General features: G+C 71.5%; 46 protein-coding genes and 1 pseudogene (2 of these 47 only partly in view). 17 read left to right on the forward strand and 30 right to left on the reverse strand.

Annotated features, from left to right (window positions below; all coding sequences use genetic code 11):
* The 3 genes in view from hypF to BIV23_RS25120 are tightly spaced (at most 3 nt apart) and all read right to left on the reverse strand, a layout consistent with a single transcriptional unit that may run on beyond the window.
* Positions 1-1,205: the 5' portion of a carbamoyltransferase HypF gene (gene hypF, locus BIV23_RS25110; RefSeq protein ID WP_071383207.1), read on the reverse strand. 1,168 nt of this gene lie to the left of the window's left edge; only the first 1,205 of its 2,373 coding nucleotides appear in the window; its start codon is at positions 1,203-1,205; its stop codon lies off the left edge, out of view.
* On the reverse strand, positions 1,202-1,951 hold the full coding sequence (gene hypB, locus BIV23_RS25115; protein ID WP_071383208.1) for a hydrogenase nickel incorporation protein HypB: 750 nt from the start codon (positions 1,949-1,951) through the stop codon (positions 1,202-1,204). The genes hypF and hypB overlap by 4 nt, the downstream gene beginning before the upstream one ends.
* Positions 1,952-1,954: 3 nt before the next feature.
* Positions 1,955-2,353 carry a hydrogenase maturation nickel metallochaperone HypA/HybF gene (locus tag BIV23_RS25120; protein ID WP_071383209.1) on the reverse strand — a complete coding sequence of 133 codons (399 nt, stop codon included), beginning with the start codon at positions 2,351-2,353 and terminating at the stop codon, positions 1,955-1,957.
* 86 nt (positions 2,354-2,439) lie between these two features.
* Here BIV23_RS25120 and BIV23_RS25125 point away from each other — a divergent pair, with 86 nt between their 5' ends.
* The gene (locus BIV23_RS25125; protein ID WP_071383210.1) at positions 2,440-2,895 is read left to right on the forward strand and encodes a helix-turn-helix transcriptional regulator; all 456 of its coding nucleotides are present in this window, start codon (positions 2,440-2,442) and stop codon (positions 2,893-2,895) included.
* Here the strand turns inward: BIV23_RS25125 and BIV23_RS54015 are convergent.
* From BIV23_RS54015 to BIV23_RS25170, 10 genes and pseudogenes are all read right to left on the reverse strand, one after another.
* A complete protein-coding gene (locus BIV23_RS54015) occupies positions 2,871-2,987 on the reverse strand; it encodes a DUF6893 family small protein (protein WP_425443524.1) in 117 nt (38 codons plus the stop codon). The genes BIV23_RS25125 and BIV23_RS54015 overlap by 25 nt on opposite strands.
* A gap of 3 nt (positions 2,988-2,990) precedes the next feature.
* Positions 2,991-3,551: a hydrogenase maturation protease gene (locus BIV23_RS25130; RefSeq protein WP_071383211.1), complete on the reverse strand. Its 561-nt coding sequence runs from the start codon at positions 3,549-3,551 to the stop codon at positions 2,991-2,993.
* On the reverse strand, positions 3,548-4,960 hold the full coding sequence (locus BIV23_RS25135; protein ID WP_071383212.1) for a hypothetical protein: 1,413 nt from the start codon (positions 4,958-4,960) through the stop codon (positions 3,548-3,550). The genes BIV23_RS25130 and BIV23_RS25135 overlap by 4 nt, the downstream gene beginning before the upstream one ends.
* Entirely contained in the window at positions 4,957-5,604 is a 648-nt protein-coding gene (locus BIV23_RS25140; RefSeq protein WP_071383213.1) for a DUF6084 family protein, read from the reverse strand. The genes BIV23_RS25135 and BIV23_RS25140 overlap by 4 nt, the downstream gene beginning before the upstream one ends.
* Positions 5,601-6,230: a DUF5947 family protein gene (locus BIV23_RS25145; protein ID WP_071383214.1), complete on the reverse strand. Its 630-nt coding sequence runs from the start codon at positions 6,228-6,230 to the stop codon at positions 5,601-5,603. Before BIV23_RS25145 ends, BIV23_RS25140 begins: the two co-directional genes overlap by 4 nt.
* Positions 6,227-7,138, reverse strand: a complete 912-nt coding sequence (locus BIV23_RS25150) for a NifU family protein (protein ID WP_071383215.1) — start codon at positions 7,136-7,138, stop codon at positions 6,227-6,229. The genes BIV23_RS25145 and BIV23_RS25150 overlap by 4 nt, the downstream gene beginning before the upstream one ends.
* 34 nt (positions 7,139-7,172) lie before the next feature.
* Positions 7,173-8,954, reverse strand: a complete 1,782-nt coding sequence (locus tag BIV23_RS25155; RefSeq protein WP_071383216.1) for a nickel-dependent hydrogenase large subunit — start codon at positions 8,952-8,954, stop codon at positions 7,173-7,175.
* A 19-nt stretch (positions 8,955-8,973) separates the two neighbouring features.
* Entirely contained in the window at positions 8,974-10,056 is a 1,083-nt protein-coding gene (locus tag BIV23_RS25160; RefSeq protein WP_071383217.1) for an NADH-quinone oxidoreductase subunit B family protein, read from the reverse strand.
* A 126-nt stretch (positions 10,057-10,182) separates the two neighbouring features.
* Positions 10,183-10,440, reverse strand: a pseudogene (locus BIV23_RS25165) (alpha/beta fold hydrolase); the annotation flags it as partial.
* Positions 10,441-10,474: 34 nt separating this feature from the next.
* On the reverse strand, positions 10,475-11,974 hold the full coding sequence (locus tag BIV23_RS25170) for an MFS transporter (RefSeq protein WP_177240023.1): 1,500 nt from the start codon (positions 11,972-11,974) through the stop codon (positions 10,475-10,477).
* A gap of 219 nt (positions 11,975-12,193) precedes the next feature.
* On the opposite strand from BIV23_RS25170, the gene BIV23_RS25175 reads away from it, so the two are divergent.
* The 4 genes from BIV23_RS25175 (at position 12,194) to BIV23_RS25190 (ending at position 18,772) form a co-directional block, all read left to right on the forward strand.
* Positions 12,194-13,639 (forward strand): MFS transporter, encoded by a 1,446-nt coding sequence (locus BIV23_RS25175; protein WP_071383220.1) that lies wholly within the window; start codon positions 12,194-12,196, stop codon positions 13,637-13,639.
* A gap of 661 nt (positions 13,640-14,300) precedes the next feature.
* The gene (locus BIV23_RS25180) at positions 14,301-14,861 is read left to right on the forward strand and encodes a nitroreductase family protein (RefSeq protein ID WP_071383221.1); all 561 of its coding nucleotides are present in this window, start codon (positions 14,301-14,303) and stop codon (positions 14,859-14,861) included.
* Positions 14,862-15,048: 187 nt separating this feature from the next.
* Complete coding sequence (locus tag BIV23_RS25185; protein ID WP_342746379.1) at positions 15,049-16,110, forward strand: PI-PLC domain-containing protein; 1,062 nt, start codon at positions 15,049-15,051, stop codon at positions 16,108-16,110.
* Positions 16,103-18,772 carry a lectin gene (locus BIV23_RS25190; protein ID WP_079173345.1) on the forward strand — a complete coding sequence of 890 codons (2,670 nt, stop codon included), beginning with the start codon at positions 16,103-16,105 and terminating at the stop codon, positions 18,770-18,772. The genes BIV23_RS25185 and BIV23_RS25190 overlap by 8 nt, the downstream gene beginning before the upstream one ends.
* A 9-nt stretch (positions 18,773-18,781) precedes the next feature.
* Here the strand turns inward: BIV23_RS25190 and BIV23_RS25195 are convergent, their stop codons facing one another.
* Positions 18,782-20,212, reverse strand: coding sequence for a M14 family zinc carboxypeptidase (locus BIV23_RS25195; RefSeq protein ID WP_071383223.1), 1,431 nt, complete (start codon positions 20,210-20,212; stop codon positions 18,782-18,784).
* Positions 20,213-20,919: 707 nt separating this feature from the next.
* On the opposite strand from BIV23_RS25195, the gene BIV23_RS52125 reads away from it, so the two are divergent.
* The 3 genes from BIV23_RS52125 (at position 20,920) to BIV23_RS25215 (ending at position 23,826) form a co-directional block, all read left to right on the forward strand.
* Entirely contained in the window at positions 20,920-21,072 is a 153-nt protein-coding gene (locus BIV23_RS52125; protein WP_245790629.1) for a hypothetical protein, read from the forward strand.
* 200 nt (positions 21,073-21,272) lie between these two features.
* The gene (locus BIV23_RS49705; RefSeq protein WP_143079108.1) at positions 21,273-22,127 is read left to right on the forward strand and encodes a hypothetical protein; all 855 of its coding nucleotides are present in this window, start codon (positions 21,273-21,275) and stop codon (positions 22,125-22,127) included.
* Between the two features lie 121 nt (positions 22,128-22,248).
* Positions 22,249-23,826 carry a serine/threonine-protein kinase gene (locus BIV23_RS25215; RefSeq protein ID WP_245790630.1) on the forward strand — a complete coding sequence of 526 codons (1,578 nt, stop codon included), beginning with the start codon at positions 22,249-22,251 and terminating at the stop codon, positions 23,824-23,826.
* A gap of 48 nt (positions 23,827-23,874) precedes the next feature.
* Here BIV23_RS25215 and BIV23_RS25220 read toward each other — a convergent pair whose 3' ends face one another.
* Positions 23,875-24,441, reverse strand: coding sequence for a DUF6817 domain-containing protein (locus tag BIV23_RS25220; protein WP_071383228.1), 567 nt, complete (start codon positions 24,439-24,441; stop codon positions 23,875-23,877).
* A gap of 99 nt (positions 24,442-24,540) precedes the next feature.
* A complete protein-coding gene (locus tag BIV23_RS25225) occupies positions 24,541-26,091 on the reverse strand; it encodes a GntT/GntP/DsdX family permease (RefSeq protein WP_177240024.1) in 1,551 nt (516 codons plus the stop codon).
* Positions 26,092-26,292: 201 nt separating this feature from the next.
* Here BIV23_RS25225 and BIV23_RS25230 point away from each other — a divergent pair, with 201 nt between their 5' ends.
* Together BIV23_RS25230 and BIV23_RS25235 are read left to right on the forward strand one after the other, a co-directional pair.
* Entirely contained in the window at positions 26,293-27,939 is a 1,647-nt protein-coding gene (locus BIV23_RS25230) for a sensor histidine kinase (protein ID WP_071383230.1), read from the forward strand.
* Positions 27,936-28,619 (forward strand): response regulator, encoded by a 684-nt coding sequence (locus BIV23_RS25235; RefSeq protein WP_071383231.1) that lies wholly within the window; start codon positions 27,936-27,938, stop codon positions 28,617-28,619. Before BIV23_RS25230 ends, BIV23_RS25235 begins: the two co-directional genes overlap by 4 nt.
* A 52-nt stretch (positions 28,620-28,671) precedes the next feature.
* On the opposite strand, the gene BIV23_RS25240 is transcribed toward BIV23_RS25235, so the two are convergent.
* From BIV23_RS25240 to BIV23_RS25255, 4 genes are all read right to left on the reverse strand, one after another.
* A complete protein-coding gene (locus BIV23_RS25240; protein WP_071383232.1) occupies positions 28,672-29,586 on the reverse strand; it encodes a YceI family protein in 915 nt (304 codons plus the stop codon).
* Between the two features lie 94 nt (positions 29,587-29,680).
* Positions 29,681-30,760 carry a maleylacetate reductase gene (locus tag BIV23_RS25245; RefSeq protein ID WP_071383233.1) on the reverse strand — a complete coding sequence of 360 codons (1,080 nt, stop codon included), beginning with the start codon at positions 30,758-30,760 and terminating at the stop codon, positions 29,681-29,683.
* Positions 30,757-31,638 carry an intradiol ring-cleavage dioxygenase gene (locus BIV23_RS25250; protein ID WP_071383234.1) on the reverse strand — a complete coding sequence of 294 codons (882 nt, stop codon included), beginning with the start codon at positions 31,636-31,638 and terminating at the stop codon, positions 30,757-30,759. Before BIV23_RS25250 ends, BIV23_RS25245 begins: the two co-directional genes overlap by 4 nt.
* 86 nt (positions 31,639-31,724) lie before the next feature.
* Positions 31,725-33,464: an FAD-dependent oxidoreductase gene (locus tag BIV23_RS25255; protein ID WP_177240025.1), complete on the reverse strand. Its 1,740-nt coding sequence runs from the start codon at positions 33,462-33,464 to the stop codon at positions 31,725-31,727.
* Positions 33,465-33,635: 171 nt separating this feature from the next.
* Here BIV23_RS25255 and BIV23_RS25260 point away from each other — a divergent pair, with 171 nt between their 5' ends.
* Both BIV23_RS25260 and BIV23_RS25265 read left to right on the forward strand, forming a co-directional pair.
* Complete coding sequence (locus BIV23_RS25260) at positions 33,636-35,348, forward strand: sigma-54-dependent Fis family transcriptional regulator (protein WP_071383236.1); 1,713 nt, start codon at positions 33,636-33,638, stop codon at positions 35,346-35,348.
* A gap of 93 nt (positions 35,349-35,441) precedes the next feature.
* On the forward strand, positions 35,442-36,173 hold the full coding sequence (locus BIV23_RS25265) for a DUF7873 family protein (protein ID WP_071383237.1): 732 nt from the start codon (positions 35,442-35,444) through the stop codon (positions 36,171-36,173).
* Positions 36,174-37,176: 1,003 nt separating this feature from the next.
* Here the strand turns inward: BIV23_RS25265 and BIV23_RS25270 are convergent.
* Complete coding sequence (locus BIV23_RS25270) at positions 37,177-37,893, reverse strand: NADPH-dependent F420 reductase (RefSeq protein WP_071383238.1); 717 nt, start codon at positions 37,891-37,893, stop codon at positions 37,177-37,179.
* Between the two features lie 64 nt (positions 37,894-37,957).
* On the opposite strand from BIV23_RS25270, the gene BIV23_RS49710 reads away from it, so the two are divergent.
* Positions 37,958-38,248 carry a hypothetical protein gene (locus BIV23_RS49710; RefSeq protein WP_143079109.1) on the forward strand — a complete coding sequence of 97 codons (291 nt, stop codon included), beginning with the start codon at positions 37,958-37,960 and terminating at the stop codon, positions 38,246-38,248.
* Between the two features lie 40 nt (positions 38,249-38,288).
* Here BIV23_RS49710 and BIV23_RS25275 read toward each other — a convergent pair whose 3' ends face one another.
* The 5 genes from BIV23_RS25275 to BIV23_RS25295 all read right to left on the reverse strand — a co-directional run bounded on the left by BIV23_RS25275 (position 38,289) and on the right by BIV23_RS25295 (position 44,784).
* On the reverse strand, positions 38,289-38,861 hold the full coding sequence (locus tag BIV23_RS25275; protein ID WP_107471248.1) for a HutD/Ves family protein: 573 nt from the start codon (positions 38,859-38,861) through the stop codon (positions 38,289-38,291).
* A 245-nt stretch (positions 38,862-39,106) separates the two neighbouring features.
* Entirely contained in the window at positions 39,107-40,924 is a 1,818-nt protein-coding gene (locus tag BIV23_RS25280; protein WP_071383239.1) for a hydroxysqualene dehydroxylase, read from the reverse strand.
* A 338-nt stretch (positions 40,925-41,262) separates the two neighbouring features.
* Complete coding sequence (locus BIV23_RS25285) at positions 41,263-41,811, reverse strand: hypothetical protein (protein ID WP_071383240.1); 549 nt, start codon at positions 41,809-41,811, stop codon at positions 41,263-41,265.
* Between the two features lie 380 nt (positions 41,812-42,191).
* The gene (locus BIV23_RS25290) at positions 42,192-43,202 is read right to left on the reverse strand and encodes an STM4015 family protein (RefSeq protein ID WP_177240026.1); all 1,011 of its coding nucleotides are present in this window, start codon (positions 43,200-43,202) and stop codon (positions 42,192-42,194) included.
* A 256-nt stretch (positions 43,203-43,458) separates the two neighbouring features.
* Entirely contained in the window at positions 43,459-44,784 is a 1,326-nt protein-coding gene (locus BIV23_RS25295; RefSeq protein WP_071383241.1) for a lipase family protein, read from the reverse strand.
* A 353-nt stretch (positions 44,785-45,137) separates the two neighbouring features.
* Here BIV23_RS25295 and BIV23_RS25300 point away from each other — a divergent pair, with 353 nt between their 5' ends.
* Positions 45,138-46,133, forward strand: a complete 996-nt coding sequence (locus BIV23_RS25300) for an ATP-binding cassette domain-containing protein (RefSeq protein WP_071383242.1) — start codon at positions 45,138-45,140, stop codon at positions 46,131-46,133.
* On the forward strand, positions 46,130-46,924 hold the full coding sequence (locus BIV23_RS25305; protein ID WP_071383243.1) for an ABC transporter permease: 795 nt from the start codon (positions 46,130-46,132) through the stop codon (positions 46,922-46,924). The genes BIV23_RS25300 and BIV23_RS25305 overlap by 4 nt, the downstream gene beginning before the upstream one ends.
* Here the strand turns inward: BIV23_RS25305 and BIV23_RS25310 are convergent.
* Entirely contained in the window at positions 46,902-50,045 is a 3,144-nt protein-coding gene (locus tag BIV23_RS25310; RefSeq protein WP_071383244.1) for an ATP-binding protein, read from the reverse strand. The two genes, BIV23_RS25305 and BIV23_RS25310, sit on opposite strands and share 23 nt — an antisense overlap.
* A gap of 330 nt (positions 50,046-50,375) precedes the next feature.
* The gene (locus BIV23_RS25315) at positions 50,376-50,822 is read right to left on the reverse strand and encodes a hypothetical protein (RefSeq protein WP_071383245.1); all 447 of its coding nucleotides are present in this window, start codon (positions 50,820-50,822) and stop codon (positions 50,376-50,378) included.
* A 924-nt stretch (positions 50,823-51,746) separates the two neighbouring features.
* Here BIV23_RS25315 and BIV23_RS25320 point away from each other — a divergent pair.
* Positions 51,747-51,941 (forward strand): hypothetical protein, encoded by a 195-nt coding sequence (locus BIV23_RS25320; RefSeq protein ID WP_143079110.1) that lies wholly within the window; start codon positions 51,747-51,749, stop codon positions 51,939-51,941.
* Between the two features lie 295 nt (positions 51,942-52,236).
* Here the strand turns inward: BIV23_RS25320 and BIV23_RS25325 are convergent, their stop codons facing one another.
* Together BIV23_RS25325 and BIV23_RS25330 are read right to left on the reverse strand one after the other, a co-directional pair.
* On the reverse strand, positions 52,237-54,522 hold the full coding sequence (locus tag BIV23_RS25325) for a transglycosylase domain-containing protein (protein ID WP_245790631.1): 2,286 nt from the start codon (positions 54,520-54,522) through the stop codon (positions 52,237-52,239).
* 496 nt (positions 54,523-55,018) lie between these two features.
* Positions 55,019-56,245: a permease gene (locus tag BIV23_RS25330; protein ID WP_071383247.1), complete on the reverse strand. Its 1,227-nt coding sequence runs from the start codon at positions 56,243-56,245 to the stop codon at positions 55,019-55,021.
* A gap of 668 nt (positions 56,246-56,913) precedes the next feature.
* On the opposite strand from BIV23_RS25330, the gene BIV23_RS25335 reads away from it, so the two are divergent.
* Positions 56,914-57,671 carry the 5' portion of a substrate-binding domain-containing protein gene (locus BIV23_RS25335; RefSeq protein WP_071383248.1) on the forward strand. 382 nt of this gene lie beyond the right edge of the window, so only the first 758 of its 1,140 coding nucleotides appear in the window; it begins with the start codon at positions 56,914-56,916; its stop codon lies beyond the right edge, outside the window.

Below are 57,671 nucleotides of genomic sequence, written 5' to 3' on the forward strand. Positions count from 1 at the left end.
CGCACGGGGAGCTCCGCGCCGTCACAGACACGGACCACGGAGTCGTCGCAGGGCACATGGATGGGCCGGTCGTGCAGCAGCCAGGCGTCCGCCAGGCCGTCCAGCCGGCGCAGCGCGTCCGCGTCGTCGGTGGCGATCGGCTCGCCGGCCCGGTTGCCGCTGGTCAGCACCAGTACACGGGGGCCGGGCGGATCGCCGGGCAGGCCCAGCAGCAGCCGGTGCAGCGGCGAGTACGGCAGCATCACACCGAGGTCGGGGCTGCCGGGGGCGACGTCCGCCGTCACGTCGCCCGGTGCCGGTGCGCGGCGGCGCAGCAGGACGATCGGTTTGCGCGGGCCGAGCAGCAGGGCGCGTTCGGCGTCGCCGACGTGGGCGATGCCCTCGATGGTCGCCATGCCGTCGGCCAGGACGGCGAACGGCTTCGAGCCGCGGTTCTTGCGCTTGCGCAGGGTGCGTACGGCCAGCCGGTCCGACGCGTCGCAGGCCAGGTGGTAGCCGCCGATGCCCTTGACGGCGACGACGGCCCCGTCCGCCAGCATCCGGCGGGCCTCGGCGAGCGCCTCGGCGTCCCGGGCGACCCCGGGTGCGTCCAGCGCGCCGGGCAGGGTGTGGGCGGTGCCCGGCGCGTGCAGCAGGGCCAGCCGCGGGCCGCAGCGCGGGCAGGCGATCGGCTGGGCGTGGAAGCGCCGGTCGGCGGGGTCGCCGTACTCGCGGGCGCAGTCCGGGCAGAGCGGGAAGCCGGCCATGGTCGTGGTGATCCGGTCGTACGGCAGCCCGGTGATGATCGTGAAACGGGGGCCGCAGTGGGTGCAGGTGATGAACGGGTGCCGGTGGCGGCGGTCGCCCGGGTCGGCGAGTTCGGACAGGCAGGCGTCGCAGGTCGCGGTGTCCGGGGAGACCAGGGTGCGCCCGGGGCCGCTGCCGGAGGGGCGGATGGTGAAACCGGTGTCGTGGCCGAGGGGTACGGCGTGGTGCTGGACGGACTCGACCACGGCGAGCGGCGGCGCCCGGGTGCCGATCTCCTCGCAGAACGCCTCGACGGCGGCCACCGGCCCCTCGACCTCGGTGTCCACGCCGCGTGCGTCGTTGGCGACCCAGCCGGTGAGCCCGTGCTCGGCCGCGAGCGCGTGGACGAACGGACGGAAGCCGACGCCCTGGACGACGCCCCGCACGGTGACGTGCCGACGTGCGCGTGCCGTGGTCATGGCGCCGCTCCCGGTGCGGTCGCCGTGCCCGGAGCGTGCCGGTGCAGCAGGCCCTCGTGCTGCCGCGCCAGCACCGGCGTGTGCGGCGCCCGGCCGTCGGCGCAGGCCATGACATGGGCGAGCAGGCCGTCGACGCCGGCGCCGGTGCGGGCCGAGGTCTCGAAGACGGGGACGTGCGGGTTGACCTGCCGGAGCCCGGCGAGGAAGCCGGCCCGGTCGAAGCCGACTGCGTCGCCCAGGTCGCTCTTGGTGACGACGACGGCCTGCGCCAGCCCGAACGCGGCCGGATACTTCAGCGGCTTGTCCTCGCCCTCGGTGACCGACACCAGCACGATCCGCAGGGTCTCCCCGAGGTCGTAGGAGGCGGGGCAGACGAGGTTGCCGACGTTCTCGACGAACAGCAGCCGGGTGCCCTCGGGCAGCCAGGGCTCCAGCCGGGCCTGGAGCATCCCCGCCTCCAGATGGCACAGCCCGTCGGTGAGGATCTGCCGGACAGGGGCACGGGAGCGGGCCAGCCGCCGGGCGTCGTTCTCGGTGGCGAGGTCGGCGGTGACGGCCGCGACGGGCGTGCCCCGCGCGCGGGCACGGGTGAGGAGGAGTTCCAGCAGCTCGGTCTTGCCGCTGCCGGGGCTGGACATCAGGTTGACGGCGATCGTGCCGTGCCGGTCGAGATAGCGGCGGAGCGCGGTGGCGTTCTCGTCGTTCCTCGCGAGGACGGCCCGGTGCAGGTCGACCGAGCGGCACATGGGCTACCTCCGGGTGGGGGAGCGCTCCTTGTCCGAGGCGGCAGGGGCGGCGGGAACCGGTCCGGGGCCGGGGGCCGTGACCAGCCGGACGATCTCCAGCTCGCGGCCGGAGAGCAGGACGAGCGGCCGGGCGCATGCCTCGCACCAGAGCACCGGGGGCATCCCGGTGGGCCCCTCGCGGCCGCAGCCGTCACAGCGGGCTCGTCCTTCAACAGTGTCGATCCGCAGCTCGGCGCCCGCCAGCGCGGTGCCCTCGGCGGCCACCGCGAAGGCGAACTCCAGCGCCTCGGGGACGACCGCGGCCAGCTCACCGATCCGCAGCGTCACCGACCGCACGACGTCCGCGCCCGCCAGGGGCCGCACCTCGTCGACGACGGCCGTGGCGATGGACAACTCGTGCATCCGGGTGACCTCCTGACCTCCTGTTTCCCCCGCGCCCCGGCTCTCGGACGGTGCGCGGGAGGCGGATTGGCTAGGCTGAGAGAGCGATGAACCCGTACGAGGTCGAACGCCGCACGCTGCTCACGCCCGTTCTGCTGCTGTTGCTGGCCGAGCGCGGGGGACACGGCTACGAACTGGTGCGCAGGCTGGTCGACATGGGCTGGCCGGACGCGGAGTCGGCACATGTCTACCGCGTGTTGCGGGGGCTGGAGACCTGCGGCGCCGTCACGTCCCACTGGGACGCCTCGGACCACGGACCGGCCCGGCGCGTGTACGCGGTGACCCATCAGGGCGCGATGGAACTGGCCCTGTGGTTCGTGCGCCTGGGGGAGCTGCACGGCATCCTCCATGTCTTCCTGGAGCGCTACGTCCAGCTGACGGATGCCGCCGCCGGCGCCGGCGACGACCGGCCGTCGGCACCCCTGTCCACCGACCGCGCATCCACGGAACCTCCCTCCGTGGATCCTTCGTCCACCGTTCACATGCGTCGCATACGCAAATAGCGCGAGACGTCCGTCAGGTTCCGCACCACCTCGTAGGCGAGCACCAGACCGACCGCGAGGCCCATCCAGGCCAGACCCGGGTGTTCGTTCATGGGTCAACTCCTCGTCGCTGTGAGTGCCGCCCGTCGCGCCAGATCCGCGACGAGATCGGCGGCGCGTTCCACCGCTGCCGCCACCGGCGGGGTGAGTCCGAGGCCGTCGCCGACGTCGCCCGGCTCGCAGCCGACGACGTGGAGGCGCTCCGGCAGGGTGCCGCCCATGGCGGCCTGCAGGTTCCGTGTCAGCCGCAGTACGGCGGCCGGATCCATCGCGTGACCGTCCAGCTCGCCGGGACCGCCGCCGGTCTCCGTGCCGTCGTCGTACTCCGCGTACTCCGTCGGCCGGCCCGCGTCGATCGTGTAGAGCGTGCCGGGAGGGCCGTCCCGGTGCACGGCGTCCACCAGGACGAGCGTGCCCCAGCCGTCCAGCAGCCGGTAGGCCAGATGCAGCCCGCGGATGCCCACGTCCATCAGCTCCGCCCCCGGCGGCAGCGTGCCGGGGCCTCGGCGGGCCAGATGCTGGACGGTCTCCACCCCGAACCCGTCGTCCCGCCGGAACACATTGCCGATGCCGGCCACGAGCACGGACGGGCGGCGCGGCGCGGGTGCGCCGGTCATGGCTCCTCCTCGGTGCCGGTGAGCGGCCTGACCTCGTCGGGCCGGAAGTACAGGAACCGGCCCTGGGCACGGCGCAGGTCGGTTCCGGGGTCGTCGGCCAGGACCACCGCGAGGTGCGTCTCGCCGTCCAGATCGGTCACCACGGCCTCGACCGTGGCGTGCCGCCCGCGCAGGAAGGCGTCCTGGGCGTCCGTCCGGCGGGCGCCCGGCGCGAGCACCACGGCGCTTCCGGCGCCGACGAGGACACCGTCGACGACCACCGCCGCGACCGCCTCGGCGGCCTCGGCGGCCTCGGGGTCCGCTTGCGGATCCCACCAGGGGTGCCCGGTGCCGCCGGGCAGCTCCAGCCCGGGCGTGGGCGGCGCCGTGCCGTCGCGCAGCTCGCGGATCGCGCCGTGCAGCCGGTCGCGTACGGCCGGGGGCATGCTCTCGACGAGGTCGATGACCTCGGCGGCGCGCGGATCGGTCCCCCGCGCCTCGCGTTTCTCCCGGTCGGTGAGGGCCGCCGTGCGCAGGGAGAGGATCTCGTCGATCTCCGTGCCGTCGTACAGCGGCCCCGGGCTCTCCTCGGCGAGCGCCGGATGGTCCGCCAGGATGATCGGCGCCGAGAGGACGACGTCGTCCGTGTCGTCCGCGCCCGCCAGGACGGGCCAGGTGTGGTCGTTGTGGCACGCGGCGACGTCGGCGCGGGCCCACTCCGGCGGGTCGGTCATCGACAGGAAGTGACCGCCCGGCGCGGAGAGCAGCAGATGGGTGCCGATCATGGCGTGCGCGAGCGCGGCGGAGCGCCCGGTCTCCGTGGGGGGCACGGCCGTTGTGTTGCGCACCGTGAGGGTGAGCCGCAGGACCCGGTACGGGCCGGGCAGTTCCTCCAGGGCCGGTGCGATGATGCCGGTGACGCGTGCGGTCCGGCGCACGAGCCGGCCCACGGTCCGGCCGGCCGCGTCCGGCACCGGTTCCCGGCTCGTGGCGGCGGGCAGGTCGAACGCCACGTCCAGGTCCTCGCCGTCCGGGGGCGGGACGCGGACGGGCAGATGGATGCGGATGCGCTCCTCCTCGCCCTCGTCCCAGGGCACCAGGACGCGGTCCGGCAGCTCCAGTTCGGACACCTCGACGGCGGTGCCGTCGGCGGCGAGGCGCTCGACGGTGCGCCGCCGGATCCGCAGGAAGCGCAGCTCGACATCCACCTTCGGCGCGCCGCGCGGCTCCAGCAGGCACTCGGTCCGCAGCTCGCGGGTCTCACCCGGCGCGGTCAGGGCGGGCGGGTACAGGACCCCGAACTGCCAGCGCAGCCGGTTCTTGGCCGCCGACGCGCGGTACGGGTAGAGCACATAGCCCTCGTAGAGCACCGCGTCGGCGACCGCGCGCGCGTGGGCCAGTGTGTCCTCGGTGTGCCGGCCACCGGTCATGTCGCTCGCCTCCCGTGCGCGTCGGCGGCATCGAGGAGCTCGGTGAAGACCTGCTCCCAGGACGGCAGGGCATGCCGGGACCGGTAGCGGCGCAACTCCTCCAGGCAGTCGTTGCGTACGCGGATCCAGCCGGTGCCGGGAAAGTAGGCGTCGATCATGTCCCGCCAGACCTGCACCGGCATCCGGCACGTGGACTCCTTGTGCCAGGGGATGGGCTCGGCGCAAAAGCCCTGGCGCCCGGTGAACACGGTGCCGGAATACAGCAGCAGGAGCGGTATCTCGCCCTTGGTGAGCGCCCGGAAGTACGACGCGGAGGCCACCTCCGTGTCGTAGGTGCAGGGCACGGGCAGGTCGACCTCGGTCACCCCGGTGAAGGCCGGCACGCTGATGGACGCGTGCGCGAACTGGAGGGGTTTGAGCGTGGTGCTCCAGCGTCCCGGTTCACCGAACAGGTCGGCGAGCATGTCGACCTCCTCCGGTTCGTAGGTGCGGCGGGCGGGCTCGACACGGATCTGGCAGCGCAGGGCGATGGCGTGCACCGGCTGGTGGTCGCTCTCCTCGATCCGCAGTCCGAACAGGAGCGTGGGACCCGTGCCGTACGGCTCCGGCCGTACACCGGTGCAGCTGAACTCGAGGTCGGTCATGGTGTGTCCCCGGGGCCCAGGGGGCGGGCGGCGGCCCGGACGCGCTCGAAGAACGCCGCGAGGTCGGCGCGTGCCTCGGAGCCGCCGTCGAACCCCTTCCAGTGCAGACGCATCCGGCCGACCAGCTCGTAGCAGACGTCCACCGGGACCAGCGCGCACAGGCCGGGCCCGGCACCGTCCGCCCGCTGGACGAGGAGCGCCTCGACGTCGGGTTCGAGCAGTGCGGTCAGCCGGGTGCGGCCGAGGACCTCGTCCCAGGTCCGCGGATCGAGTTCGCTCTCGGTGGCGCCGGCCGGGCTGGGGTAGAAGGCGCACAGCCGGTCCAGTGCGGAGTTCCGGAAGAAGAAGGCGAGTCCGACGGGGATCTGGAGCCGGGCACGGTCCTGTTCGTCCAACTGGAAGGCGGGGTCGACCAGATAGCGGGCCGGCACGGCCCGGAACCGGCCGCCTCCCGCCCCGGGCCGGTCCAGCAGCAGATGACAGGAGGGGCAGACGCACTTGAGGGAGCGCAGCCGGGTGTCGACCAGATGCCGGTGCTCCGCGGGCAGCGGCTCGCCGCACAGCTCGCACCGTTCGCCCGGCGGCGGGGGCCGGCGGGCGAACTGCCGCAGGACGTCGGTGGTCATGGCACCGCCTCCGGACGCTCGGGCAGCGCGACGCGCACCGCGCCGTCCTCCTGCAACAGGGGGAGCGGATCGAGGTGCCCGTCGGCTCCGGCGCCCGCGTGCCGTACGTCGTAGTCGGTGCCGCAGCCGGCGCAGCGCAGCAGGTCCCCGGCGAGCACGGCGTCACCGAGCCGGGCACCGCACACCGGACAGTGGTCGCGGTAGGCGTACAGTCCGCCCGGCAGCCGTACGAGCAGCAGACGGGCGTCGTCCACCTGCGCCGTGACCAGGGTCTCCTCCCGGCGGGGGAGCCGGTCGGCGACGACGGTGTGCCAGTGCGCGGGGCCCGGCGCCGCACCGTCGGCGGCGCTCGGGGCGGGCGCGTCGTCGGGCGGACGGGGCAGGATCTGCAGCAGGGGCGGCCCGGAGCCGGCGGTGGCACCCGCGCTCTCCACGTCGATGCGGGCGATCTCGGGCGCGAGCCGGGCCACGGCCTCCTCGATGGTCCAGCGCACGGTCTGCGCCGACGACGGACAGCCCTCGCAACTGCCCCGCAGCCGCAGCCGGAGGACCGGCCCCTCGTCGGCCGCGGCGTCGAGCCCGGCGATCTCGACGTCGCCCGCGTGCGAGCCGAGGTAGGGGCGCACTCTGTTCAGGGCCCGCTCGACCCGGGTCAGGGTGTCGTCCGGGTGCAGGTCGTGCAGGATCAGCAGATCGGCGACGAGTTCGTCGGCGACGAGGACGGCGACCGGGTCCGCACCCGGCGGGGCGTTGCGCAGCAGCCGCACCACACGGGTGAGCCCCTCGCCGTAGAACTCGACGAGTGTGCGTACCAGTTCGTCGGCCCTGGCGCGGGCCTCGGGGTCGGCCGTGCGTCCGAGTTCGTCGAGGAGGGCGACGATGCGCGCGCCCACGTCCGGTCCGGCCATCGACGGGCCCTCCTCTCGCGCAGGTCAGGCCGGATCAGGCGGACAGCCCGCTCAGGCCGGTGGGCAGGTGCGTGTGCTCGACGGTCCGCCCGCCGCCGACGTACATGTGCACGCCGCACGGCAGACAGGGGTCGAAACTGCGCACCGTGCGCATGATGTCGATGCCCTTGAAGGTCTCTGGCGGGTTCTCCTCGAAGATCGGTGTGTTCTGCACCGCGTCCTCGTACGGCCCCGGGGTGCCGTAGGTGTCGCGGACACTGGCGTTCCACGGCGTGGGCGGGTACGGGTGGTAGTTGGCGATCTTGCCGTCGCGGATGACCATGTGGTGGCTCAGTACCCCGCGGACGGCCTCGGTGAAGCCGCAGCCGATCGACTCGTCCGGCACGTCGAACTTCTCCCAGGTCTGGGTGTGCCCGGCCCGGACCTCGGCCATCGCCTGCTCGGCGAAGTGCAGTGCGGCGGCGGCCGCGTACGCCTGGAAGTAGGTGCGCGCGCGGTTGCGTTCGATGGCGTTGCTCCACTTCGGGATGTGCCACTCCAGGGTGGTCTCCGGCTTGGTCATGGTGCGTGGCAGATGGATCTGGACGCTGTCCCCGGTGGCCTTCACGTATCCGATGTCGACCAGCCCGGACAGGGCCGTGGACCACAGCCGGGCGATGGGGCCGCCGCCCGTGTCCAGGGCGAGGTGCTGCGTGCCGTCGAACCAGCGCGGGGACATCACCCAGCTGTACTTGTCCTCGAAGTCGCGCTTCTGCGGGGCGGGGATGGTGTGCTGGTTCCAGGGGTGGCGCTCGTCGACCTCGTGGCCGAGCGGGTCGTACTCCACGAACTTGTCCATCCCTGCCCAGTCCTCGTAGTACGAGGAGCCCAGCAGGATGCGGATGCCGAGGTTGATGTCGACGAGGTCGTTGGTGACCAGCTTGCCGTCGACGATGACGCCCGGCGTGACGAACATGTGCCGGCCCCAGTCGGACATCCGGGCGTAGCTGAAGTCGCAGTGCTCCGGATCGTTCAGCGCACCCCAGCAGCCCAGCAGCACCCGCCGCCGGCCGACGTCCTCGTAGCCGGGCAGCGCTTCGTAGAAGAAGTCGAAGAGGTCGTCGTGCAGCGGGACGACGCGCTTCATGAACTCCACGTAGCGGGTGAGCCGGGTGAGGTAGTCCGTGAAGAGCTGCACCGTGGCGACGGTGCCGACACCGCCCGGGTAGAGCGTGGAGGGATGCACATGGCGGCCCTCCATCAGGCAGAACATCTCCCGTGTGTAGCGGCTGACTTGGAGAGCCTCGCGGTAGAACTCGCCCTCCAGGGGGTTCAGCGAGCGCATGATGTCGGCGATGGTGCGGTAGCCGTGCTCGGCGGCGTGCGGGGCCTCGGTGCGCTCGGCCAGTTCCAGCACGCCCGGGTTGGTCTCCCGGACCATCTTCTCGCAGTAGTCGACCCCGACCAGGTTCTCCTGGAAGATGTTGTGGTCGAACATGTACTCCGCGGCCTCGCCGAGGTTGATGATCCACTCGCCCAGGTGCGGGGGTACGACGCCGTACGCCATGTTCTGCGTGTAGACCGAGCACGTGGCGTGGTTGTCACCGCAGATGCCGCAGATGCGGCTGGTGATGAAGTGCGCGTCCCGCGGGTCCTTGCCGCGCATGAAGACGCTGTAGCCGCGGAAGACCGAGGACGTGCTGTAGCACTCGGCGACCCGCTTGGCCTTGAAGTCGATCTTCGTGTGGATGCCCAGGCTGCCCACGATGCGGGTGATGGGGTCCCAGGACATCTCCACCAGGTTGCCACCGGCCGACTTGTCCTTCACCGTCGCCATGATGCCGCTCCGATTCCCGTCACCACGGCGCTCGGTAGCCCGTGGTGAGCTTCTCGCCCTTGGTCCGCCACTTCGGTTCCCGGTCCACGGTGTGCTCCGTGAAGTGCCGCAGCCGCCGTACGACCGAGCCGTAGACCGTGCTGGCCGTCGACGAGACCTGCGCGCCGGGCGGTTCGTCCATGAAGGGCATGAACTTGTCCGGGAAGCCGGGCATGGTGCAGGCGATGCAGATGCCCCCGACGTTCGGGCAGCCGCCCACACCGTTGATCCAGCCCCGCTTGGGCACGTTGCACTTCACCACCGGGCCCCAGCAGCCCAGTTTCACGAGGCACTGCGGCGAGCCGTACTCCTCGGCGAACTGGCCCTGTTCGTAGTAGCCGGCCCGGTCACAGCCCTCGTGCACGGTGGCGCCGAACAGCCAGGTCGGCCGCAGCTCCGCGTCCAGCGGGATCATGGGCGCGGCCCCGGTGGCCTGGTACAGCAGGTAGAGCAGCGTCTCGGAGGCGTTGTCCGGATGCACCGGGCAGCCCGGGACGCACACGATCGGGATGCCCGCCTGGGACTTCCAGTCCCAGCCGAGGTAGTCGGGCACCCCCATGGCACCGGTGGGGTTGCCCGCCATCGCGTGGATGCCGCCGTACGTCGCGCAGGTACCCATGGCCACCACGGCGAGTGCCTTCGGGGTGAGCCGGTCGAGCCACTCGCTGGTGGTGATCGGCTGGCCGGTCTCCGGATCGTCGCCGAAGCCGCACCAGTAACCCTCGGGTTTCACCCGCTCGTTCGGGATGGACCCCTCCACGACCAGCACGAACGGGTCGATCTCGCCCCGCTCGCCCTTGAAGAACCAGTCGACGAAATTGTCCGCCCCCTGTACCGGCCCGCACTCGAAGTCGATCAACGGCCAGTGCACCGCCACCTTCGGCAGCCCGGGCAGTGCGCCGAGGGCGAGTTCCTCGATGCTCGGCTGGCTCGCCGCGGTCAGGGAGACCGAGTCCCCGTCGCAGCTCAGACCGGCGTTGATCCAGAGTATGTGTATGGTCGGTTCGTCCCGCTGATCAACAGAGGCGGCCGGATCGGCCACGGTGTCGGTCGAGGCATTCATGAACCCTCCTCGAATCCGCGCAGGGCAACGGGGTGGTGCGAAGCAACCCCTTTCGGTGTAGCACCCCCGGCGGCTCGCGGGTAAGTGTGATCCGGCCCTACCGGCGGATCAGGAGGGTCAGGCGGATCAGGGGACGAGGACGCGTGCGAGGACGTCGCGGATGTGTCCGGTGACGGACTTCAGGTGACTCTCCAGGGCGAAGTGCCCGGAGTCGGGCAGTTGGATCTCGGCATCGGGCAGGTCCTGGCGGAACGCCTCCCCGCCCGCGGGCCCGAAGATCTCGTCGCCCGCTCCCCGGACCGCCGGCAGCGACACCCCGGAGTCACGGAAGTACTGGTGGACCCGCGGGTGGAGGTCCACGTCGGCGGGGCAGTCGCGGAACAGCCCGGGTCAGCGTGGCTCTCCGGGGGGACGGGGCTCAGGACCGGCCGGGTGTCCGGTCGCGTCGCCAGTCGTACGCGGCGAGGGCCAGGGAGGCCGCCATGCCGATGAGAGCGGCGCCGATCGCGGTGAAGAGGGCGGCGGGGTAGTGGCCGTTCCGGCCGAGCGTGACGTAGAAGAGCCCGGGCAGGGCGGCGGTGCCGACCGCGGCGCCCAGTCGCTGTCCGGTCTGCAGGGCGCCGCCGGCGGCACCGGCCATGTGCACGGGGACGTCCCGCAGGGTCATGGTGATGTTGGGGGAGACCACGAAACCGCTGCCGACGCCACCGAGGAGCAGCAGGGGAGCGGCAAACCAGGGCGCGGCGCCGAGGGGCGCGAAGCGGAGCAGGAGCGCGGTGCCGCCCAGGCCGACGAGCACCCCCGTGAGGCCGCAGACGGTGAGCGTGCGGCCGAACCGCTCCACGAGCCGGCCGGCGATCACGGCGGCGCTCGCCGACCCGACGGCGAACGGGGTGACGGCCAGGCCGGAGCGGAGCGGGGAGTAGCCCAGGCCGTGCTGGTAGAAGAGCGCGAAGACCAGCCAGACACCGCTGAATCCGATGAAGTACAGCGTGCCGACGCAGGCGCCGATGGCGTAGCCGCGCACGGTGGTGAACAGGCGAGGGTCGAGCAGTGGCTGGGCGCCGCGGGCGACGAGCCGGTGTTGCCACTGCGTGAAGGCGGCGAGGAGGACGACGCCGACGGGGAAGAGCCACCACAGCCGCCCGAGCCCGCCCGAGTCGGCCTGGACCAGGGGATACATGAGCGCCAGGACACCGAGGCCGAGGAGCACGACGCCGGGCAGGTCCACACGGCCGCGCCGACGGCCGCCCGCTCGGCCGGCGCGGCGGACGCGGGGCAGCAGACGGCGGCCGAGGACGACGGCGACGACACCGATGGGGACGTTGACGTAGAAGATCCAGCGCCAGCCCTGCGCACCGGAGGCCAGGGCGAGGATAGCGCCGCCGGTCAGCGGGCCGACGGCGGAGGAGATGCCGACGGTGGCGCCGAAGAAACCGAAGGCGCGGCCGCGCTCGGCGCCGCGGAACAGCTGCTGGATCAGTGCGGAGTTCTGCGGCGCCATGAACCCGGCCGCCAGCCCTTGCGCGAGCCGGGCCACGACCAGCAGCGTGATGTCGGGAGCCGCTCCGCAGGCCGCGCTGAAGACCACGAAACCGCTGAGGGCCAGCAGGAAGATACGGCGCCGGTCCAGCGCGTCGCCGAGCCGCCCGGCGGTGATGAGGGCGAGGGCGAAGCTGAGGGCGTAGCCGGAGACGACCCACTGCACCTGGGCGGCGGAGGCGTGCAGGTCACGCTGGATGGTGGGCAGCGCGACCGCCACGATCGTCACGTCCAGCAGGCTCATGAAACCGGCCACCAGGGTGACCCACAGGGCCCGCCACCGCTGCGGGTCCGGCTGGTATCCGGGCTCCTGCGGACCCGCCTGGTCGCGGCCGCCCGCCGCCGGCGTCGACGCAGTCACAAGGGCTCCTCTCATCCGGTGCGCACCCGGACGGACCACGTTCCCCACCAGGGCACAGGCACACACCACAGCCTGCAACCGGAACCCTCCCCGGGTACGGTCCGGCGGCCGTCGGGGGCCTCGCCGGAGTCGTCACGCCAGGTCGCCGACCGGGTGCGGTACGAAGAGGAAGGTTTGAGTATGCGCCCAGCGCGCAGTCGTTCCTGGGGAAGGCGGGCGATCGAGAACGGGAGCATGACCATGACGTCGACCGGCGACGACGTGACGACAGGCCGGGCGGCCGACATCACCGTGACCGACGAGGCGGCGGTCAGGCGGGCCACCAAGGCGGCCGCCCTCGGCAACGCCATGGAGTGGTACGACTTCGGCATCTACAGCTATCTGGCCTCGACCATCGGAAAGGTCTTCTTTCCCTCGGGGAACGACACCGCCCAACTGCTCGGCTCCTTCGCGACGTTCGCGGTGGCCTTCCTGGTGCGTCCCGTCGGCGGAATGGTCTTCGGCCCGCTCGGTGACAAGGTCGGCCGGCAGCGCATCCTCGCCATCACCATGATCATGATGGCGGTGGGTACCCTCGCCATCGGCCTGATCCCCTCCCACGCGACGATCGGCCTGTGGGCCCCGGCCCTGCTGATCTTCTTCCGGCTGGTGCAGGGCTTCTCCACCGGCGGGGAGTACGGCGGAGCCTCGACCTTCATCGCCGAGTACGCGCCGGACAGGCGGCGCGGCTTCTACGGCAGTTTCCTGGAGTTCGGCACACTCGCCGGGTACGTCGCGGCCTCCGGTCTGGTCGTCGTCCTCAGCGGAGCCCTCAGCACGGAGCAGATGCTGCACTGGGGCTGGCGCATCCCGTTCCTGGTCGCGGCCCCGCTCGGCCTCATCGGCGTGTACCTGCGGCTGAGGCTCGACGAGACACCGGCGTTCCGGAAGCTGGCGGCCGGCCGGACCACGGCGGGCGGGGCCGCCGACGCCGTCGACGCCGCGGAGACCTCGGCCACCGCCGACCTCGGCAAGATCTTCACCCGGTACTGGCGGCCGCTGGTGCTGTGCCTCACGCTCGTCGCGGCGTACAACATCACCGACTACATGCTGCTGTCGTACATGCCGACGTACCTGTCGGACGAGCTCGGCTACGCCACCGACCACGGGCTGGGGATCCTGCTCATCGTGATGGTGCTTCAGATGTGCGTCATCAACCAGGTGGGACGGCTCTCGGACCGCTTCGGGCGCCGACCGCTGCTGATGACGGGCATGCTCGGCTTCCTCTTCCTGTCCGTGCCGTCCTTCCTCCTCATCCGGCAGGGCGACGTCGGCCTCATCGCGCTGGGCCTGGTGCTGATGGGGCTGTCCCTGGTGACGATGCTCGGCACGATGTCGGCCGCACTCCCGGCGATCTTCCCCACCCACGTCCGCTACGGTGCGCTCTCCGTCGCCTACAACCTCTCCACCTCGGTCTTCGGCGGCACGACCCCTCTGGTGATCACCGCCCTGATCGGCGCGTTCGGCACCAACCTCATGCCCGCCTACTACGCGACCGCCGCGGCGGCCGTCGGTGTCGTCGCCGTACTCTGCATGCGCGAAACGGCCAACCAGCCCCTGCCCGGCTCCCCGCCCGCCGTCGCCACGGAGGAGGAGGCCACCGGACTTCTTCAGACCGAGGCCCCGGACCGAACCGCATGACCCGGCCTGCCCGGTGGGTCGACGGGGTCGAGTCCGTGGAGACCGTGCGGAGGCATTCCGGTCGTTGTCGGAGGGGGCATGGTGACAGGGCAGGACGACGGCTGGGCCGGTATGGGCTGCGCGAGCGGTACGGGGGTGTGAGCACCTCGACGGCGGGCTGCCAGAGGGAACGTCGGTTTCGTACGGCGTCGTCGTCCTGCCGGCGCCCGGGCTCGGGGGTGGTGTGGCGCAGGAGGAAGGCGGCGAGGGCCGGGACGCCGCCGAGGAGGAACATGCCGCGCGGGCACGGTGTCCATCGTGGGGGGGCGAGGACCAGTCCGAAGACGGTCCGGGTGAACCCGTCCATGGCCCAACCGCCGAACGACCCCCAGAAGGCGTAGCGTTGGGCCGTGGTGAGGCGTTCGGGCCGGTGGGGAGCGGAGACGGACGCGCTGGTGCGGTCGTTGGTCGTCACGGGACCTCGATTCGGCTGTGGGGGGAGTGACGACGGGGCGGCGGCGCGGCGATTCGTGTCCGGTGCGGATCAGCGTGCTCTCGTGCACACGCGGAGAGAAGTGCCCCGGCCGGGACAGTTCGTATGCGCGTCCCGCGGCGGTCGCACGCGCCCTGACCTCTCCCGACGTGGGGAATACGGCCACAGGCCGGCTGGTTGCACCCGGACATGCAGCGTGATCACGAACCGCCCGTCGGCATCCATCCTCTGCTGGCCGGACGGTTCAGCCCCTACCGGTTCGACCCGTCGGCCGGCGTGGACGACGACTGCCTGGGCCTGCTGCTGGAGGCCGCGCGATGGGCGCCGTCCGCCGGTAACTCCCAGCCCTGGGGCTTCTTCACCAGCCGGCCCGGTGAGCCGGAGCACGAGCGGGTGGTGCGTCACCTCGCACCCAGCTCGGCCCGGTGGGCGACGGACGCGGGCCTGCTCGTCGTCACGCTGACGCACCGTCATGTCGACGAGACGCAGCTGCTGTACTCCGAGTTCGCGGACTACGACCTCGGTCAGGCCGTCGCCCACATGACCGTCCAGGCCCAGGCGATGGGACTGGCGGCCCATCAGTTCCGCGCCTTCGACCTGGAAGGCCTCACCAAAGAGCTGAGCCCGAACCCGGGATGGGCGATCGTGTCCATGATCGCGTTGGGGAAGGCGGCCGAAGTGCCGTCGGAGCGCCGCGACCGGCGCAGCGTCGCCGATCTGCTCTCCGCTCCCTGGACCCTGCCGGAGTAGGCCCAGCCTGAGTAGCCCTGCTTCAGCAGCCGTGCCGGAGTGGTGCGGAGGAGCCCTGTCCCGCGTCACACCCGCAATGGTTCCGGGATGTTGGGAAAGCGGTTACCGAGGCGTAGCGGACGGACGCCCGTCACCCCTAGGCTCTGCGCGACCACCACCGAGCACTGCCGGAAGGATTGGCATGCGCATGATTGGCCGAAGAGTGCGGCTCCTGATGCTGGCCGTCTCGGCTCTACTGCTTGCCGCGACAACGATGCCGGCCGCCCACGCCGCCGACCGTGCCGGGGCGACGCTGGCCGAGGTGTCCGGCACCGGCATCCACAACACGTACGACGACAAGTCGGCGTACACCTACCTCGCCGACGCCCTGGACACCGGTACCTCCCTGGTGGAACTGGACGCCTGGGCCAACGTGTTCACCGGCAAGTGGAACGTGAGCCACAGCAACCCGCTCGGCAGCGACAACAACTGCGTCCAGGCGAGCACGGCCGCCGACCTCTACACCGGCAACCGCAACCAGAACCTGGACAGTTGCCTCGACGACATCCGGATCTGGCTGCAGGCCCACCCCACCGGCCACCCGATCATGGTCAAGATCGAGATGAAGAACGGGTTCGACAACGTCCTCGGCATGAACCCGACCTCGTTCGACGCCTACGTCAAGTCCCACCTCGGCAGCGCCCTCTACACCCCCGCCGACCTGCTGACCAAGGGCGACGGCAGCCGCTACCCGGACCTCGACAGCGCCGCCCGCGCGAACAACTGGGCCGGAAACACCGCCCTGAACGGCAAGGCGATCGTGGAGATCATCCCCGGCACCTTCGAGCAGGCCGTCGACCCCGCCTCCACCTGGGTGGACGTCGTCTACGCCCAGCACCTCAAGGACCTGGCCGCCGCCGGGGCCATCGACCAGGCCGCCGTCTTCCCCAGCGTGCTCGGCGCGCAGGCGGTGGACCCGCGCACGCGCTACGGCGACACCACCCTGCGCCCCTGGTTCGTGGTCTTCGACGCGGACGCGGCCGCGTGGGTCGGCGACGGCGACACCCAGTGGTACGACACCAATCACTACCTGACGGTCGTCACCGACGCCTACGACGTGTCGCCCGCCCTCAGCTCGTCCGACCCCTCCCTCGCCGACGCCGGCGCCCGGGTCGCCGAACTCGCTTCGGACGGCGCCTCGTACATCTCCACCGACTGGATCACCGCCCCGGCGAACGGCGTGCTCGGCGAGGTGCTCACCCGTGGCTGACGCCCCGAACTCCCGCACGCTGCTGAGGTTCCTGGCGGCCGGGGTGACGGCTCTCGCCTTCGCCCTGCCCGGCCAACTCGCCCCGTCGGCGCGCGCCGCGACGGCCGTCGCCGACCCGGTGCCGCTGGTCAATCCGTACATCGGCACCGGCTCCAACAGCGACTTCAGCGCCGGGAACACCTTTCCCGGCGCCGACGTCCCGCACGGCATGGTCCAGTGGTCCCCGGACACCACGTCGCGGCCCAAGGGCGGCGGCTACAACTACGCCGATTCCGCCGTCTCCGGCTTCAGCCTCACCCATGTCTCCGGCGTCGGCTGCGACGCGGCCGGGGATCTGCCCATCCTGCCCGTGGTCGGCTCGATCGGCTCCGACCCCGGCTCCACGACGGCGTCGTTCTCCCACGCGAACGAGACGGCGTCACCCGGCTCCTACTCCGTCTCCCTCGGCAACGGCACCGGCGTGGCACTCACCACGACCACGCACGCGGGGATCGGCCAGTTCAGCTTCCCCGCCTCCACCCAGGCCGACCTGCTCCTCAAACTGAACGGCACGCAGACCCCGTACGCCTCCTCGACGCTGAACGTGACCGGTGACGACACGGTGACCGGCTCGGTGACCAGCACCGGCTTCTGCGAGGCCACCAACCCCTTCACGCTCTACTTCGCCCTCAGCTTCGACCACCCCTTCACGGCCAGCGGCGGCTACAGCGGCGGCGAGTACCTCACGTTCGACACCACGAGCAGCCGCACGGTCGAGGCCAGGGTCGGCATCTCCTACACGTCGACGGCCGAGGCGGCCGCCAACCGGGACGCGGAGGTCACCGGCAAGAGCTTCGCCGACGTGAAGTCCGCCGCGGCGACGGCCTGGCGCGACGAACTGTCGAAGATCACGGTGAGCGGCGGCACCAGCGACCAGCAGCACGTCTTCTACACCGCCCTCTACCACGCCTCCCTCTTCCCCAGCGTGGTCAGCGATGCCGACGGCTCCTACCGCGGCTACGACGGCGCCGTGCACACCGTGACCAGCGGCCACCGCGCCCAGTACACCGACTTCTCCAACTGGGACACCTACCGCTCGCAGGCCCAGCTCACCGCGCTGCTCGACCCGTCGGCCGCCTCCGACATGGCGCAGTCGATCGTCAACGACTACCAGCAGGGCGGCACGCTCACCAAGTGGGGCATGAACACCGGCGAGACGCACATCATGGTCGGCGATCCGGCCGTGCCCGTGCTGGCCGACTACTACGCCTTCGGCGCACGCGACTTCGACACCGCCACGGCCCTGTCCGCCATGATCAAGGAGCAGACCACCGACACCGACGTCACCCCTGGCGTGACCTACCTGGACTCGTTCGGCTATCTGCCCACCAACTCGCTGTACGGCTGCTGCCACGAATACGCCACCACCTCCACCCAACTGGAGTACGACACGGACGACTTCGCCCTGTCGGCGTTCGCGGGCGCACTCGGCGACAGCGCGGACCGCAAGAAGTTCCAGGACCGCGCACAGGACTGGCAGAACATCTTCAACACGTCGTCCGGCTACATCCAGCCACGCCACTCCAACGGCCGCTGGATGGACGGTTTCAACGCCAAGCTGATCACCGGCACGTCGAGCAACGACTTCGCCGAGGGCGACGCCTTCACGTATACGCCGATGATCCCCTTCAACGTGGCCAAGCTGGCGTCCCTGGAGGGCGGCGCCTCCTCCCTGGCGTCGTACCTGGACAGCGTGCTCAGCGGCTACCAGGGCCTGGGCAGTGTGATCGGCACCCAGTCCAACATGGGCAACGAACCCAGCATCGGGCTGCCGTGGGAGTACGACTGGGTCGGTGAGCCGTACAGGACGCAGTCCACCGTGCGTGCCGTCCAGGACCAGCTGTGGACCAACGCCGCCGGCGGCGAGCCGGGCAACGACGACCTCGGTGAGATGAGCGCCTGGTACGTCTGGTCCGCGCTCGGCCTCTACCCGGAGACGCCGGGCACCGCCGACCTGGCCCTCGGCAGCCCGCTGTTCACCTCGGCCGTGGTCACGGCGGGCGGGCACACGCTGACCGTCAACGCCCCTGCGGCGTCGGACGGTTCGCCGTACGTCCAGGCCCTGACGCTCAACGGTGGCGCGTGGAACAAGGCCTATGTGCCGGCCTCCTTCCTCGGCTCGTCCGCGGAGCTGGACTTCACCCTCTCCTCGACCGCCGACACCCAGTGGGCGTCGGACACCTCGGCCGCACCGCCCTCCTACGACGGCACCCCGGGCACGGGCGTGGCTCAGCCCGCCGGACCGCTCATCGAGACGGCCACCGGCAAGTGCGTCGACGACGCCGGGGCCGGGACGTCGAACGGCACGGCCATCCAGATCTACACCTGCAACGGCAGCGACGCACAGACCTGGAAGGCCGTCCCCGACGGCACCCTCCAGGTGCTGAACGACTGCATGGACGTCACCGGCGGCGCGACGACCTCCGGCACGAAGATCCAACTCCACACCTGCAACGGCACCGAGGCCCAGCGGTGGCAGCCCGACAGCACGGGTGAACTCGTCAACCCGGTCTCGGGGCTCTGTCTCACCGATGCGAGCGACGGAGCCACGGACAAGACCCGGTTGACCCTCGCCACGTGCACGGGGAGTGCCGGCCAGCGCTGGACCCTGCCGTCCTCGTGAGGCGGATCGTCAGTGGTGTGCGGCGGACGTGGTGGTGTACGGGGACGCGGCGTGCTGGGCGGCGTACAGGAGCGCCGGTTCCATCTTCGGCCAGAAGTAGCTGTCCTGGCAGGAGAACGGCGGTGTGAAGCCGTCGCAGCCGACGCCGTTGCTGTCGCCGATCTCGATGGTGAAGCTGGCGAGGCCGAGCTTGTCGTACGTCCAGTCGTCGGTTCCGCCCGAGGCGTTGTAGAGGATCTCGCCCGCCTGGCCGTACTGGTAGCCGGTCAGCGAGGCCATGTGCGCGGCCAGCGCGCGCAGGGCGGTGTCGTTGCCGGTGTGCACGGTGGAGTCGTACTCCCAGGGGAAGAGCACCATGCTGGCGTCGCTGTGCAGGGTGATCATCATGCCCTTGGTGTCCGACGGCGCCGGGGCGGTGTCGCCCGTGCCGGTGCGGACCGCGGGGAACAGCTCGCGGAAGAGGTTCTCCAGAGCGCTGTTCTCCACCTCGGAGTCGCCCGAGGGACCGTCGTAGGTCTGGTCGCAGGGCGCGCTGGACGTGCCGGAGGTGTTCCAGTGGGTGTCGGCGTTGCGGTTGAGGTCGACGCCGATCTGGCTGTAGGCGCTCACGCCGCATTGGGAGCCGTGCGTGTCGTCGGCGTTCTTGCGCTGGAGGACGGGGTTGTCGCCGCCCGCCGCGACCATGTCGACGCCGTCGGGGTTGGCGTCGGGCACCACCCACATCTCGGTGGTGTCCATCAGCTTGGTGATCGCCGCGTCCTTGCCGTAGCCGCTGGTCAGTGCGTCGATCCAGCGCCACGACATCTCACCGGTCGTCAGTTCGCGGGCGTGGATCTGGCTCATCAGGAAGAACCGCGGCTTGGCCGAGTTCGGGCTGAGCGCGCAGTCGCCCGCCTGGAGTTTGGTGATGCATATCGCCTTGAGGTCGCGGCCGCCGTGCCCGTGCTGTTTGAGCCAGGACTGACCGTACGTCACCACCTTGGCGAGATCGGGGTGTTGGGACGCGGTGTCGTCCAGATGCGAGTACTGCGCGGTGACCGTGTGGTAGCCCCCGTCGAAGGTGTCGCCCGCGGCGGCGCGCGTCCTCGCGGTGGGGGAGGGAACCGCTTCGGTCAGCGTGGTGGCGATGGCGGGGGTGAAGCCGAGCCGCCGCAGTCCGGCCGCGGTGGAGGCGTCGCCGGAGACGAACAGGGCGTTGCCCTGCCGCTTCTCCAGAAGGTCGTACCCGGAGTCGACGAGCCGCTCGGCGTCGGCGAGCGGATTGCGTGTGGGCACACGGTAGATGACGACCGTACGGTGCCCGCCGTGGGCCCGGCCGGTGGTGGTGGCGCGGCCCGCTGTGGCGTCCGCGCCGGTGCCGGCCTGCGCCACCTGCGGCAGCAGGGCCGCGGCGACGATGACGGCACCGGCGGTCAGGCCCGCCAGGCGTTTGTATGCCATGGAGGTGACCTTTCGTGGGGGATGGTCGTTCTCAATATGGCATGTCCATGGCGATAGTGGTACGGGGTGCGCGGCATCGGGCTGTCGGGGCAGGCGTGGAACGAGCCGAGGAGGCAAGGTCGCGTTCTGGGGATCTCCGGGCGCACCGTGGTGCGCCGTGCGGCACCGCTGTTCCACGACGGAACGCCGCGAGCCACGGCCGTGCGCGACCCCGCGTGGTTCCCCGATCTGATTCCGCTCGCCCTGCGCATCCGATGCGAGCCCCACCGGATCAGCGCCATCGCCGCCACGTCGGCACGCCGCCCCGACACGATCCGGGTGGGCGTCCTCGGCGGCGGCGACGAAGTCTGCGCCGTGCTGTTCCTGGCCGGGCCGGACGCCCGCAACACGCTGCTGCTGCGCGCCCCCCACATCCGCCGTCCGGTCGTGGACCTCCCACGTGCTGCTGCGGGTCTTCCCGGCCGGCTTCGACTGGAGCGGCGGTCTGCCGTCGGAGACCGGGCTGACCGGCCAGCGACAGGATGCCCCGGCCGCGCCCACCCGCTCCGCCCTCCAGTCCGTCGCCCAACGGCTGATCGCCGCACTCATCGAGGACGGGCGGGCCCCGTACACCGACCTCGCCCGCCGCCTGGAGGCACATCTGGGCGGCCAGCCCCCCGCTCGCGACCGAAGCCGATCTCGCCCGGCCGGGTATCCGGACCGAGGCAGTGCTGTGGATCGGTGTCGCACCCGGCGGCCTGGAGGAGACGGGCCGACAGCTCAGCCGCCACCCGCAGGTCCGCTTCGTCTCCGCCATCGAGGTCACCCCCCTCCTCACCGGGGTCAAAAGGACCGGCCCGGTCCGGCCGGGCAGTCTCTGAGCGCCAACCGATCCCTGCCGCCCGGTGACTTCACGGCGTCAACGATTCGGAGGCAGACATGACTTCACGCAGACGTCGCACCGTACGCCGTACCGTCGTCGCGGGCGCCGCCCTGGGCGCGGCGGCCGTCGCCGTGCTCGCTCCCGGATCCTGGGCCGGTCAGACTCAGGCTGCCCGGGCGGCGGTGGCGTTCGAACCCCGTGGCCGACGACATCACCGTCGAGGGCGACACGGCACCCGGCCAGGGCATCGGCCTGCGCGGCAGGGAGGTGTCCTTCTCCAACTCCTCGAACGACATCGTGCGTTACGTCCGCTTCCGGGAGGGCACGCTCGACCCGGCGAACGGCAAGGCGAGCCTCGCCCTCGCCAAGGCGAGCGTCATGATCTTCGACCAGGTGTCGGTCGAGTTCGCCAAGCGGGACGACATCGACGCCGTCGGCGCCAGGAACATCACCGTGCAGAACTCGATGGTCGCCGATCCGATCGGACAGCGGTTCGCCGCGCACACCGAGGGCGGACCGTTCACCTGGTTACCACGACGTCTTCGCCGACGCGCACAACCGCAATCCGCCGGACAAGGCCGACACACAGTTCGTGGGCAACGTCGTGTACGACTACCAGGGCGGGTACACGGCCGGGAACTCCGGTGGCACCTTCCAGCGCGACGTGGCCGACAACGCCTTCATCGCGGGACCGGTCACCGGGGCACCGTCGAACGCCTACGACCAGATGGCCCACCAGCAGGTCTGGAACAGCGGCAACATCCGGGACCGCGGCGCCGACGGCAGGCTCGGCGGCACGGCGCCCGGCGTCGGCGCGGGCGCCACCGCCCGTTCCACCCCTGGTCGCCCACCAGCACATCGCCGGGCGCCGCCGCGGGCAGCGCACGAGACGCCTACGCGTACGACGTCACCCAGGTCGGCGACCCGCCCCGGGACGCGGTCGACGCCCTGGTGATCACCGACGTGACCTCCCTCGGCACCGCCGGACGGCTGTGGTCGTCCCAGACCCGGACCGGCCTGGACAACGACGGGTACGGAACCGTCACGGGGTAGTCCGTCTCCTCATCACCGGGTACCGCTCCACATGGCGGACCGGCTACCGGTCTCCCGACGAGGTCGGTTAATGTGCACGATCAGTGACATAAGGGGGACGGAGCAGGCGGAGGACAGGGCTGTGTCGGACGAAGGGCGACTCGTCGCCGGACGCTACCGGCTGGTCGAGCGCATCGGCCGCGGCGGCATGGGCACGGTCTGGCGGGCCGAGGACGTGGTGCTCGCCCGGCAGGTCGCACTCAAGCAGCTCCACACACAGCCCCACCTCTCCGGCGCCGAGGTCGCCACGCTGTACGAGCGGACCCGGCGGGAGGCGCGCAGTGCCGCCCGGGTCGTGCATCCCAACGTGATCGTCGTCCATGACGTCGCCGAGGACGACGGGCGGCCCTGCATCGTCATGGAGTACGTCCCCGCGCCCACGCTCGGCGACGTCCTCAAGGGCGGCCGGACCCTGCCCCCGGCCGAGGCCGCCCGGATCGGCCTCGGCATGATCGCCGCCGTACGGGCCGCGCACACCGCAGGTGTCCTGCACCGCGACATCAAACCCGCGAACGTCCTGCTGGGCGCGGGAGACCGCGTCGTCCTGACGGACTTCGGCATCGCCCGGACCGCCGGGTCCTCGACGCTCACCCAGACCGGGGAGATGGTCGGTTCCATCGACTTCATGGCCCCGGAGCGGATCCGGGGCCAGGATCCCGGCCCCGCCTCCGATCTGTGGTCGTTGGGCGCCACGCTGTACCAGGCGGTCGAGGGGCGCCCGCCGTACCGCCGCGACACCGCCATGGAGACCGCGTACGCCATCGCCGTCGCCCCGCTCGATCCGATGCGACAGGCCGGGCCGCTGACACCGCTCGTCGAGGCCCTGCTGGCGAAGGACCCCGCGGACCGCCCCACGGCGGAACAGACGGAACAGGCCCTGCGAGCCGTCGCGTCCGGCGCCTCGCCCACCAGCACCGCGTCGTCGGCCGACCTCGCCGGCCCCCGGCCCGAGGACACCCGGTACGCGGCCTCCACCGCCCCGGCACGGCATGCGCCGTCCACGCCGTCCGACGGGGACCGGGAGGACTCGGGGGACCCGCACGAAGACCGCCGGGGCCGCGGGCGCCCGCGGCGCGCCCTGGTGCCGGCGGTCACCGCCGTGGTGGTCGCGTCCGCCGCCGCGGCGGCCTTCTACGCCTCCTCGCACGAAGGCGGGGGCAAGGCCGGCGCTCACCGCTCCGGAGGCACCTCGACCGGTACCGCGTCGGCCACGCCCTCGCCCGTACCCGACGGCTACCACCTGGTCCGCGACCAGCGGCTCGGCGTTTCCTTCCCCGTGCCGGACGGCTGGAAGCCGAAGAAGGGGCCGAACGGGGAGGTCACCTACGCCGATCCGACCGGCCTTGCCGGCATCACCGTCGGCATGGTGGACCCGGCCGGCTCGCACCCCATCGAGCACTTCGCGGACATCGAAGCGAACACCAAGGTCAACTACGGCACGTACCGCAGGCTGCGCATGCAGAAGACCACCTTCAAGGGCAAGCCGGCCGCGGTGTGGGAGTTCACCTTCCGCGGCCGCGCCCGCGTCTTCCGCGCCATCGACCTGGGATACGGCACGGCCGGAGGCCGGGAGTACGACATCTACCTGTCGGCCCCGGACGCCCGGTGGGACACGTTCCGCCCCGTCTTCGACCACGTGCGCGACGGGTTCACCGACTGACCGGCGGCCGGGAGCAGACGGCTGCCGCGTCGTCGGAGCCGGAAGACGTCAGCCCAGTTGGCGGGCGACCGCGTCGCGTGCGGCGGGCGGCAGCAGCCGACCCACCCGGGTGAGCAGGCGGTACAGTCCGGGGCCGTGCCGCCTGGCCAGGTCCGCGTTGTGCGCCAGTACGTCGAGTTCGTTGGCGGCCGTGATGGTGAGAAACGCCCGGAGGGTTTCGGCCGACGGCTGGTGCTCGCGGCCCGTGAACCGGTCCCGGAAGACGACCGCCTCGGTGCCGTCGAGGCCGGGGTAGGTGGCGGCGCGGTCGCAGCCGGCGTAGAAGTAGACCAGTTCTTCGGCCTGTTGACCGATCAGCGCGACGAGTGTGGCCCGGTCCGTGACGGGCAGCAGCGTCGGCCCGAAACCGTCCGTTCCGTACGTCGCATGGCACAGACCCGCGGTCTGGACGACGCCGTCCGCTCCCCAGCCGGCCAGCAGCCCGCGCACCCGCTCCAGGTGTTCCAGCAGCGTCCCCCCGGGATGAGGGATCAGCGCGGCTCCCCGATCCCGCAGAAACGCCTCGACCGCTCGCTGTTCACGTTCCGTCAGGTGGTGCCGCCGGGCTGCTGCCATGGGGCCGAGCGTAACGCCGGCGCACGGCGTGGCGCCCCGGCAGCGAGCGTTCCGGCCGGGGCACCACGAGTCGACCGTCGGACGACGGTGCCGCTGTCGTCAGACGACGGTGTTCAGGAGCAGGATGACGCCCAGCGAGGTCAGCGACAGCAGCGTGTGGGAGACGGTCCAGGTGCGGAGCGTGCCGCCCACGGACAGGCCGAAGTACTCCTTGAACATCCAGAACGAGGCGTCGTTGACATGCCCGAGGAACGCGGCGCCCGAGCCGAGCGCCAGGGCGACCAGGGCCGCGTGCGGGGAGTCCAGGTGCTGCGCCAGCGGGCCGACGATGCCGGCCGCCGCCACGGTGGCCACCGTGCCCGAACCGGTCGCCGTGCGCATGAGGGCGGCCACCAGCCAGGCCAGCAGGAGCAGGGAGATGTGCAGATGCTGGGCGGCCTCGCCGATCGCGGCGTTGATGCCGGAGTCCTGCAGCGCCGCGGAGTAGCCGCCACCGGCCCCGACGATCACCAGGACACCGGCGATGGGCGGGAAGGAACGGGACAGCGTCTCCTGGACCTCACGGCGCGAGGAGCCGACGGCCCAGCCGAAAGCGAACAGCGCCACCACAATCGCCGCGAGCAGGGAGATCATCGGCGTACCGAGGAACTCGACGGTGGTCAGGAGAGCGCCGTGCGCCCAGTGGAAGGTGTCGCAGCTCGCCTTGAGCATCATCAGCGCGATCGGCAGCAGGATGGTGCCGACCGTCACGGAGAACCGCGGCGTGCGCCGCCGGCTCCGCGGCTCGCCCTCCTCGCGGACGGCGTCCGTCGGTGCCTCGGGGCGGTCCGTCACGGCGACGCCCGTCGAGGCCGCCGACGCCGGAGCGGAGGCGCGGGCACCGGCCTGCACGTGCGAGCGGGCGTGATCGAGTGCGGCCGTGACGGCGGCGCTCGTCGGCGCGGCGGTGGTGAAGGCCGCCAGTGCCGAGTCGGGGACACGGGCGCCGACCCGCGGCCAGATGTACGCGGTGAACAGCGGCCCGACCACGATGGCGCAGGGGACCGCGACGATCAGGCCGTAGACGAGAGTGAGGCCGATGTCGGCGTGCACCGCGTTGACGGCCACGAGCACCCCGGGATGCGGAGGCACCAGCGCGTGCACGGTGGCCAGACCGGCCATCGCGGGGATGCCGACCCGCAGCACCGGGTAGTCCGCGCGCCGGGCGATCTGGAGGACCAGCGGCACCAGCATCACGAAGCCGACCTCGAAGAACATCGGCAGGCCGACGATGCAGGCGATCGCCGTCACGGCCCAGGGCAGTCGTTTCGGACCGGCGACACGGGTGAGCGTCGCCACGATCTGGTCGATGCCACCGGAATCGGCCATCAGCCGGCCGAGCACGGCTCCCAGGACGATGAGGATGCCGACCTTGCCCATGATGTTGCCGAGGCCGGTGGTGAAGGAATCCGCCGCCTTTTCGACGCCTGCCCCGGACAGCACCGAGACAGTGAGCGCACTCACCATCAGAGCCAGAAAGGCGTGCAGCTTCGCCCAGCTGATGAGGAGGACGACCACCGCGATCGAGATGCCGACCAGTGCGAGCAGCCAGGTGTCGTGGCCGGTCCAGGCCACGGCCGCCGGGGCCGCTTTCGCGGATTGTGATGCCAACGCTGCCATCATGCGCATTCAGCTTTCCCTAATTCCCGGGAACTCCCGTAATCGAATTTCCGGGCACCGTATGTGCAAGCGACGCCGCGTCACCAGGGGTGTAACCGTTGCGTTAATTGAGGGCGACGTAAATCTTTCCGTGCATTCTGCTCGTATTGTGCACGCGGGTCCGCAGAGCGTTCTCCCGGATACCCTGACGTCATGTTCCGCGGTCCCCGTATTGCCACGCAGGCGCTGCTCGCCCAGGTCCTGGCGCTCGTCGTCGTCCTCGGTGCCGGCCTCGCCCTGACGGTGACCCTGCTGCGGAACTCCGCCGAGCAGCAGTACGAGCAGCGCGCCCTCGCGGTGGCCCGGAGCGTCGCCGAGAATCCGGACGTGGCCCGGCGGATCGGCGCCCGCTCGGATCCCGGCGGCGAGGTGGAACACCTCGCGGAGGCGGTACGACGACGCACCGGCATGCTCTTCGTCGTCGTGACCGACCGGCGCGGCATCCGCTGGTCGCACCCGGACCCGGCCGAGGTCGGCAAGGAGGTCAGCACACCGCCCACCGCGTTGAACGGCCGTGAGTCGGTGTCCATCCAGCGCGGCACCCTCGGCACCTCCGCCCGCGCCAAGGTCCCGCTGCGCTCCGCCGACGGAGCCGTGGTCGGCGAGGTCAGCACCGGCGTCCGGGTCACGACGGCACTGGAGGCCGCCGTACCGCTGATCCGTGAGCAGGCCGCGTTCTCGGTCGGTGCCCTGCTCGTCGGCATCGGCGCGGCGGCCCTGCTGACCCGTCGCCTCAAGCGGCAGACCCTCGGCCTGGAACCGGCCGAACTCGCCGAGCTGCTGCGCGAACAGCAGGCCGTGCTGCACGGTGTGGGCGACGGCGTCCTCGCCGTGGACCCCGCGAACCGGATCACGGTGTGCAACGAGGAGGCGGCCCGGCTGCTCGAGGGCCCGGTACGGCCGGGTACCCCGCTCGGCGACGCCGGCCTGCCCGCACCGGTGCACCGCGCGCTGGCGGAACGCCAGGAGCTACGGCAGAGCGTGGCCGTGGTGGGCCGACGGCTGCTCGTGCTGAGCGCGCAGGCGGTCCGGCGCGGCGAGCAGGACCTCGGCCACGTGGTCACGCTGCGGGACCGGACCGAGGTGGACGAGCTGGAGCGCGAGCGGTCCGCGCTGCGCGCTCTCTCCGACGCCCTGCGCGCCCAGGCGCACGAGTACACCAACCGGCTGCACACCCTCTCCGGCATGCTCGCCACCGGCGGCGCCGAGGAGGCACAGGACTACCTGCGCGAACTGGCCGCCGCACCGCTCGCCACCGAGGGCCGCGACGGCGCCCGGCTGGCCGACCCCTACCTGCGCGGACTGCTCGCGGCCAAGACGGCGACCGCCTCCGAACACGGAGTCGAGCTGCGGCTGGATCCGGACTCCTATCTGCCGGGGCGGCTCACCGAGCCGCTGGACGTGGTCAGTGTCGTCGGCAACCTGCTGGACAACGCCGTACGAGCGGCCGAGAGCGGCCATCGGCGTCCTGCCTGGGCGGAGCTGAGCGTGCTGGCCGAGGGCGATACCCTGCACGTGGCCGTGGCCGACAGCGGGGACGGGGTCCGGGCCGAGGACGTCGAACGGCTCTTCAGCCGGGGATTCACCACCCGGGACCCACAGGAGCGGGCAGGGCACGGCATCGGGCTCACCCTGGCCCGCCAGCTCGCGACCAAGCACGGCGGCGAGCTGCGCCTGGGCCAGCCAGGCGGGGACGCACACGGCGCGGTCTTCCTGGCCCGCTTCCCCGCCGTGCTGGAACGGCGGGCCCCGGCGGGCACCGAGGCCGAACACGCGGGAACACAAGGAGGCGAGCAGTGATCCGGGTCCTGGTCGTGGACGACGACTATCGCGTCGCCGAACTGCACGCCCGCTACGTGAACGCGGTCGACGGCTTCACGGTCGCCGGTACGGCCCATTCCGCCGCGAAGGCAGTCGAGTTGAGCCGCGCACTGCGGCCCGACCTGATTCTGCTCGACCTGTATCTGCCCGACCGGCTGGGCACCGACGTGCTGCCCGCGCTGTCGGGCGACGTGATGATGGTGACGGCCGCCGCCGACGCCGCGCAGGTACGGGCGGCGCTGGGACGCGGAGCCATGGGCTACCTCATCAAACCCTTCGACGAGCGCGAGCTGAGGAACCGCCTGGCCGCGTACGCCCGCTTCCACGCCCAGCTGTCCACCGACCGCTCCCTCGCCCAGGACCAGGTGGACCGTGCGCTGCGCGCCCTGCACGGCACGGACCGCACCGTCCGCGCCCGGCCGCCACGGGCCACCCCGACCGGAAAGCTCGTCGCGGACACCGTGGCCTCCCTCGACGGCCCGATCACCGCCAGCGCGCTCGCCGAACGCCTGGGTATCTCGCGCCCGACGGCCCAGCGCTACCTGGCCGACCTCGCCGCGGCCGGCGCGATCCGCATCGAACTGCGGTACGGCGCCGCCGGCCGCCCGGAACACCTCTACTCGTGGAGCGGCGACGACACGGAACCGGACCAGGACTGAGCCCCGCCGCCCTCGCGGCGCGGGGCTGTTCCGATTGCGGTCCGCTCGCGGTCTACTCGGGAGGCGTGGGTGTGTCGTGCGTCCGGTACATCGCCTGCACGTCCAGTTCCAGTTGGACCGTCGGGCCCACCACCGCGATCCCGCGGGCCAGCATGGTGCGCCAGTTCAGGGTGTAGTCCTCGCGGTGCAGCTCCGCCTTGGCCAGGGCCGCGCAGCGCAGCTCCTCGCCGTAACCGCCGTTCACCGTGCCGAGGTAGGTCGTGTCCAGGGACACCGAGCGACTCACGCCGTGCATGGTCAGGGAGCCGTGCAGGGTCCATCTGCTGCCGCCCCGGTAGGCGAAGCGCGTGCCGGCGAAGTCGATGTGCGGGAAGCGCGCGACGTCGAGGAAGTCGGCCGAGCGCAGGTGGCTGTCCCGGGTGTTGTTGCCCGTGGTGATGCTGGACGCGTCGATGCGGACGTGCACGCGGGACCGGGTCATGTCCTGGTCGATGTGGATGCCGCCGTCGAAGCGCTCGAAGCGGCCGTGGACGTGTGCCATGCCGACGTGCTTGGCGATGAAGCGGATGGCCGTGTGCGGCGGGTCGAAGAGCCAGGTGCCGGGCGACGGCAGCTCCAGGGCCTGCGCGGGCTGGAGCCACACGCGCTCGGTGGGCGCGGCCGCACCCGCCACGATCGCGACCGTCTCGCGGTGCGGCCGTAGCCCTTCCGCGGCGATCAACAGGCTGTGCCGGCCGGGCGGCAGCGCCGCGAGGAAGAAGCCGTACGGGTCGGTGGTGCCGCGGGCCACGACGCGGTGCGTGTCCAGCGCGGTGACCGTGACGTCCGCGGCCGCCATGGGCGAGCCCATCGGGTCGACGACCTCGCGGCCCATACCGCCCGCGCCGCTGGGGAGGGAGAGCGAAAGGCCCGCCGCCTCGGCCGGGGCGCCCTTGGGTCGCCGACGCCGGAGCAGTGCCAAGGCCATGATGTTCACCTTTCTCGACGGTTGGCGCAGCCGCGCCCGCCTACGGTCACACCCCCCGTTCGATCGTGCGGCACGCCGCGTGGGCGCGGGTGTCTCAATACGAGACAGTCACGTCCCGCCCCTCGAACGCCGCGCGCAGCACCCCGAGGACTCCTTGCGTCGTGACCGGGCGTGGATTGGCGTACGGCAGGCCCGCAACCTGCTCCGCCGCCATCGTCAAGTCGCCTTCGTCCAGGCCGAGTTCGGCGAGCGAGCGCGGTGCCCCCAGCCCGACCGACAGGTCACGCAGGGCGCGCGGCGTGTCGTCGGTCTCCAGTGCCCTGCCGAGGGCGGCCATCGCCTGCGGCACCGCGGGCGCGTTGTGGGCGAGGACGTACGGGAGCACCACCGTGTGTGTCGCCGCGTGCGGGAGCCCGAACGTGCCGCCGAGCACATGGCACAGCTTGTGGTGCAGGCCCATGGTGGTGGCGCCGAGGCACGCTCCGCAGAGCCACGCCGCGTACAGGGCCCGGCCGCGCGCGTCGAGCCCGGTGGGTTCGGCGGCCAGCCGCGGCAGCGCCTCGGCCATCGCGCGGACACCCTCCCGCGCCATCAGCGAGACCAGTGGCGAGGTGTCCGGGGCGTACAGCGCCTCGACGGCGTGGGCCAGCGCGTTGACGCCGCTGGTCACCGTGAGCGGTACCGGCAGGGAGAGGGTGAGTTCGGGGTCGTAGACGACGCTGCGGGGCTGGACCACCGGGTCGCGGCCGGTGCGCTTGACCCCGTGTTCCGTCAGGCCCCAGACCGGGGTCATCTCCGAACCCGCGTACGTGGACGGCACGGCGATCAGCGGCAGACCGGTGCGCAGCGCGATCGCCTTGCCGAGGCCGATGGCCGAGCCGCCGCCGACCGCGACGCACCCGTCGGCCCCGGCCGCCCGCGCCACCGCGACGGCCCGGTCGGCGACCTCGACCGGAACATGCATCCGCGCCTCGGCGTACAGCCCCGCACAGGCGTCGCCGAGCGCCTCCGCCACCGCCCGGGCGGTGGTCTCACCCCGGCTTCCGCAGACCACCAACAGCCGCCGCAGACCGAGGTGTCGGGCCTCGCCCGGGACTGCGGACACGGCGGCGCCGGCCCGGAAGACGACCCGCACGGGCCGGGTCTCGTACACGAAGTCGGCGGAACCCGTCATGACGCCCGCTCCAGAACGAGATCGAAGCGCGCCTGCCGGAAGGGGTTCGGGACGCCCGACTCCCGGGCCAGAGCCGGGTCGTCGATCCGCGCGAACTCCTGCACCAGACTCCGCTTCACCGCGAACACGGCGTCGGAGTCCAGGTAGTCGCTGCCGGCCACGAAGACGTGTGTGGTGACGGGGGAGTGGCCGTCGGCCGTGACGATGAAGTGGATGTGCGCGGGACGGTAGGCGTGCCGGCCGGTGGCGCGCAGCAGGGCACCGACCGGGCCGTCCGTGGGGATCGGGTAGGGGGCCGGTACACAGGTGCGGAACCAGAACCGGCCTTCCGCGTCGGCCGTGAACAGTCCGCGGCCGTTGCCCGCGGGCTGGACGTCCGGTTGCTGCACGTCGTAGTAGCCCTCGGCGTCCGCCTGCCAGACGTCCAGGACCGCGCCGGGCAGCGGGGAGCCGTCCTGCGAGCGCACCCGGCCGCTGACGACGCACGGCTCGCCGCCGCCCACCAGGTCGATGTCGTCGCCGAGCCGACGGGCGGGCGACTCGGTCAGGTGGAAGGGGCCGAGGACGGTCGACTCGGTGGCGCCGGGGCCGCGGCCGCCGTTGACGGTCTCGACGAGCATGGACAGGCCGAGCACGTCCGACAGCAGGATGAACTCCTGGCGTGTGTCCGTGCAGGTCTGCCCGGTCGCCGTCAGGAAGCCGATGGCCCTCTCCCACTCCTCCTGTGTGAGCCGGGTCTCGCGCACGAAGTCGTGCAGATGGCGGATCAGCCCGCCGAGCAACTCCCGCAGCCGCGGATCGGCCGTCGCGCGCAGACTGGCGACGGCCTCCTCGGTGACGGCCCCTTCGACGATGGTCTCTCCCGCGTCGCTGGTCATACGAGCTCCTTGTCGTCTGCGGCGTTCCACCGCGGCATTGCGCGTTCGGTGTCCACGGTGACTCGCCTTCCCGCCGTCGCGTGTGTTCAGCCGTGCCCAAGGATGCGCCGCAGCGCGCTCGTCAGCAGCCCTTCGGCGTCCGGGGCCGCCGACGCGTGCCGGAAGGCGACGACGCCGTCGGGCCGTACCAGGAGGGCACCGGCGTCGGAGACCTCGCTCAGTCGCGCCCAGTCGCCGTACGGGTCGTCGTACTCCTGGCCGGGGCCGATGACCACGGTGGCGATGTCGATCTCCTGCGCCTGTGCGGCTCGCACCCAGCCGTCGCCGCCGATGCCGGTCAGCAGGGTGAAACGGCCCCGGCCCACGGCGTCGAGCGTGGAGAGCCTGCGGGTGCCGGAGGTGATCCAGGCGTGCGGCAGCTTCGCGCCCGGGCGGGAGGAGGGCTGGTGGTAGAGCTCCGGGTCGCGGCTGAAGCCGGGGTCGGGGGTGCCGTCGGGCACGACGGCGTCCGAGTCGTACCGCTGGTTGAGGTCGACGCCGTGCGCGTTGAACTCGTAGACCTTGAAGGCGATCGCCTCGCGCAGCCGGGCGCGCTGCTTCGCGGCGGCCTCGGTGGCCTCCTTGCGGGCGGCGATATTGGCCCGCAGTTGTTCGGGGGTCTGCGGGGAGAGTCCGTCGAGCGCCTCGAAGACGGGGGTGGTCTCGCCGATGGACTTGTTGGCGCGGGTGACGATCTGCCGGCCGATCGGGGCGCGTTCGGCGGTGTAGGTGTCGAGGAGCCGGGCGTCGGCGGTCCCGTCGAGGACCATCCTGAGTTTCCAGGCCAGGTTGTACGAGTCCTGGATGGAGGTGTTCGAGCCGAGGCCGTTGGACGGCGGATGGCGGTGCGTGGCGTCACCGGCGCAGAAGACCCGGCCGTTCGCGTACGTCTGCGCGTACATCTCGTTGACCGTCCACGCGGAGGACGACCTGATCGTCACGGGGACGTCGTCGTCGCCGACCAGCCTGCGGACGACGGACTCGGCGTACTCGGTGGTCAGATCGGGGGCGCCCGCGGTGACGTCGTACCCCCACACGACCAGCCACTCGTTCCACGGCCGGACGCAGCGCACCAGCCCGGCGCCGATACCGCCGACCGTCGCGCCCGGCGCGAGCACCCAGTAGAGGGTGGACGGACGGTGCGCGGTGTAACGGGTCAGGTCCGCGTCGAAGACGATGTTGATGCTGCCCGCGACGCCCATCCGGCCGCCCATCGGCAGACCCGCGTCCTCGGCGACCTTCGATCGGCCGCCGTCCGCGCCGATCAGATACCGGGCGCGGATCTCGTACGTGTCCCCGCGCAGCCGGTCGCGGACGGTGGCGGTGACGCCGGCCGCGTCCTGGGTGTGGGAGAGGTACTCGGTCTCGAAGCGCAGCCGGGTGCCGCGGGCGACGGCGGCGTCGACGAGCACCGGCTCCATGAGGTGCTGGGGCATGTCGCACATGCGGGTCGGGCTCGCGAGGTCGTGTGCGGCCTGGACGAGCGGGTCGTTGCCCCAGGAGCGCACCCGGCCGAGTTCCTCCCCGGCCAGGCTGGTGCAGAAGGTCGTGTCGCCCATCAGATGCTGCGGGGTGGCCCGTGCGATGACGTCCTGTTCGACGCCGAGGTCGCGCAGCACCTCCATCGTGCGCTGGTTGGTGATGTGCGCGCGAGGCGTGTCGGCGAGGCTCGCACAGCGGGTCACGACGAGGTTGGGCACGCCGTAGGTGCTCAGGGCGAGTGCGGCCGACGCACCGGCGGGGCCACTGCCTACGATCAGGACGTCGGTCTCGACGACGGTGGACACGGGGTGCTCCTGAGGGGGAGAACGGACTTCAGGCATTCACGATCATGCTGCGGCGCACCGGGTCGCGGGTGTCTCATTTCGAGACAGCCCGGTCAACTCGCCTTCCCCGTGCGGCTGGGGCCGACTGCAGTTGTTGTCACTTCAACTTAATCCGGTAGGGTGCAAGGCGTCGTGACCAGCACACACCACACTCCCGCCGACTCCGCGCTCACTCCGCTGCGCCGGGCGCGCGAGCGGTTCCTGACAGGGCGTCCCCTGCCGGACGGCGTGCCGGACGAGGTCGTCGCCGCATGGCGGCGCGCCCGGTTCCTCGGGGTGCCGCACGACCTTGGGCAGCCGGCCACCGCTCCCGCCCGGCCGGCGGACTCGGCCCTGCTCGGCGCCGCCCGCCCCGTACTGGAGCGGCTGGCACCCGCCCTGGGGGCCGGCCGTTCGCTGCTCCTCCTCACCGACCACCGGCTGCGTGTGCTGTGGACGGGAGGCGGCATCCCGGGGCTCGAACCCTGCTCCGACCTCTCGGAACAGGAGGTCGGCAACAACAGCGCCGCCCTTGCGGCGCGCACCCGGCACCGGGCCGAGGTGCACGGCCCCGAGCACTTCCTCGACCGCTGGCAGGACCTCTCCGCGGTGAGCGTGCCGGTGCTCGCGCCGGACGGCGGGCAACTGGTCGGCACGGTGAGCGTCGTGACGGAGCTGTGCGGCGGGTGCCCGCCGCATCCGGGCGCCGCGCTCGCCGAGGCCGCCGCGCACGCGGTGGAAGTCGTGCTGCTCGCCCGGTCGCATACGACCGAACGGGCCCTGCTGGACGCCTACCGCCGGGCGACTCAGGGACCCGACCGCGCGGTGGCGGTCCTCGACGGCCGCAACCGGCTGCTCAGTCCGGCGGCGGAGCGATTGCTGTCCCCGCAGGCGCTGGCCGCGCTGGAGCGCCGGGCCGTGGCCGTACGCCGGCAGGGCACCCCGGTCGACGTGGTCCGGCTGCCCGAGGACGCGGGGTGCACCGCGCGGGTGACTCCCGTACGTCATGAGGGTGCCGTGATCGGGCTGGTTGCCCTGCTGGACCCGCTCGCCGACCCCGGATGCCCCGAGCCGCGCCGGTCCACGAGCCTGGCCGGTTCGTCGGTCGCCTGGCGGCACGCGGTGGCGCGTGCGCTCGCTCTGGCGGGCTCCGGGGGGCCGTTGCTGCTCGCGGGCGAGCGGGGCACGGGCAAGACGGCGCTGGCCCGTCAGCTGCCGGGCGGACGTAGCGCGCGCGTCGTCGACGCGGCGGAGGGTGGTGAACTCTCCTGCGTCCACGCCGAGTTGCTGCGGGGGAAACCGGTTCTGCTGCGGCACGCGGAGCGGCTCTCGCAGCCGGGGGTGGCCGCGCTCAACTCCCTGCTCGACACACACCCGCACGCGCCGCTGCTGGTGACCTACACGCCCGGCGCACCGCCCGGCCCCTGTCTCCAGCGGCTCCTGGACACGCTGGCCGCCCGCTCGGTGTCCCTGCCCGCACTGCGTGAACGCTCCGAGGACATGGGGGAGTTGCTGTCGACGCTGGCGCCCCGACCGGTGCCGGGACGGGCGCCGCTGGCCTGGACGCTCGACGCGCTGCGCGCGCTGGAGCAGCACCCGTGGCCGGGAAACATCACCGAACTCGCCCATGTCGTACGGACGCTGGCGGAGCACCGGCGGGTGTCCGGGCCGGTCCGGCGGGCCGAGCTGCCGGACCCGGTCCGGGAAGGGCCCGCCGAGCGCCGCCTCAGCACGATCGAGCACGCCGAACGCGCCGCGATCCTGGACGCGTTGCGCCGTCATGGCGGCAACAAGGCGCGCGCGGCGGCCGCTCTGGGCATCGGCCGGGCGACGCTGTACCGCAAGCTGCGGAGCTATCAGGGCTGAACGGCCCGCGGCGACAGAGCCCGCGTCGATAAAGAAGGTGCGGGCGTTCGAGCGGGTGGGATACGTTCCTGCCTGTTCGAAGGGGGACCCGAAGTGGCGAAACTGAACCAGATCATCGCAGTCGAGAAGGGTGTCAAGAGCAAGTCGCTCCAGGACATCACCGCGGCACAGCACAAGGTGCAGAAGCCGGCTCTGCTGGCCGGCATCTCGCGCACGTACCAGCCGAAGGACGAGGAGGGTGAGCACCTGCCGCCCGAGTCCACGCGCGTACAGGTGCAGGCCGAGGACGTACTGCGGGAGATGTCCGCGTCGCTCACCCGGCTCTTCGACGTGACCGCCACCAAGGACTGGGCGAACTGCGCGGCCCGCGCGGACGTCACGGTCGACGGCCGGACGATCGTCACCGACGTCCCGGTCAGCTACCTCCTCTTCCTGGAGAAGCAACTCACCGACCTGCACACGTTCGTCAGGAAGCTCCCCACCCTCGACGCCGCCGAGTCCTGGTCGCACGACCCCTCCACCGACTGGTGGAAGACGGACCCGGTGCGCACGATCCGCACCAAGAAGGTCCCGCGCAACCACGTCAAGGCGGAGGCCACCGAGAAGCACCCGGCGCAGGTCGAGGTGTACTACGAGGACGTACCCATCGGGTACTGGACGACCGTCAAGTTCTCCGGGGCGCTCCCGGCCCGGCGGGTCAACGAACTGGTGGAGCGCGTCGAGAAGCTCCAGCAGGCGGTGAAGTTCGCCCGCGAGGAGGCCAACGGCGCCGAGGTCACCGACCAGCGGATCGGCGACGCGGTGTTCGGCTACCTGCTCGGCTGACACCGGCCGACCGCAGGTGGCACCATGATCGCCCCCGCGTGCGAGCGCGGGGGTGCGCGACAGGCGCGGACCGGATTGAGGACCGGCCCGCGCGATGAGCGCAAGCTGACACTGAAGTTCAGCCTGAAGAAGCGGTGCCGCAACGGCGCCGCGGTCAATCTCAGACTCTCGCTCCAGTCTCAGCATCGCCGCCGATCGCCGGATCGACCGAGGCCGGACGAACGCCGTCGGATGCGAGTTCGACTCTCGCCTGCACCTCTCACGCGGTGCGGTAGTTCAAAGGAAGAACACGACGGCATGATGACTGATCCGTCCTCTTAAACGCCGCCGGCGTGCGCAATTGGGTGGCATCCCCAGGGGCCCGGGAGCTGGATACGACTCCCGGGCTCCGCCACGTTCATCGCCGCTGGAGGCAGGCCCGCCACGGTGGACGCGGCCCGCGAGGCCCGCGAAGCGGTGGCGGCACAGTTCACCCGGGCCGGTGTCGCTCCGGTTTCGGCTTTCGCGGACGCGGTGCTGCTGGTGGTCAGCGAACTCGTCACCAACGTGCTGCGGCATGCGGCAGGTTCCCCGGTGACGGACGTGGGGACAGCGATCACGGCCGGGAAACCGGTCGTCAGCGTCGAGGACGCCGAACCGCGACTGCCCTTCCTCACCGCCGACCGCATGGGCGCCGGGCTGCGGATGGCGGCCGAGCCGGCCTTGCGGAGCACTTCGAACGTGACCAACCATGGCGGCATTGTGTCCGGCAGACCGGCCCGGCGTCCTCCTGATATGCGCCACTGGGCCAAGTCACCGATGGAGCAGGCCCGTTCACGCCTCCGGCGTGTCCGACACCAGCCGGGTCCTGCATCTCGGCGATCTTCGCCAGCACATCCTGCTCCGCCGGCACCGCCCTGTCGTCGTTCCTCGCGAGCCCTCACACTCGAACGCGCCCTGTTCCTGTCCGGCACCGTGACGTCGGTGGCGCGAGGCGATATCGCATGGTGGAGTGCTGCTCTGACTACGCCTTCGCCAGGAGCGCTCGTACCTCGGCTGCCGATGCCGGGCCTGCTTTCAGGGAGAGGAACGCGGCTGGGGCAGCGCCGGCTGCCAGGGAGCCGAACGACTCGCTGGGCAGCTCCGTGTACGGGGCGCCGTATGCCGGCGTGCCCGGTGCGAACAGTCCGCCCTGTGCGAGTGATCCCGCGTCGACGGTGTCGTACCCGAGGGTGTCGAGTAGTTCGGTCGCGTGCCGCTTCGCCTCGTCGCTGTCCCCGGCGATGGGGAGCGCGGTGCGGTCCGCGGCGCCCGCCGGCCTGTTCAGGACGGCGAGGTGTGTGTGGTGGATGTTGTTGAACGCCTTTACGACCTGGGCCGATTCACCGAGGTACTGCTGGAGCAGCTCGCTGCTCGTGGTCGAGCCGTTGTCCAGGGCCTCGACCCTGCCGTCGCGCTGCGGAGAGTAGTTGCCGGTGTCGATGACCGTCTTGCTCGCGAGAGGCCGGCGCGGCAGGGAACCGTACGCTCTGAACGGCACGCTCACGACCACCCAGTCACCTGCTGCCGCGGCCTCTGCCGCTGTCGCCGCCCGGGCCCGGGGACCGAGTTCCGCGACCAGGGCGGCAAGCGTCCCTGGGCCGCGTGAGTTGCTGAGCACGATGTCGAGTCCGCTGTTCACGGCCAGTCGCGCGAGCGTGGTGCCGATCCGTCCGCTGCCGATCAGTCCTAAAGTAGCCACGCCGGGCCAACCAGTGGGGATGCGCACGTATTCCGTCCGAGCCCTGCACCGACGCGATCGTGGCATGCTGCCCGCCGAGGATCCGCTCGCCGTGCGGGTGGTGCTGTGCCGGGATGGTGAACTGCCGGGTGGCGTCGGGGACGCCGTACTCGCCCATCCCGCCCCGCGCGCCCGAGGCCACTTCGTGGTCAACCCCCATGGCGACCCCGCTCAGCGGGCGCGGCTGGTGGACGATCTGGAGTGGCTCGTCCGCCACCGTAAACCGCCGAATCCGCGACCCCGACCCTCAGGTCCGCGCCGTCTGCGCCCGCTCGCCGTACGCGGCCAACCGCTTCAGCCTCCGGGAGTCGGCTGATCAGGCGGCGGCAAGCCGGCCGCGCACCGGAGGCGCCGGGTCAGTTCGAGTCGTGGTCGGCGACAGTAACCACTGCGAGAACTCCGTCGACGTCGATGTCGTCGGCGTCCCCCGCGGCGAACAGTGCGGCATCCAGGTGGTCGAGGCGGACGGACTTCCGGCCGAGGGTGGCAGCCCCTTGAAGGACCACTGCGAGCACGCGCGTGCCGGCTTCCGGCCGCACCGTGACGCGATCGCGCACGATCCGGACCTGTGCCGACGCATCGGCGCGCCGCACCATGACGTTGAAGTCGACGATCGGGCCGCCGAGCAGCTCGCACTGTGTGTCGGAGTCACCGGCGAAGGCGAACGGCTCGTACGGGTCGGCCACCACATGCCGGGCACCGTCGACCGTCAGGGCCATGCCGGGACCGTCGACGACGGTGATGATCCTGTCCACGCCCTCGAAGACCGAGAACGGCCCGCTCCGCGCGACATCGGCAATGCTGACACGCCAGACGAAATCGTCGGTCCGTGCTCCCCCGGGGTGGGCGGCGACCTCGGAAGTGACACCTCCGCCGTTCTTCCAGGGCGCGGGAGTTCTGCCCTGCGCCCGCAGAAGCTGCAGTGCCATGCGCGTTCCTTCCGGACGGGACGCCCGCCGAGCCGTTCGTCGCGGCCCGGCGGCGGACAAGACGAGAGGACCGCGCGGGTCGGGCTGCGAACCCGGACCGTGAGGCCCTCGACACCGCACTGTACGCGACGTTCCTCAACGCCTCACAGGAGGTGCGACACAGGAGACCGGCCGGTCCCATCGAGTGTCGGCCGCGCCGCGAATGGCCCTCCCGTCGTTCTCGCCGCAGCCGTGGGCCTTCCGACTCAGCCCAGGTCGAGGGTGTTGGGCAGGCCCAGCCGGTAGCGCACCTCGTCGATCCGCTTCAGGGGCTCCATCTCCGGCGGCCGGTACAGCTCCCACACACGGCACCGCTCGGCATCCGAACCATCCGTGTCGAGCAGGGCGTTGACGGCTCGCCGTGCGGACTCGTTCGCGCCTTCCATGGTCGCGAGGTCGACGTCGGTGCGCACGTAGTCGCCCGCGAGGAAGAAGTTCGGGATCGCCGTCCGCGCCGAGGGGCGGTGGTAGAGCGTGCCCGTCGGGTGGATGAGGAGTTGTTCGCGGTTGTGCGGCTCGGGGCCGCCGAGGCCCGTCACCGCCGGGTCCATGAACCAGCCGAGGCGGTCCTCGTCCCTGAGTGTGGTCTTGCCCGTGTCGTTCAGCCCGTCCTTCAGCTGTGCCCACAGCTCGGCGACGATCTCGTCCCGGGTGCACTCCTTGGCCGTCTTGCCGTAGAGGATGCCGGGCTTGTCCCACTCCGAGATGATCGCGGAGAGACAGTCATGGGCCCGCCCGTCGCCGTAGTCGCGGGAGAAGTCCCGTACGTCCCAGAACTGCGCCTGGCCGACGGCCGTCACCGACCAGGGTGAGTCCAGGCAGTTGATGTGCCCGTGCACGACGGGCGTGGGCGTGCGCAGGTAGAACATCACGCCGGTCATCCAGTCCGTCTTCAGCGCGTCGCACCGGTCGAGCTGCGGGTCGGCGGCGCGCAGGGCCCTGCCCCAGGTGGCGCGGGCGTGTTCGACGGGCATGGCGCAGACGTAGTGGTCGGCGGTGACCGTGCGCTCGTGGCCGCCGTCGCGGGCCGCGACGCGGACGCCGGTCACCCGCCCGCCCTCGTACCCGATCTCCAGCACCTGCGTGCCGGTCACGAAGTCGACGCCGAGCGAGCGCAGATGCGCCTCCCAGGGGTCGATCCAGGCCTCGCTGGTGGGCGCGTTCAGGACGCGGTCGATGTCGGCGTCGCCGTCCAGCCCGCGGCCGAGCAGGCCCCACAGGATCAGGGCCTCGATGATGACGCGGCCGACGGTCCTGGTCGACGCCACCTCGGCGCGGGTGGCGACGAGGTTACGGGTCTGCCCGATGCCGAGGAGCGTCTGGTACTCCCTGCTCATCTCTCCCGCACGGATGAAGTCCCACCAGGCGACCTTCTCCCACTGGTCCTCGCGGCGGGCGTCGCAGCTGGTGAGGTGGACCAGGAGACGGTCGGCGAAGTAGGCCACCTCATGGGCGGGCAGCCGGGTGACCACGTCCAGGGCGGACAGGATCTGGTCGCGGATCCAGGACGCGGTGATGTCACCGGGCGCCGGCGGGGTCGTGACCCGGCGCAGCGGGAAGTGCAGGTCGGGGCGGCCCGAGCCACGGGCGAACAACTCCTCGGTGGCATTGCGGAGGTTGCCGTGGACGCCGGCGGCGTTGCCGGGGAAGGGGATGCGGCGCATCGTGTCCGGCAGGTTCCGGTAGAAGCCGGGAAAGAAGCGGAAGCCGTGCTCGCCGGGCAGCGGCTTGCGGCCGCCGGCAGCAGTGCCGGGGACGTCCATCGAGCGGGCCTTGCCGCCGAGGATGTCGTAGTACTCGTAGACGGTGACGGCGTATCCGCGTTCGGCGAGTTCGTGGGCGGCGCTGAGCCCGGAGACGCCGCCGCCGAGGACGGCGACGCGTCGACGCGAGGGCGTGCCCGCGGCTGCTCGCGCTGCGGGCCGTAACGCGGTCGCACCGACCGCGCCGCCGGCGGCCGTGAGGAAGCGTCTGCGGGAATGTCCGGCGGTCGGGTGGGGTTGCTGAGCGTGGTCTGTTGCCATGATTCCGGGAGGGTAGAGAGGGTTCCGGGAGCCCGGAAGCCTGTTTGTCGTCCTCCACAGCATCCTCACGTCGGTGGTGTCGGTCGGCACGGGGGCTCGCTCCCATGCCGCTCCGGGAACGGCGGGCCGCTCCTGGATCCCGACATCCGCGGCCGCACTGGCAGCCGGTGTCGTGCTTGCATGGACTGTGACCCGTTTCGCGGTGGTGGCCGCCTGTCTCGTCCTGGCCGTACACGCGGTGCTGACCCACCGATGGCACCGGGGTGAGAGGCAGCCTTTCGCGGGCAGCAGCTGTCCACCCACTCGGGTGGATCGGCGCACACTCCGGACTGAGGGGGTCAGTCGTCGGCTGCTTCGTCCTCGGGGCCGGCCGCGTCCCCGATGGCGACGCGCAGGTCGTGCATGCCTTGCAGGATGTCGATGAGGGCTTCTTCCGCCCCGCTCAGAGCGCGTCGGGTTCCCTCCGTATCGCCGCGTTCCGCGTGCAACTGGGCGCCGAGCGTGTACACCGCTGTCATCACGGCGGCGAAGGCGGCCTCCCGGCCGGGCGGCAGCTCTTCCTCCTCGGGTTGGGAGATCTGCACCGCGGTGCGCTGCAGCCGGTTCGTCACGACGTTGACCTCGAGACCGGGATCCGTTCCCACCTGGTCTCCCCAGCCGAGCAACGTCTCGAGGACGTCCTCGATCTCCTCTTCCTCGGTCAGCCGGGTCGCGGCGGTGATCTCAAGTTCTGTCGTCGCCAGAAGACCGCCGAGCAGCCGCAGGCGGTCCTCTTCCTGTGGCCCCTCGGGCCGCTTCTTGGGATCTGCCGGCGATTCGGCCCCCAGCGCAGCCAGGGCTGCGTGGATCTGCTCAGTACGTACCGGGCTCCCGCTCCTGTTGCTCACGCACTCAGCTTCACCCAGCGAAGGCGCTACCGCCCGCCCAGACACCGTCGAGCACAGAAGACTTCCACCACCCAGACCAGTGCCCGACCGACGTTCACGCCTCCTCGACCCACTCGGCACGCATGGTTTCGCTCGTGGTCAGGGAAGCATCCGGAGTCTCGTGTCCGCTTCGTGATCGAGTGGTGCGCCGTGTGGCATCGGTGCTGGGCACAGGGCCATGGCGACCGCGTGGACGACGCTGTTGTGACAGAGCGGGCTGTGTTGGCCAGTCGGTGTTGGTGGATGAATCCACGTGACAGCAGGCCCAGTTGGGCATGAGGCTCAGACGGCCGCGGCAGTTCTGCCTCCACCCGGCGATCACTGTCTACGACAACGCCCCCTCAGTAGCTGACCGGTCCGACGCAGATGTCAGGCTCGCACAGGTCGTGACGGGTGTCGGGCAGGCGGGGGCCGTTGATGTCCAGGACGCAGTCCTGGCCGAGGTCCACCTCGACGCCCGCGGGTTCGAGCGCTCGGCGTAGGCGCTGTTGGATGGGCTCGCTGAGGAAGTGATGGTGCAGGTCCAGCTTCTTGAGGTGGGTCAGCGGTCGGCCGCCGAGGAGTGCGGCGGCGCCCTCGTCGCTGAGCATGCCCATGGACAGGTCGAGCACCTCGAGCTGACCGACCACCGGGGCGGTCGCCACGGCGACGGCGACCTCGTCCTGGATCTCGCTGTTGCGCAGGGCCAGGTGCCGCAGCCGGGGCAACCGGGCACCGGACAGAATCGGCTCCAGATCGGCCGCCGTGGAGTCCGCACCGTCGTCCGAGCGGCCCAGCCACAGTTCGAGGTGCTCCAGCGCGGGCAGTTCACTCGCGCCCAGACCACGCACGACGTCAACCGGCAGGCCACTGCTCTCCACGACCAGCCTGCGCAGCGAGCCGTGACGCAGCGCGGGGAACCTCAGCCTCAAGGTCTCGCCCATGCTGGTGCCCTCTCCCGCACGCACGCCGAACTCCTCCAGCGCGGGGAAGCCGGCCAGCAGCGGCGTGACGTCGGTCTGGCTGATCCGGGAGAGCTTGCACTCCTTGTCCGTGATGTCCCCGAGGAACATCGACCGCAGGGCGGGCAGTCGGTCACGCACGGCCAACAGCGCCTCGATGACCTCGGAGGGATCGGTGTCTTCCACGTCGTCCCAGATGCCGATGATCAGAGCGCGGACCCGTGCGAGGTCGACTTCGGCGCAGAAGCGGTCGAATGCATCACCCCACAGCTCGCTGGACGTCCACCTCTCATGGCCGATCCGCCAGGCCACGGTGTCGGGCTCAGGCAGCCTTGTCGTCTCGCCGGGCAGGGGGAAGGTGAATGCGGGGAGACCGGACAGTGCCTCGAGGTGGTCGTCCTGGGTCTTCATGCGGGCCGCTCCTGGCGTGCGATGTGTCGACGTGTCAAGGGGTGGTGCGGGCAGCAGTTCTACCAGTGACGAGCGGGCGGCGTCTGTTGTCGGGGGATTTCGGGCCAGGCCAGCGGGGCGCATCGGCAGCGGGCGTGATGTCGGGCCGCCGACTACCTCGTGGTGGCACGGAACCACGAGGTGTCGGAGTGGGAGCGGAACGTCGGCGGTGACCACAACCTCGAGGCGCGCTGGGCCCTGGATGGGCCAGATCGCGTCAGGGCTGGGCGGGCAGGGACGAGCAGGTGGAGGGAGCCGGCCTGCCGGAGAGGCGGTCGGTCAGCCAGCCGATGGCGTCGCCCTGGTCGGTGAGCAGCGGGGCGAAGTGGTTGAGCAGGGCGCTGCCGACGTCGGGAAGCACGACGGGCTGGTACGTGATGTCGGCTCCCTTGCGGCACCAGTCGACGGCGAGTTGACGTGCCTGGGCGTGCGGGACGAGGTTGTCGCTGGCGCCCGTCGCGACGCGGACCGGCCCGGACGGTTTCAGTGTGCCGATGCGCTGGTGGTCCAGGAACTGCTGCAGCGTGGGAGTGGCGGCGATGATGTCGCTGATGGACCGTCCGTCGGTCGTCCACTTGGTGCTCTTCGCGTACCCGTAGCCGAAGATCGCGTCCCCGACGCACATGGTCGACAGATCGGACAGGGCGGCTTTGCCGGCGGTGTTGAGGTGTGCCTCGGCGATGGGCCTGAGCGAGGGGTCGGACTGGAGGAATCCGTTCAGGGACCAGCCCAGCGCGCCGGCCAGCTCGCTGCCGTCGATGGCCTTGGTGACCGCGGTCAGATCGGCGGGCGGCGCACCCGCGTAGGTGCCGGAGAGTGTGACGTCGGGGGCGTAGGAGGCCTGGAGTTCGGCCGCGGAGGCGGTGGCGCCGCCGCCCTGGCTGTAGCCGAACAGCCCCACCCGGGAGTCGTGGGTGACGGAGGCTCCGGGCACCGAGCGGGCCGCGCGGACGGCGTCGAGCACCGCGTGCCCCTCGTCGACGCGGTTGACGTAGGTGTGCAGCCGGTCGGTCGCACCGAGGCCGTCGTAATCCGTGACGACCACGGCGACGCCCCTCGTAAGGAGGCGGTAGATCGCCAGATCCTCGTAACCGACCGATGTCGTACGGCCGTTGATCGTCAGCGGATGCTCCAGTCCCAGGGACGCGGCGCACTGGTCGCCCTGGCCCATGGTGCCGGGGGCCAGGGCGACCAGGGAGCGTGGGCCGCCGCTCTTCCAGGTGGCGGACGGTTCGATGTAGGCGCCGGTGACGGCCACCGGTTTCCCGTTGGAGTCGGTCGACTTGTACATCAGGCGGGTCGCGCGGCCGGGGAGCGGTCCGTCGAGGCCCGGCAGGCTGAGGGCGAGCGGGAGAGGCTCGGAGCGGACGAGGGTGCCGTTGGCCGCGGGCAGTTGGGCGGGCGGGTTGTAGAAGGCGGGGATGGTGACGCCGCGGGAGACGACCTCGTCCGCCGCCGAGGCCGCGGTGTTCGAGAGGGCCTGGGCGCCGAGGCAGGCGGCGGCGGTGACCGCCGCCGCGAGGAGCCGTTTGCGTGGGGGCATGGCGAACCTCCTGTGATGCGGCCGGTGGAGAGATGCACAGGTGAAGGGGGCGGCAGGCGAGCACGGCCGTCCCACGGGCCGGCTCACGCCACTGGGGAGTGGTTCGCCAGAACCTTACGCACGAGTAAGTTACTCGTGGTAGCACTCTGTGGATTACGGTTCGGCAATGTGGCTCGTCGCCTCATTTCGTTGGACGTGGACGCGCAGGCCGACCGGGACGCCGGCGGCCGTCAACCGCTGCGCGAGGTCGATGCGTGGTCTCCCCACCCGGCCCCCTGGTCTTCCCCCGGCTGACACCGCACTGAATCCGCGCTGAAACCGCGCTGAACCGCCTCGGCCGCACGCTCTGCAGCATGACGAAGGACCACGAATTCGCGATCACGGCCACCGGGCTGCGCAAGTCCTACGGGGACAGGACCGTCCTCGACGGCATCGACTTCCGGGTGCCCGGCGGCACGGTCTTCTCCCTCCTCGGACCGAACGGCGCCGGCAAGACCACGGCGGTCAACATCCTCTCCACCCTGATCTCCGCCGACGACGGGCAGGCGCGGATCGCCGGACACGACCTGACCGCGGAGGCCCAGGCGGTGCGGGCCGCCATCGGGGTCACCGGCCAGTTCTCCGCCGTGGACGGCCTGATCACCGGCGAGGAGAACATGCTGCTCATGGCCGACCTGCACCACCTCTCCCGTACCGCGGGCCGCCGGGTGATCACCGAGCTGCTGGAGCGCTTCGACCTCGCCGACGCCGCGAAGAAGCCCGCCTCCACCTACTCCGGCGGCATGAAGCGCCGCCTCGACATCGCCATGACCCTGGTCGGCGACCCGCGGATCATCTTCCTCGACGAGCCGACCACCGGCCTCGACCCGCGCTCCCGGCACACCATGTGGCAGATCATCCGCGAACTGGTCTCCGGCGGCGTCACCGTCTTCCTCACCACCCAGTACCTGGACGAGGCCGATCAACTCGCCGACCGCATCGCGGTGTTGAACGGCGGCAGGCTCGTCGCCGAAGGCAGCGCCGAGGAGCTCAAACGGCTCGTACCCGGCGGCCATGTGCGGCTGCGCTTCTCCGACCCGGTCGCCTACGAACGGGCGGCCACCGCACTGCGCGAGACCACCCGGGACGACGCCGCGCTCGCCGTCCAGATTCCCAGCGACGGAACCCAGCGCGAGCTGCGCGCCATCCTCGACTGGCTGGACAGCGCCGGCATCGAGGCCGACGAGCTGTCCGTGCACACCCCGGACCTGGACGACGTGTTCTTCGCACTCACCGGGAACCCCGTCCCCACCCAGTCCACCGGCTCCGCGAATCCCGCCGGTGCCGCCGACAAGGAGAACGCCCGATGAGCGCCGCCGGCCACGCGTTCCGCGACAACCTGACCATGGTGCGCCGCAGCCTCCTGCACGCCCGCCGCTACCCCTCGCTCACCCTGAACGTCCTGCTGACCCCGGTCATGCTCCTGCTGCTGTTCGTCTACGTCTTCGGGAACGCGATGAGCGCCGGCATCACCGGAGGTCACGCGGACCGTGCCGAGTACGTCGCCTACCTCGTGCCCGGTGTTCTCCTCATGACCGTGGGCATGATCTCGCTCGGCACCGCGGTGTCCGTGGCCACCGACATGACCGAGGGCATCATGGCCCGGTTCCGTACCATGGCGATCTCCCGTCCCTCGGTACTGGTCGGCCATGTGATCGGCAGCGTGATCCAGACACTGCTGGCTCTGGTGCTGATCCTGGGTATCGCACTGGCCATCGGCTTCCGGCCCCACGCGACACCGCTGGACTGGCTCGCGGCGGCCGGGCTGATGGCTCTGGTGAGCCTCTCGCTGACCTGGATCGCGGTCGGCATCGGCCTGGTGAGCCCCAACGCCGAAGGGGCCAGCAACCTCGGGATGCCGCTGACGCTGCTGCCGCTGCTGTCCAGCGCGTTCGTACCGGTGGGCACCATGCCGGACGGTTTCCGCTGGTTCGCCGAGTACCAGCCGTTCTCGCCCGCCATCGAGGCCCTGCGGGGGCTGCTGCTGGGCACCCACGTCGGCACCAGGAACGCGGTGCTCGCCGTCGCCTGGTCCCTGGGGCTGAGCCTGCTGGGCTACCTGTGGTCCAAGGCCCGGTTCAACCGTGAGCCACGGCGGTGAGCTCGCGCAGCGCCGCGGCCCGCAACTCCTCCCGCCCCAGGGCGGCGTACGCCGAGCTCGCCTCGGTGTACGCCGCCCTGCCGGCGTTCCCGACCGCCTGCCGGGACCGTGCCGAGGACAGGGTGGGGTAGTCGCGCAGCACCGGCATCCGCTCCGCCAGTGCCATCAGCCGTGCCGCCGCCGTGTCACCACGGGCCAGTCCGGCGTGGCCGAGGGCCAGCAGAACCGTGCCGTACACCGTGAGTTCCACCATGTCCGCGGCGCCGGAGGAGTCGGACAACATCGCGCGCAGCCGTTCCCGCAGGTGGACCAGGAGGTGGGCCACCGGCTCCAGCCGGTCGTGCTGCGCGTGCGCGGCGAGCGCGGTCGCCTGCAGCTGAAGGCACCACTGATCCAGGAAGGGATCACCGGGATGCAGCAGGCTGTACTCCCGCATTCCCTCCACCGTCCCGCGCCACAGGCCGAGTCCGAGCTCGCTCAGTCCCCGGGCCAGCGCGACCTCCGCCCTGGCCGCCTGCAGTTCGGCGATGAAGTCCTGGGCGGACTCCGACTGCCGGTCCTGGGCGGCGAGGCCCAGCCAGTACTCCGCCTCGTCGACCTCCCCGCGTTGCAGACAGGCGGACACCAGCCCGTAGCGGACACCGATGGAGTCGGACCAGTCGCCGACCACGCCGAGTGCGTCCGCCGCCCGCAGATGGTCGTACGCCTCCGCGCCCCGCTCGGTCTTGAGACACAGTTCGCTGATCCGCCCGTGGCTGAGCAGCAGCATGAACGGATTGCCGAACGGCTCCATCGCGGCGAGCATGCGACGCGCGCACTCGAGCGCACGCTCCGTCTCGTGCTCGGACTCCCACACATAACTGGCGACGCCCGACGCGATGCCCGCCAGCATCGGCTCGTCGGCGTCGCACAGCTGCTGCAACCGGGAGTACTGCGGCGGATGCAGGTCCGGAACGGCGCACAGCACGACGGACAGTGCCCGAAGCACGGTGTCCGGGCGGCCGGGCGGCAGGCGGCGCAGGACGGCCAACTGCCGTACGGCGTGCGGGCCGTAGCCCATCATGAGGCCGGCCGTGCACACCGCCGCCGCGCTCCGGACCACCTCCACGTCCTCGGGGTGCTCCGGCCCCGGGCGGAAACGGGACAACGGCCCTGCCGTCTCGGTGGCGAGCGTGATGAACCGGCTGTAGTTGTTGCCGGTGGACCACAAGGAGGCCAGTACGGCGGTGGCGGCGGCGACGGCCGGCCCGTCGGCACGGGTCAGGGCGTGCCGCAACGCCAGGACGAGGTTGTCCTGCTCGGCACGGAGGCGGTCGGCGCAGGACACCGCGTCGGTGCCGTACATCGCGTCGTGGTGCGCCCGGCCGAAGTCCCGGGCCCAGGAGAGGAACCGCCCGGTCACGGCCTCGTCCTCGCCCGCCTCCTCCCGCCGGGCGGCGCTGAACTCCCGCAGTGTCTCCAGCATGTGGAAGCGCACCCCGGAAGGGCTGTCACCCACCTTGATCAGGGACTGCCCGGCCAGCTGCTCCAGCAGATCCAGGGCGCCCCCGGTCCCCCCGAGCACGTACTCCGCCGCGTCCACGGTGAAGCCCCCGGGGAAGACCGAGAGCGCGCGCAGCGCCTGCCGGCCGTCGTTCCCCAGCAGGTTCCAGCTCCACTCCACCACGGCCTGCAGTGTGCGATGCCGCTCGGGCGCGTCCCGGGCGCCGCCGCGCAGCAGTGCGAAGCGGTCCCGCAGCCGGCGCGAGATGTCGGCCACGGAGAGCGCTCTCACCCGCGCCGCGGCGAGTTCCACGGCCAGCGGCAGCCCGTCCAGGTGACGGCAGATCTCGGTCACCTTGTCGGCGGGCAGCTCCACACCGGGCCGGGCCGCCCGCGCGCGCTGCTCGAAGAGCTCGAAGGACGTGGTCAGGGACAGTTCCGGCAGCGAGTACACGGACTCCGAGGTCAGCCCCAGCGGCGCCCGGCTGGTCGCCAGCACCCGCAGCTCCTTCGAGCGCGACACCAGTGCCTGTACGAGACCGGCCGCCCCGGAGAGCACATGCTCGCAGTTGTCCAGCACCAGCAGGGCGGGGCGGGGGCCCAGCGCGGCGACGATGCCGCCCACCTCGTCCCCGCCGGTGAACTGCCGGCCGTCCCCGGCGCCGACCGCCGAGGCCACCTCGCCGACCACGTCCTCGTCGGCGGTGACACCGGCCAGGGCGACGAAGTGCACCAACGGCTGCTCGGCCGCCCGGCTCACCGCGTGGGAGAGCCGCGTCTTGCCCAGTCCGCCGGGGCCGGTGACGGTGACCACCCGGGCGTCGCGCAGCAGCCGGCCGACGGCGGCGATGTCGGCGTCCCGCCCCAGCAACGGGTTCGGCTCGTGCGGCACACCGTGCCGCACGGGCGGTGCGTCCGCGTGCAGCACCTCCTGGTACACGGACCTGAGCCGGGGCCCGGGATCCGTGCCCAGCTCGTCGCGCAGCCCGCGTCGATAGGTGTCGTACCGGGTGAGTGCCGCTGCCCGGCCCGCCGTGGCCGCCTCGCAGCGCAGCAGCTCTGCCAACAGCTCCTCGTCGCGGGGCAGTTCGCCGGCCAGATCGGCCAGTGGCGCCGCGGCCTCCGCCGTGCGCCCGAGCCGGGCCAGCGCGAGCGCCCGGGTCCGTACCAGCGAACGGAACGCCCGGACCCGGTCGGCACGCAGCGCCGTCACCGGGTCGTGCCGCTCCTCGCCCGCCGCGGCGCCCAGACTGCCGTCCCACAGCGCCAGGCCCGCCTCGGCCCGCGCCAGGGCGCCCTCGTGATCACCCGCCCGCGCGCACTCGGCACTCGCGACCTCGTGCGCCGACAGCGCCGAGCTGTCGACCTCTGTCTCGTCCAGGGCGAGCCGGTACCCCGTCGGCGTGCTCACGATCAGTGCGGCCCCCAGCTGTGACCGAAGCCGCGACACCAGCACCTGCACGGCCTTGCCCGGCCGCTCCGGCAGTTCGTCCGGCCACAGCCCCTCCACCAGCCGGCCCGTGCTGCACCCGGTGCGCAGATCCCCGGCGAGCAACGCCAGCAGTGCGCGCAGTCGAGGCGCCGTGATCTCCTGTCCGCGACAGGCGACTCGGGGCAGCAGGGTCAACTCGATGGTCACGCGTGAAGGTTAGTCAGCGGGGCGTCGGGACGCACCCGGCTGGTCGTCCGGAGAGCCGGACGTGACCGGTGATACGTTCGCCGGGCGGGTGTGCTCGGGCGTGTTCGGGTGTGTCGGCGGACAGCGTTCCCCTATGGACATGACCGCGGACATCAACGGGGGCATTTCCGGCGGACCGACGCGCCGTCGTCCGACGGAGCGGCACTGGCGGCCGGTGCCGTGGTGCCGCTCGGTGCCGCGTGCCCCACCCGGACCGCTCCGGTCCCGGACCGGCGCGGGCGCGCCGCACGCCGGAACTCCTCGGCCGAGGACTCGTGTGCGGCGAGCGTGTCAGCGCACGTGGACGGTCCTGGCCGACGTGCTGATGTCCGCGTGGGGGTGGCCGCCACGCCGGCCGTCGACGCCGTAGAGCACGCCGCGGAACTGCACGACGCCGCGGTGAGCGACCTTGACCTGCACGTCGACCTCGGCATCGCGGCTCCCGATCTCCACGGTCCGGCCACATGCGACGGTGTGCCACGCACCGCGCGTCCCCGCGCGCTCCTGCGCACAGAACGTGGCGTAGCGCACCGCGTCGCTTCCGCCGTGTCCGGTGACATGGACGGTGTGACCTGCCCGGACCGTGCCGGGCGACGCGGTCAGAACGACGTCGCCCTTGGCGAACGCCGGTGTCACTGCCAGCACGGCCGCGGCCGCGCCCAGCGTGCCCACTGCGACGACCTTGGCCCCCTGGCGGCGGAAGCCGGATTTCCCGGCGGAGCCGATACCACGGTTCATCTTGCTGTCCTGCCCCTCGTCTGGTCCCCATCCACGGCCTGGCCGCCGCCCATGGCCGGTGCCGGCGACTGCGCTGCGACCGCGGCCTGATATCCCGCAAGACGGAATTCCCTCGCACCGCGTTGCCTGCCGACCATGAACAGGATCAGTGTGATGTGCGGGGCTCGCCAGTCAGCGCGCGGCGTGGCGGGGTCGTGTTCGACACGAATGCTCGTGTTCGACACGAATGGGCTCGCCCGGTCGGCTGATCCACCGGCCGGCTCCCGCGGTCGCAGCGCGGCAACTGACCACGACTGACCGCGCGAGGCTGGAGAGGCCCGGCCGTTCTGATGCATGGTGCCCGGACCTGGGGGGACGGTGGTGGCGCCGGGCGCCGCCCCGACCTGGCGACCTTGCTCGTCGTGATCGAACACGGCGGGCGGGGGATGGCCGACGGCGTGCCACTCGTCGCGGTCGTACCTCCGACGCGGTCACGACGGCACGCGCCGACTGCCCGACCTCGTCCGACGTGTTCCGTGGTGTCCGAGATGTACGGACGGTCCAACTCCTCGCCCGCGCGCCGCAGATGGGTCATGCGCTCGCCGGGGGTGCGGGAGGGCGGGCCCGCCGCGTCGTCCTCCGCCTTCACGCGGCCGCTGCCGGGCCCCACGTGTGTTCAAAGGGGGCGATCGCGACCAACCGCCCGACGCAGCTGAGCAGTTCACCCCTGGCGCACGATCGCTGCCGACCGCACTTTTCCACCGTGGCCCGGTGTATCCACCGGCGGCTGAATCGGGTAACCGTCACAGCAGGGAACTGGCCGCGCAACGGTGCCGTGCGTGTGCCTCCCTGTGAGTGATCTTCGGCCCTGGTCGGTTCGGCGGGCGGCAAGGCGGTCATTTCCTGAGGCGATCGATCCTTCTGACACAAAGGAGTGTGATGCACGTGCGTACGTTTCTCGCCGCCGTTGTCCTGGCCGCCGCCGTAACGGCCTTCGGAGGCGCGACCACCGCGGCAGCCCACAGTGGCTCCGCCCCGAGCACCAACGACGACGCCACGGGCCTCTCGATCCTGGACACACCGGTGAGCCTCGTCTGCCACGTCGACGACGTGCTCGGCAACGCCCCCGCCTGCGACTGACGGGGGAACCAGGAGGCCTCGTCGGCAGTTCCGCGACATCACCGTCCTCCCGCACGGGTGATGTCGCTGAACTGGCGGACATCATGGCCACGACGCATACCGACACCAGACACCATGCCGACGCGGCCGGGCCGCCGCCGCGGGGCTGATCGTCGTCCGGGGCGTCGCCCACGGCGCCGTCCCCGTCTCCGCCCGGACACGGTTCGCCAAGGAAACTCCCGAGGCCCCCGGCTCGGTGTGCCGGGGGCCTCGGTGTCAGGTGCGCGGAGCGCGGGATTCGTGACGTCGGGTGCGGTCAGGGATGCCGGCCGGGCCCGGTGGGGGTGGGCGAGGTGCCGCCGCCGGTGCCGGAGGTCGTCCCCCCGGTGGTGCCGCCGTTGGTTCCGCCGGTCGTGCTGCCCGTCGTCCCTCCGCTGGCGCCGCCGAGCAGGCCGCCGTTGCCCCCGCCGCCGGTCAGGCCGCCGTTGCCGCCGGTGGTGGCGCCGGAGGTGTCCGTCGGGCTCGGGCTGACGCAGTTCTTCTTGTGGTGGCGGCAGGGGCCGGTGGACGAGCCCGGTGTGCCTGGCTTGGTCGGCGTGGCCGAGGGGGCGCTCGCGCTCGGCGAAGGCGTTGCCGTCGGGGTGCCGAACTCGTTCGCGCCCTGGCCCAGCGTGGGTGCGGGCGGGAACTGCTGTACGGGCTGCCCCTGGAGGGCGGCGGTCATGTAGCCGGTCCACACCTCGGTGGGCATGTCGGCGCCGAAGACCTTGGAGAAGCCGCCGACGCCCTTCATCGACTGGAGGCCGGAGTTCTTCGGGTCCTCCTTGAACATGCTGATGGCCGTGGTGAGTTGCGGGGTGTAGCCGATGAACCAGGCGGACTTGTAGTCGTCGGTCGTACCGGTCTTGCCGGCCACCGGGCGGCCCAGGGCCTGCGCGTTGGTGCCGGTTCCGCTCTTCACGACACCCTGCAGGACGTCGGTGACGGTGTCGGCGGTCGAGGAGGGCATGGCGGTGACGCCCTTGGGCGCCTCGAAGCCGGGCAGCTGGTGGCCGCCTGCGACGACCCTGGTCACCGAGTACGGCTCGTGCTGGACGCCGCTGGCGTCGAAGGTGGCGTACGCGTCGGCCATCCGGATCGCCGAGGGGGTGGAGGTGCCGATGTAGAAGCCGGGGGTGTCGTACTGAAGGCTCTTGCGCAGCAGACCCGCCTTGATGGCCTCGCCCTCCACGTTGTCGTAGCCGACGTACTCGCCGAGCTGGACGTAGGGGGTGTTGACCGACTGTTCCATCGCCTTGCGCAGGGTGATGTAACCCCACTTCGTGGGCACGTCGTTGCGCTGGTGCAGGAGACCCGAGGGGTCGCCCGGGTCCGGCATCTCCTGGCCCTGCTGGTTCTTGATGGTGATGCCGTCGTCGCCGTTGAACTTGGAGTCCGGGGTGATCGGTGAGGCCGGCTGCCCCGGGGAGAGGACGGCGCCGTGGTCGAGGCCGGCCGCCAGGTCGAAGGGCTTGAAGGTGGAGCCGACCGGCACACCCGTGGCATCCGCGTTGTTGGTCCAGTGGCCCTTGTCCCAGCCCGCACCGCCGTACAGGGCCATGACCGCGCCGGTGGACGGATCGATGGACGCCGCGCCGACCTGGACGTCCTTGTCGGCCGAGCGGTGCTTCGGGTCGAGGTGCTTGCTCTCCATCGCCGCCACGGACGCCGACAGCTCGTTCACCTTCTTCTTGTTGAAGGTGGTGTAGATCTGGTAGCCGCCGTTGCCCAGCTGCTGGTCCGTGAGGGACGTGTGGGCTTCGACGTACTTCTCGGCGGTCTGCACCAGATAGCCGGTCTGCCCGGACATCCCGGCCGACGGGGAGTAGGGCTTGGGAGTCGGGAACCCGGCGGTCAGGTACTGCTGTTCCTGCGCGGCGGTTATCTTGTTGATCTTGGCCATGCGGTCCAGCACGTACTTCCAGCGCGCCGTGGCCTGGGCCTTGGCCTGCGGGTCGGTGTCGGCGTGCATGAGCAGGCTCGGCTCGTTGACCGTGGCGGCTATGAACGCGCCCTGGCTGACGGTCAGTTGGGAGGCGTGCTCGTGGTAGTAGGTGCGCGCCGCGGCCTCGATGCCGTAGGCGTCACGGCCGTAGTAGCAGCTGTTGAGATAGCCCTGCAGGATCTGCTGCTTGGACAGCTGGCCACCGATCTTCAGGGAGATCATGATCTCCCTCAGCTTGCGGGTGACCGACTGGTCCTGGCTCAGGTAGGTGTTCTTCACGAACTGCTGGGTGATGGTGGACCCGGACTGCACCTCGCCGCCGGAGGCCATGTGGTAAACGGCGCGGAGCATGCCCTGGGTGTCGATGCCCGGATCGGTGTAGAAGGTGGCGTTCTCCGCCGCGAGGAAGTCCCACTGCACCAGCTTCGGGACCTCGGCGAGATCGACGTTCTGCCGGTTGGTCGACCCCTGCGTCGTCATGATCGAGCCGTCGGACCAGTAGTACGTGTTGCTCTGCGCCTGTGTGCTGGGGTTCACACTGGGGATCGTCGTCGTGGCGTAGGCGTACCCGAACAGGCCCACCACACCGCCCAGGAACAACAGGAACGTGCCGGACACCAGCTTCCACGAGGGCAGCCACCGCCGGAAGCCGTGTCTGTGCGCTTGCGGGTAGTTGATGAGGCGGCGCCGGCCGGAACGCCCGGCCTGTGCGCGTCGACCGTCCGACGCGGCACGCCGAGTACCCGTCGCCGCACGCCGTGTGTCCGTCGTACGTTCGGTGTCCGCCGGGCGGCGTCGTCGTCCGCCGTCTCCCCGGGCAGCCCTGCGCGCCTCGGCCCGGCCGCCGTACGGCACGCCGTCCGAGCCGGACGGCCCGGCATTCCCCGACGTTCGGCGCCGGTGTTCACTCATACTCGCCACTCCTCAACCAGGCGTACGCCCCCGCTGCGCTGCGGCCGGCCCGTCCCGGCGCAGAGCCTGACGGGGGCTTGACCTGGGGTGGATTACCGTTCCCGGCATCTCCTACAAGTTGTAAGAGTAAGCGGTGCTCGGTGTGCGCCGACAACCGCCCCCGGGCAAAGTCCTGCGACACGGACGACGGCCGTCCGGTGGCCTATCCGCGGTGCCCGCCGTGCATGCTCCCATACCCGCGCCCCTGCCCATGTCCGGGCCCGTCTCCGTCTCCATGCCCGTCGTGGTGTTCCCCGTGGTCCGGCGGGCCGCCCATCATGCGGAGCATCGCCGGACCGCCGGTGCGCAGGAAGCGGACGAGCAGGGACGCGGCCAGCAGCAGGAAGGCGATGTTGAGCCAGGTGGTGTAGTTCCAGATGATCCCTTCCTCGGGGATCCTGGCATCGGCCTGGTCGGGGACGAGCCCGAGACCGCCGAAGGCGAATTCCACGACGTACCCGGCCACCACGATCGCCATGAAGAACGTGACCAGCAGGAAGGCGGCCATCCGGGCGCCGTAGTACTTCCGGTAGATGTTCAGGATCGGCACGATCAGCAGGTCGGCGTAGACGAAGGCGATGACTCCGCCGAAACTGATGCCGCCCTTCCACAGCACCACGGCAAGCGGCACATTGCCGATGGAGCAGACAAATGTGGCGATCGCCACCAGCGGCCCGATCAGCGGCCCGATCAGCCTGGCCGCCAGCGGATGGCCGGCCAGGAAGAACGTGTGCCAGAAGTCGTCCGGCACCCACGCGGCGATCGCCCCGGCGATCAGCAGTCCCGCCACCAGGTCACGCAGGATCGCCGCCCATTCCATGATGAAGATGTGCGACACGGACGTCAGGCCGTCCCGTGACAAGAGCCGCCAGGTGAATCCGCCCTCGCCGCCCACGGACATGTCCATCGCCGCGTGCCCTTCCATGGAGCCGGCCAGTCCGCGCTCGGCCTGCTCCCGCGCCCGGCACAGCAACCGCTCGCGCAGCAGGACCCGGAACAGCAGGGCGAGGACGACGATCATGATCGGGCCGCCGACGAACTCCGCGGCGGTGAACTGCCACCCCATCAGCAGGGCCAGGATCACACCCAGCTCGATCACCAGGTTGGTGGAGGCGATCTCGAAAGCCATGGCCGCGGTGAAGTCGGCGCCCTTGCGGAACAGCGAGCGGGCGAGCGCGACGGCGGCGTAGGAACAGGACGAGGACGCCGCACCGAGTCCCGCGGACAGGGCGAGCGTACGGGGCCGGTCGTCACCGAGGAGCCGTACGACCGTCTCGCGGCGCACCACCGCCTGGACGACCGCGGAGAGAACGAAGCCGAGGATCAAGGCCCAGGTGATCTCCCAGGTCATCGACCCGGCAAGGGAGAGCGCGTGCCCGATCGCATGCATGGTGCCTGCCCTTCGCCGTAGGCCGCCGCCGTCGGGACCGCAGTCTATACCCCCTCGGGGTATTTAGTCCGTCCGGCGCCGATCCGGCACCCCTCGCACGCAGCGCGGGCGTGTGCGGGCCGACTCCGATCAGGGCATCGACGTGGAACTCCGGCATCCCGCGACGCAGCATCGCCGTGCGTGCCTTGTCGTCCGGCAGGCCCACGGAGCGCACGGGCGTGCCGAGGACGTCGGAGAACTCGTCGGCGGCTTCGGCGTAGGTCAGCGCCTTCGGCCCCGTGAGGTCGTAGACATAGCCGTCGTGGTCGTCCGGTGGTGAGAACCCGCGCCGCGACACGGTCGTCAGGTCCCGGTGGTGTCGGGCTTCGGGTGCGGGCCGCCGAAGCCGTGTTCCGAGCGGTCGAACCGGTGTCCGGGCGAGAGCGAAGCAGGCAACGGTGCCTGAACGGTGATGCGTTGGTACTCGCCGACGGCGGCTGCGAGGAAGTCCCGCGCGTGCCTGGTCGTCCATCAGGACGGTGGGGGGAGCGGGGGCCACGCCGAGAGCACATGTGCCGTGCCGGTACGGCATCCGGCACTGACCATGCCCCGCGCCCTCTGGCTATGCTGCCGACGAAGCGTTCAGCGAAGCGCTCAAACGAACAGCGGGTTGTGAGGGGGCCATCGGCATGCGCGAACCGGTCGATCTCAGGCGGCAGCGGATCCTCGCCGCGGTGCAGTCGCGCGGCGCGATCCGGGTCAGCGATCTCGCCGTGGAACTCGCGGTGTCGGTGGTGACGGTCCGCCGCGATGTGGAGGAGCTGGCCCGCGCGGGTCGGCTGCGCCGCGGCCACGGCGTGGCCCGTCCGGTGCTGCCCGAGACGCAGCGGCCGCCGGCCCCCACGCCGCCCTCCGCCGACGGCGGTCCGGTCGCGGTCGTGGTACCGGAGCGCCATGCGTATCTGTACGAGGCGCTGCACGGCGCCCGGACCGTGTTCGAGAAGGCCGGGATCCGTATCGCGCTGCACATCGCACCCGCTGCCCCGGGGGCGGAACAGCCGCTCGTGGAACGGGCGTTGGCCGAGGGTGCGCGAGGCCTGCTGATCGCCCCGCGCTGGCGCAGCCGCGCCACGGAGGAGGCGGACTACGCCTGGCTGTCGCGCCTGGACGTGCCCGCGGTGGTGATGGAGCGCAGGCCGCGGCGCGGCAGCGCGCTGCACGCCGTGGACACCGTCTGCACGGACCACTGGTACGGCATCCATCTCGCCGTCGGACACCTCACGGAACTGGGCCACCGGCGTATCGTGCTCGCCGCGCGCGACGACAGTCCGACGGCGCGCGCCATCCGTGCCGCGTTCACCGAGATCGCCGCTGACCATCCGGACGTCGACCAGTGGGCCGTGGCGCTCAGTTCGCCCGGCGCGGTGCCCGACCGGGCCGCGACCGC

The sequence above is a fragment of the Streptomyces monashensis genome (assembly GCF_001866665.1).
Taxonomy (GTDB): domain Bacteria; phylum Actinomycetota; class Actinomycetes; order Streptomycetales; family Streptomycetaceae; genus Streptomyces; species Streptomyces monashensis.

Bases quoted from the DNA above. Each gene is read 5' to 3' on its own strand.
- BIV23_RS25140 (WP_071383213.1), bottom strand. From the start codon at position 5,604: ATGACCGACCTCGAGTTCAGCTGCACCGGTGTACGGCCGGAGCCGTAC.
- BIV23_RS25230 (WP_071383230.1), top strand. From the start codon at position 26,293: ATGTTCCGCGGTCCCCGTATTGCCACGCAGGCGCTGCTCGCCCAGGTC.
- BIV23_RS25305 (WP_071383243.1), top strand. From the start codon at position 46,130: ATGAGCGCCGCCGGCCACGCGTTCCGCGACAACCTGACCATGGTGCGC.
- BIV23_RS25150 (WP_071383215.1), bottom strand. From the start codon at position 7,138: ATGGCCGGACCGGACGTGGGCGCGCGCATCGTCGCCCTCCTCGACGAA.
- BIV23_RS25175 (WP_071383220.1), top strand. From the start codon at position 12,194: ATGACCATGACGTCGACCGGCGACGACGTGACGACAGGCCGGGCGGCC.
- BIV23_RS25315 (WP_071383245.1), bottom strand. From the start codon at position 50,822: ATGAACCGTGGTATCGGCTCCGCCGGGAAATCCGGCTTCCGCCGCCAG.
- BIV23_RS25195 (WP_071383223.1), bottom strand. From the start codon at position 20,212: ATGGCATACAAACGCCTGGCGGGCCTGACCGCCGGTGCCGTCATCGTC.
- BIV23_RS54015 (WP_425443524.1), bottom strand. From the start codon at position 2,987: ATGAACGAACACCCGGGTCTGGCCTGGATGGGCCTCGCGGTCGGTCTG.
- BIV23_RS49710 (WP_143079109.1), top strand. From the start codon at position 37,958: ATGCTGCCCGCCGAGGATCCGCTCGCCGTGCGGGTGGTGCTGTGCCGG.
- BIV23_RS25185 (WP_342746379.1), top strand. From the start codon at position 15,049: ATGATTGGCCGAAGAGTGCGGCTCCTGATGCTGGCCGTCTCGGCTCTA.
- BIV23_RS25135 (WP_071383212.1), bottom strand. From the start codon at position 4,960: ATGACCGGTGGCCGGCACACCGAGGACACACTGGCCCACGCGCGCGCG.
- BIV23_RS25120 (WP_071383209.1), bottom strand. From the start codon at position 2,353: ATGCACGAGTTGTCCATCGCCACGGCCGTCGTCGACGAGGTGCGGCCC.
- BIV23_RS25170 (WP_177240023.1), bottom strand. From the start codon at position 11,974: ATGAGAGGAGCCCTTGTGACTGCGTCGACGCCGGCGGCGGGCGGCCGC.
- BIV23_RS25275 (WP_107471248.1), bottom strand. From the start codon at position 38,861: ATGGCACTGCAGCTTCTGCGGGCGCAGGGCAGAACTCCCGCGCCCTGG.
- hypB (WP_071383208.1), bottom strand. From the start codon at position 1,951: ATGTGCCGCTCGGTCGACCTGCACCGGGCCGTCCTCGCGAGGAACGAC.
- BIV23_RS25145 (WP_071383214.1), bottom strand. From the start codon at position 6,230: ATGACCACCGACGTCCTGCGGCAGTTCGCCCGCCGGCCCCCGCCGCCG.
- BIV23_RS25330 (WP_071383247.1), bottom strand. From the start codon at position 56,245: ATGCATGCGATCGGGCACGCGCTCTCCCTTGCCGGGTCGATGACCTGG.
- BIV23_RS25155 (WP_071383216.1), bottom strand. From the start codon at position 8,954: ATGGCGACGGTGAAGGACAAGTCGGCCGGTGGCAACCTGGTGGAGATG.
- BIV23_RS25160 (WP_071383217.1), bottom strand. From the start codon at position 10,056: ATGAATGCCTCGACCGACACCGTGGCCGATCCGGCCGCCTCTGTTGAT.
- BIV23_RS25240 (WP_071383232.1), bottom strand. From the start codon at position 29,586: ATGGCCTTGGCACTGCTCCGGCGTCGGCGACCCAAGGGCGCCCCGGCC.
- BIV23_RS25280 (WP_071383239.1), bottom strand. From the start codon at position 40,924: ATGGCAACAGACCACGCTCAGCAACCCCACCCGACCGCCGGACATTCC.
- BIV23_RS25250 (WP_071383234.1), bottom strand. From the start codon at position 31,638: ATGACCAGCGACGCGGGAGAGACCATCGTCGAAGGGGCCGTCACCGAG.
- BIV23_RS25290 (WP_177240026.1), bottom strand. From the start codon at position 43,202: ATGAAGACCCAGGACGACCACCTCGAGGCACTGTCCGGTCTCCCCGCA.
- BIV23_RS25180 (WP_071383221.1), top strand. From the start codon at position 14,301: ATGCAGCGTGATCACGAACCGCCCGTCGGCATCCATCCTCTGCTGGCC.
- BIV23_RS25300 (WP_071383242.1), top strand. From the start codon at position 45,138: ATGACGAAGGACCACGAATTCGCGATCACGGCCACCGGGCTGCGCAAG.
- BIV23_RS25125 (WP_071383210.1), top strand. From the start codon at position 2,440: ATGAACCCGTACGAGGTCGAACGCCGCACGCTGCTCACGCCCGTTCTG.
- BIV23_RS25220 (WP_071383228.1), bottom strand. From the start codon at position 24,441: ATGGCAGCAGCCCGGCGGCACCACCTGACGGAACGTGAACAGCGAGCG.
- BIV23_RS25130 (WP_071383211.1), bottom strand. From the start codon at position 3,551: ATGACCGGCGCACCCGCGCCGCGCCGCCCGTCCGTGCTCGTGGCCGGC.
- BIV23_RS25245 (WP_071383233.1), bottom strand. From the start codon at position 30,760: ATGACGGGTTCCGCCGACTTCGTGTACGAGACCCGGCCCGTGCGGGTC.
- BIV23_RS25295 (WP_071383241.1), bottom strand. From the start codon at position 44,784: ATGCCCCCACGCAAACGGCTCCTCGCGGCGGCGGTCACCGCCGCCGCC.